The sequence below is a fragment of the Amycolatopsis sp. MtRt-6 genome, from assembly GCF_017308975.1.
In the GTDB taxonomy this organism is placed as follows: domain Bacteria; phylum Actinomycetota; class Actinomycetes; order Mycobacteriales; family Pseudonocardiaceae; genus Amycolatopsis.
Genome location: NZ_JADWPD010000024.1, coordinates 110816 through 166832 on the forward strand (window position 1 = coordinate 110816; position 56017 = coordinate 166832).

54 protein-coding genes (1 of these 54 only partly in view) are annotated in these 56017 nt (G+C 71.8%); 34 read left to right on the forward strand and 20 right to left on the reverse strand.

From position 1 onward, the window contains the following. The first annotated feature begins 30 nt into the window (after positions 1 to 30). From I4Q55_RS33600 to I4Q55_RS33610, 3 genes are all read left to right on the forward strand, one after another. Positions 31 to 432 (forward strand): helix-turn-helix domain-containing protein, encoded by a 402-nt coding sequence (locus tag I4Q55_RS33600; RefSeq protein ID WP_206793702.1) that lies wholly within the window; start codon positions 31 to 33, stop codon positions 430 to 432. 237 nt (positions 433 to 669) lie between these two features. Continuing rightward, entirely contained in the window at positions 670 to 2226 is a 1557-nt protein-coding gene (locus tag I4Q55_RS33605; protein WP_206793704.1) for an alpha-L-arabinofuranosidase B, read from the forward strand. 261 nt (positions 2227 to 2487) lie between these two features. Then, a complete protein-coding gene (locus I4Q55_RS33610) occupies positions 2488 to 3726 on the forward strand; it encodes a GDSL-type esterase/lipase family protein (protein ID WP_206793706.1) in 1239 nt (412 codons plus the stop codon). Between the two features lie 133 nt (positions 3727 to 3859). Here I4Q55_RS33610 and I4Q55_RS33615 read toward each other — a convergent pair whose 3' ends face one another. Then, positions 3860 to 4873: a LacI family DNA-binding transcriptional regulator gene (locus I4Q55_RS33615; protein ID WP_206793708.1), complete on the reverse strand. Its 1014-nt coding sequence runs from the start codon at positions 4871 to 4873 to the stop codon at positions 3860 to 3862. Positions 4874 to 5032: 159 nt separating this feature from the next. On the opposite strand from I4Q55_RS33615, the gene I4Q55_RS33620 reads away from it, so the two are divergent. From I4Q55_RS33620 to I4Q55_RS33645, 6 genes are all read left to right on the forward strand, one after another. Continuing rightward, positions 5033 to 6262 carry an extracellular solute-binding protein gene (locus I4Q55_RS33620; protein WP_206793710.1) on the forward strand — a complete coding sequence of 410 codons (1230 nt, stop codon included), beginning with the start codon at positions 5033 to 5035 and terminating at the stop codon, positions 6260 to 6262. Between the two features lie 7 nt (positions 6263 to 6269). Beyond that, on the forward strand, positions 6270 to 7214 hold the full coding sequence (locus I4Q55_RS33625) for a carbohydrate ABC transporter permease (RefSeq protein ID WP_206793712.1): 945 nt from the start codon (positions 6270 to 6272) through the stop codon (positions 7212 to 7214). Between the two features lie 11 nt (positions 7215 to 7225). Next, positions 7226 to 8035 (forward strand): carbohydrate ABC transporter permease, encoded by an 810-nt coding sequence (locus tag I4Q55_RS33630; RefSeq protein ID WP_206793825.1) that lies wholly within the window; start codon positions 7226 to 7228, stop codon positions 8033 to 8035. A gap of 26 nt (positions 8036 to 8061) precedes the next feature. After that, positions 8062 to 9768, forward strand: a complete 1707-nt coding sequence (locus tag I4Q55_RS33635; protein WP_206793715.1) for an amylo-alpha-1,6-glucosidase — start codon at positions 8062 to 8064, stop codon at positions 9766 to 9768. 293 nt (positions 9769 to 10061) lie between these two features. Beyond that, a complete protein-coding gene (locus tag I4Q55_RS33640) occupies positions 10062 to 10754 on the forward strand; it encodes a hypothetical protein (RefSeq protein WP_206793717.1) in 693 nt (230 codons plus the stop codon). A 138-nt stretch (positions 10755 to 10892) separates the two neighbouring features. After that, complete coding sequence (locus I4Q55_RS33645; protein WP_206793719.1) at positions 10893 to 11279, forward strand: hypothetical protein; 387 nt, start codon at positions 10893 to 10895, stop codon at positions 11277 to 11279. Positions 11280 to 11286: 7 nt separating this feature from the next. Here the strand turns inward: I4Q55_RS33645 and I4Q55_RS33650 are convergent, their stop codons facing one another. After that, on the reverse strand, positions 11287 to 11868 hold the full coding sequence (locus tag I4Q55_RS33650; RefSeq protein WP_206793722.1) for a TetR/AcrR family transcriptional regulator: 582 nt from the start codon (positions 11866 to 11868) through the stop codon (positions 11287 to 11289). A gap of 85 nt (positions 11869 to 11953) precedes the next feature. Here I4Q55_RS33650 and I4Q55_RS33655 point away from each other — a divergent pair, with 85 nt between their 5' ends. Then, positions 11954 to 12817 (forward strand): aldo/keto reductase, encoded by an 864-nt coding sequence (locus I4Q55_RS33655; RefSeq protein WP_206793724.1) that lies wholly within the window; start codon positions 11954 to 11956, stop codon positions 12815 to 12817. 58 nt (positions 12818 to 12875) lie between these two features. Further along, positions 12876 to 13817: a GlxA family transcriptional regulator gene (locus I4Q55_RS33660; RefSeq protein WP_206793726.1), complete on the forward strand. Its 942-nt coding sequence runs from the start codon at positions 12876 to 12878 to the stop codon at positions 13815 to 13817. A gap of 4 nt (positions 13818 to 13821) precedes the next feature. Here the strand turns inward: I4Q55_RS33660 and I4Q55_RS33665 are convergent, their stop codons facing one another. Beyond that, complete coding sequence (locus I4Q55_RS33665) at positions 13822 to 14286, reverse strand: VOC family protein (protein WP_206793728.1); 465 nt, start codon at positions 14284 to 14286, stop codon at positions 13822 to 13824. A gap of 92 nt (positions 14287 to 14378) precedes the next feature. Here I4Q55_RS33665 and I4Q55_RS33670 point away from each other — a divergent pair, with 92 nt between their 5' ends. Next, positions 14379 to 15389, forward strand: coding sequence for a YafY family protein (locus I4Q55_RS33670; RefSeq protein ID WP_206793731.1), 1011 nt, complete (start codon positions 14379 to 14381; stop codon positions 15387 to 15389). Here I4Q55_RS33670 and I4Q55_RS33675 read toward each other — a convergent pair. Both I4Q55_RS33675 and I4Q55_RS33680 read right to left on the reverse strand, forming a co-directional pair. Next, complete coding sequence (locus I4Q55_RS33675) at positions 15364 to 16071, reverse strand: TetR/AcrR family transcriptional regulator (protein WP_206793734.1); 708 nt, start codon at positions 16069 to 16071, stop codon at positions 15364 to 15366. The two genes, I4Q55_RS33670 and I4Q55_RS33675, sit on opposite strands and share 26 nt — an antisense overlap. Continuing rightward, on the reverse strand, positions 16055 to 17308 hold the full coding sequence (locus I4Q55_RS33680) for an FAD-dependent monooxygenase (protein ID WP_206793736.1): 1254 nt from the start codon (positions 17306 to 17308) through the stop codon (positions 16055 to 16057). Before I4Q55_RS33680 ends, I4Q55_RS33675 begins: the two co-directional genes overlap by 17 nt. 116 nt (positions 17309 to 17424) lie before the next feature. Between I4Q55_RS33680 and I4Q55_RS33685 the strand changes: the two genes are divergently transcribed. Further along, positions 17425 to 17943 carry an RNA polymerase sigma factor gene (locus I4Q55_RS33685; RefSeq protein WP_206793738.1) on the forward strand — a complete coding sequence of 173 codons (519 nt, stop codon included), beginning with the start codon at positions 17425 to 17427 and terminating at the stop codon, positions 17941 to 17943. Continuing rightward, positions 17940 to 18392 carry a hypothetical protein gene (locus tag I4Q55_RS33690; RefSeq protein WP_206793740.1) on the forward strand — a complete coding sequence of 151 codons (453 nt, stop codon included), beginning with the start codon at positions 17940 to 17942 and terminating at the stop codon, positions 18390 to 18392. Before I4Q55_RS33685 ends, I4Q55_RS33690 begins: the two co-directional genes overlap by 4 nt. Positions 18393 to 18423: 31 nt before the next feature. Here I4Q55_RS33690 and larE read toward each other — a convergent pair whose 3' ends face one another. Genes larE through I4Q55_RS33720 form a run of 6 tightly spaced genes read right to left on the reverse strand, consistent with a single transcriptional unit; the run spans position 18424 to position 23992 of the window. Next, positions 18424 to 19227 carry an ATP-dependent sacrificial sulfur transferase LarE gene (larE, locus tag I4Q55_RS33695; protein ID WP_206793741.1) on the reverse strand — a complete coding sequence of 268 codons (804 nt, stop codon included), beginning with the start codon at positions 19225 to 19227 and terminating at the stop codon, positions 18424 to 18426. Beyond that, entirely contained in the window at positions 19227 to 20360 is a 1134-nt protein-coding gene (larC, locus tag I4Q55_RS33700; protein WP_206793743.1) for a nickel pincer cofactor biosynthesis protein LarC, read from the reverse strand. Before larC ends, larE begins: the two co-directional genes overlap by 1 nt. Next, the gene (gene larB, locus I4Q55_RS33705) at positions 20357 to 21028 is read right to left on the reverse strand and encodes a nickel pincer cofactor biosynthesis protein LarB (RefSeq protein ID WP_206793745.1); all 672 of its coding nucleotides are present in this window, start codon (positions 21026 to 21028) and stop codon (positions 20357 to 20359) included. Before larB ends, larC begins: the two co-directional genes overlap by 4 nt. After that, on the reverse strand, positions 21025 to 22305 hold the full coding sequence (gene larA, locus I4Q55_RS33710) for a nickel-dependent lactate racemase (RefSeq protein WP_206793748.1): 1281 nt from the start codon (positions 22303 to 22305) through the stop codon (positions 21025 to 21027). The genes larB and larA overlap by 4 nt, the downstream gene beginning before the upstream one ends. Beyond that, entirely contained in the window at positions 22302 to 23144 is an 843-nt protein-coding gene (locus I4Q55_RS33715; RefSeq protein WP_206793749.1) for an amidohydrolase, read from the reverse strand. Before I4Q55_RS33715 ends, larA begins: the two co-directional genes overlap by 4 nt. Continuing rightward, on the reverse strand, positions 23141 to 23992 hold the full coding sequence (locus tag I4Q55_RS33720) for a fumarylacetoacetate hydrolase family protein (RefSeq protein WP_206793751.1): 852 nt from the start codon (positions 23990 to 23992) through the stop codon (positions 23141 to 23143). The genes I4Q55_RS33715 and I4Q55_RS33720 overlap by 4 nt, the downstream gene beginning before the upstream one ends. A gap of 183 nt (positions 23993 to 24175) precedes the next feature. Here I4Q55_RS33720 and I4Q55_RS33725 point away from each other — a divergent pair, with 183 nt between their 5' ends. From I4Q55_RS33725 to I4Q55_RS33755, 7 genes are read left to right on the forward strand one after another with little or no spacing between them, the layout of a single operon-like run. Next, positions 24176 to 25498, forward strand: a complete 1323-nt coding sequence (locus I4Q55_RS33725; RefSeq protein ID WP_374194510.1) for an enolase C-terminal domain-like protein — start codon at positions 24176 to 24178, stop codon at positions 25496 to 25498. Continuing rightward, a complete protein-coding gene (locus I4Q55_RS33730; protein WP_206793755.1) occupies positions 25495 to 26265 on the forward strand; it encodes an SDR family NAD(P)-dependent oxidoreductase in 771 nt (256 codons plus the stop codon). The genes I4Q55_RS33725 and I4Q55_RS33730 overlap by 4 nt, the downstream gene beginning before the upstream one ends. Then, the gene (locus I4Q55_RS33735; RefSeq protein ID WP_206793758.1) at positions 26262 to 27326 is read left to right on the forward strand and encodes a sugar ABC transporter substrate-binding protein; all 1065 of its coding nucleotides are present in this window, start codon (positions 26262 to 26264) and stop codon (positions 27324 to 27326) included. The genes I4Q55_RS33730 and I4Q55_RS33735 overlap by 4 nt, the downstream gene beginning before the upstream one ends. Before the next feature lie 29 nt (positions 27327 to 27355). Continuing rightward, complete coding sequence (locus I4Q55_RS33740) at positions 27356 to 28855, forward strand: sugar ABC transporter ATP-binding protein (protein ID WP_206793761.1); 1500 nt, start codon at positions 27356 to 27358, stop codon at positions 28853 to 28855. Next, positions 28848 to 29867, forward strand: a complete 1020-nt coding sequence (locus tag I4Q55_RS33745) for an ABC transporter permease (protein WP_206793763.1) — start codon at positions 28848 to 28850, stop codon at positions 29865 to 29867. The genes I4Q55_RS33740 and I4Q55_RS33745 overlap by 8 nt, the downstream gene beginning before the upstream one ends. Further along, a complete protein-coding gene (locus tag I4Q55_RS33750) occupies positions 29867 to 30715 on the forward strand; it encodes an aldo/keto reductase (RefSeq protein ID WP_206793765.1) in 849 nt (282 codons plus the stop codon). The genes I4Q55_RS33745 and I4Q55_RS33750 overlap by 1 nt, the downstream gene beginning before the upstream one ends. Positions 30716 to 30741: 26 nt before the next feature. Then, positions 30742 to 33009, forward strand: a complete 2268-nt coding sequence (locus tag I4Q55_RS33755; RefSeq protein ID WP_206793767.1) for an alpha-L-fucosidase — start codon at positions 30742 to 30744, stop codon at positions 33007 to 33009. 37 nt (positions 33010 to 33046) lie between these two features. Here the strand turns inward: I4Q55_RS33755 and I4Q55_RS33760 are convergent, their stop codons facing one another. Continuing rightward, positions 33047 to 33760, reverse strand: a complete 714-nt coding sequence (locus tag I4Q55_RS33760) for a FadR/GntR family transcriptional regulator (protein ID WP_206793769.1) — start codon at positions 33758 to 33760, stop codon at positions 33047 to 33049. A gap of 148 nt (positions 33761 to 33908) precedes the next feature. On the opposite strand from I4Q55_RS33760, the gene I4Q55_RS33765 reads away from it, so the two are divergent. After that, positions 33909 to 34316 (forward strand): nuclear transport factor 2 family protein, encoded by a 408-nt coding sequence (locus tag I4Q55_RS33765; protein WP_206793771.1) that lies wholly within the window; start codon positions 33909 to 33911, stop codon positions 34314 to 34316. After that, positions 34313 to 34864, forward strand: coding sequence for a TetR/AcrR family transcriptional regulator (locus I4Q55_RS33770; protein ID WP_206793773.1), 552 nt, complete (start codon positions 34313 to 34315; stop codon positions 34862 to 34864). The genes I4Q55_RS33765 and I4Q55_RS33770 overlap by 4 nt, the downstream gene beginning before the upstream one ends. Before the next feature lie 73 nt (positions 34865 to 34937). On the opposite strand, the gene I4Q55_RS33775 is transcribed toward I4Q55_RS33770, so the two are convergent. The 5 genes from I4Q55_RS33775 to I4Q55_RS33795 are packed head-to-tail and all read right to left on the reverse strand — an operon-like array spanning position 34938 to position 41089. After that, positions 34938 to 35765, reverse strand: a complete 828-nt coding sequence (locus I4Q55_RS33775) for a carbohydrate ABC transporter permease (protein ID WP_206793775.1) — start codon at positions 35763 to 35765, stop codon at positions 34938 to 34940. Continuing rightward, positions 35762 to 36637 (reverse strand): carbohydrate ABC transporter permease, encoded by an 876-nt coding sequence (locus I4Q55_RS33780; RefSeq protein ID WP_206793777.1) that lies wholly within the window; start codon positions 36635 to 36637, stop codon positions 35762 to 35764. The genes I4Q55_RS33775 and I4Q55_RS33780 overlap by 4 nt, the downstream gene beginning before the upstream one ends. Then, positions 36624 to 37919, reverse strand: a complete 1296-nt coding sequence (locus I4Q55_RS33785) for a sugar ABC transporter substrate-binding protein (protein WP_206793779.1) — start codon at positions 37917 to 37919, stop codon at positions 36624 to 36626. The genes I4Q55_RS33780 and I4Q55_RS33785 overlap by 14 nt, the downstream gene beginning before the upstream one ends. Further along, positions 37916 to 40015 (reverse strand): glycoside hydrolase family 36 protein, encoded by a 2100-nt coding sequence (locus I4Q55_RS33790; protein ID WP_206793781.1) that lies wholly within the window; start codon positions 40013 to 40015, stop codon positions 37916 to 37918. Before I4Q55_RS33790 ends, I4Q55_RS33785 begins: the two co-directional genes overlap by 4 nt. A gap of 15 nt (positions 40016 to 40030) precedes the next feature. Next, on the reverse strand, positions 40031 to 41089 hold the full coding sequence (locus I4Q55_RS33795) for a LacI family DNA-binding transcriptional regulator (protein WP_206793783.1): 1059 nt from the start codon (positions 41087 to 41089) through the stop codon (positions 40031 to 40033). Between the two features lie 295 nt (positions 41090 to 41384). On the opposite strand from I4Q55_RS33795, the gene I4Q55_RS33800 reads away from it, so the two are divergent. Beyond that, positions 41385 to 41645 (forward strand): hypothetical protein, encoded by a 261-nt coding sequence (locus I4Q55_RS33800; protein ID WP_206793785.1) that lies wholly within the window; start codon positions 41385 to 41387, stop codon positions 41643 to 41645. Between the two features lie 4 nt (positions 41646 to 41649). Further along, positions 41650 to 42516, forward strand: a complete 867-nt coding sequence (locus tag I4Q55_RS33805) for a substrate-binding domain-containing protein (RefSeq protein WP_307793379.1) — start codon at positions 41650 to 41652, stop codon at positions 42514 to 42516. Between the two features lie 19 nt (positions 42517 to 42535). Here the strand turns inward: I4Q55_RS33805 and I4Q55_RS50305 are convergent, their stop codons facing one another. After that, a complete protein-coding gene (locus I4Q55_RS50305) occupies positions 42536 to 42664 on the reverse strand; it encodes a hypothetical protein (protein ID WP_277992011.1) in 129 nt (42 codons plus the stop codon). Positions 42665 to 42850: 186 nt separating this feature from the next. Beyond that, the gene (locus I4Q55_RS33810; RefSeq protein ID WP_206793787.1) at positions 42851 to 43633 is read right to left on the reverse strand and encodes an MBL fold metallo-hydrolase; all 783 of its coding nucleotides are present in this window, start codon (positions 43631 to 43633) and stop codon (positions 42851 to 42853) included. 122 nt (positions 43634 to 43755) lie between these two features. Between I4Q55_RS33810 and I4Q55_RS33815 the strand changes: the two genes are divergently transcribed. The 7 genes from I4Q55_RS33815 to I4Q55_RS33845 all read left to right on the forward strand — a co-directional run bounded on the left by I4Q55_RS33815 (position 43756) and on the right by I4Q55_RS33845 (position 53173). Continuing rightward, entirely contained in the window at positions 43756 to 44652 is an 897-nt protein-coding gene (locus I4Q55_RS33815) for an AraC family transcriptional regulator (protein ID WP_206793789.1), read from the forward strand. 89 nt (positions 44653 to 44741) lie between these two features. After that, on the forward strand, positions 44742 to 45827 hold the full coding sequence (locus I4Q55_RS33820) for a LacI family DNA-binding transcriptional regulator (RefSeq protein WP_206793791.1): 1086 nt from the start codon (positions 44742 to 44744) through the stop codon (positions 45825 to 45827). A gap of 83 nt (positions 45828 to 45910) precedes the next feature. After that, entirely contained in the window at positions 45911 to 47290 is a 1380-nt protein-coding gene (locus I4Q55_RS33825) for an ABC transporter substrate-binding protein (protein WP_206793793.1), read from the forward strand. 5 nt (positions 47291 to 47295) lie between these two features. Further along, entirely contained in the window at positions 47296 to 48171 is an 876-nt protein-coding gene (locus I4Q55_RS33830) for a carbohydrate ABC transporter permease (protein ID WP_206793795.1), read from the forward strand. Then, a complete protein-coding gene (locus tag I4Q55_RS33835; protein WP_206793797.1) occupies positions 48168 to 49034 on the forward strand; it encodes a carbohydrate ABC transporter permease in 867 nt (288 codons plus the stop codon). The genes I4Q55_RS33830 and I4Q55_RS33835 overlap by 4 nt, the downstream gene beginning before the upstream one ends. A gap of 25 nt (positions 49035 to 49059) precedes the next feature. After that, positions 49060 to 51189 carry a beta-galactosidase gene (locus I4Q55_RS33840; protein ID WP_242547245.1) on the forward strand — a complete coding sequence of 710 codons (2130 nt, stop codon included), beginning with the start codon at positions 49060 to 49062 and terminating at the stop codon, positions 51187 to 51189. 10 nt (positions 51190 to 51199) lie between these two features. Further along, a complete protein-coding gene (locus I4Q55_RS33845; protein WP_206793799.1) occupies positions 51200 to 53173 on the forward strand; it encodes an RICIN domain-containing protein in 1974 nt (657 codons plus the stop codon). A 163-nt stretch (positions 53174 to 53336) separates the two neighbouring features. On the opposite strand, the gene I4Q55_RS33850 is transcribed toward I4Q55_RS33845, so the two are convergent. After that, the gene (locus I4Q55_RS33850) at positions 53337 to 53573 is read right to left on the reverse strand and encodes a hypothetical protein (protein WP_206793801.1); all 237 of its coding nucleotides are present in this window, start codon (positions 53571 to 53573) and stop codon (positions 53337 to 53339) included. 412 nt (positions 53574 to 53985) lie between these two features. Between I4Q55_RS33850 and I4Q55_RS33855 the strand changes: the two genes are divergently transcribed. Together I4Q55_RS33855 and I4Q55_RS33860 are read left to right on the forward strand one after the other, a co-directional pair. Continuing rightward, a complete protein-coding gene (locus tag I4Q55_RS33855; RefSeq protein WP_206793803.1) occupies positions 53986 to 55008 on the forward strand; it encodes a LacI family DNA-binding transcriptional regulator in 1023 nt (340 codons plus the stop codon). A gap of 250 nt (positions 55009 to 55258) precedes the next feature. Continuing rightward, on the forward strand, positions 55259 to 56017 hold the 5' portion of the coding sequence (locus tag I4Q55_RS33860; protein WP_307793380.1) for a substrate-binding domain-containing protein. 120 nt of this gene lie beyond the right edge of the window; only the first 759 of its 879 coding nucleotides appear in the window; the start codon lies at positions 55259 to 55261; its stop codon lies beyond the right edge, outside the window.

Consider the following 56017-nt stretch of genomic DNA (forward strand, 5'->3'; position numbering starts at 1 on the left):
TTGTGCAAACTCTCAGGTAGTATCGATGGGGTGGATGGACAAGCTGACGCCGAGCACGAGGCCCTGGTCGCCGACGTGTTCAGTGCCGCGTGCGCGTCCCGTTCCGTGCTGGAGCACGTGACCGGCCGCTGGGGTGTGCTGGCGCTCGTCGCGCTCAACGACGGCGTGTTCCGGTTCAACGCCCTGCGCCGCCGGGTGCAGGGCGTCAGCGAAAAGATGCTCGCCCAGACGCTGCAGGCGCTCGAGCGCGACGGCTTCGTGCACCGCGAAGCGCGGCCGACGATCCCGCCGCACGTGGAATACAGCCTCACGCCCGCCGGGGAGCTGGTGGCGCAGCGGTTGCTGGGGTTGATCGAGGTGCTCGAAGCTGCCGTGCCCGACGTGTTGGCGGCCCAGGCGCGCTACGACGCCGCCAAAGCCGCGGGCGGGTGACAGCCGTTTCGCTGTCCGGCTGAAACCCTTGCGGCGCAAGGCGATCTCGAAAGCGTCGAAAAAATCGGACGCCGGAAGCGGCCGTTGCGCCGGGGTTTCCCGAGGGTTATGTTAGCGCTCACAATCACTCCGCTTGTGCCGTTCCGGTGGGTCGGTGATCGAGGAGGAGGGTGGCACCGTCGCCGGCCCGCGCCCCTGTCGATTCGACGATTTCCGTACCCCAGCGGGAGATCACCCATGGCACGACAGCCGAGAAACGCCCGCCCACGCACCCTCGCGGCAGCCCTGATCGCCGCCGGCACGCTCGTCACCGGCCTCGTCGCCGGCGGCGGGACGTCCCAGGCGGCCACCCAGGGGCCGTGCGACATCTACGCGGCCGGCGGCACGCCGTGCGTGGCCGCGCACTCCACGACCCGGGCCCTGTACGGCGCCTACACCGGTCCGCTGTACCAAGTCCGGCGCGCGTCCGACAACGCCACCCGCGACATCGCGCCCTTGGCCGCGGGCGGCGTGGCCGACGCCGCGGCGCAGGATGCGTTCTGCGCGGGCACCACCTGCCTCATCACGGTCATCTACGACCAGTCCGGCCGGAACAACCGCCTCACCCAGGCGCCGCCGGGCGGGTTCCCGGGGCCGGCCCCGGGCGGGTACGACAACCTCGCCAACGCGACCGCGGCCCCGATCACCGTCGGCGGCCGCAAGGCCTACGGCGTCTACGTCGCTCCCGGCACCGGTTATCGCAACAACAACGCCACCGGCACGGCGACGGGTGACCAGCCGCAAGGCATGTACGCCATCCTCGACGGCACGCACTACAACGACGGCTGCTGCTTCGACTACGGCAACGCCGAGCGCAACAGCCTGAACAACGGCAACGGCACCATGGAAGCCATCTACTTCGGCAACAACAAGGCCTGGGGCTACGGGGCGGGCAACGGCCCGTGGATCATGGCCGATCTCGAGAACGGCCTGTTCTCCGGCGTCAACCAGCGCTACAACGCCAATGACCCGAGCATCAGCCACCGCTTCCTGACCGCGATCGTCAAGGGTGGCCCGAACCGGTGGGCCATCCGCGGCGGCAACGCCCAGTCCGGTGGCGTGTCGACCTTCTACGACGGGGTGCGCCCGAACGTGGCGGGCTACCACCCGATGAAGAAGGAAGGGGCCATCATCCTGGGCATCGGCGGTGACAACAGCGTCAGCGGCCGCGGCACGTTCTACGAAGGCGTGATGACGTCCGGCTATCCGTCGGACGCCACGGAGAACGCCGTGCAGGCCAACATCACCGCGGCCGGCTACGCGACGAGTTCCGCGGGCACCGGCCTGGCTCCGGGCACGTCGGTCTCGCTGCGCGCCACCACCCCCGGCTACACCGACCGCTATCTCCACCACACGGGATCCACAGTGGACACAGCGGTCACCGGCAACGGCAGTTCGGCCACGGAGAAGGGCAACGCCTCCTGGACCGTCCGAACCGGACTCGGCAGCAGCTCGTGCGTGTCGTTCGAGTCGAAGAACGTCCCCGGCCAGTACCTGCGGCACCAGAACTACCGCATGTACCTGCAGGCCAACGACGGGAGCGCGCTGTTCGCCCAGGACGCGACGTTCTGCCCGGAGGCCGGCCGCAACGGCCAGGGCGCCTCGCTCAGATCGCTCAACTTCGCCGACCGGTACGTCCGCCACTACGACAACATCGTCTACATCGCCGCCAACGGCGGGTCGAACACGTTCGACAGCGCCAATGCCTACGGCGACGACGTGAGCTGGCTCGTCAGTTCACCCTGGGCTTCCTGATCCGCCACCGCTGTCCCGCGCTCCGTCCGGGGTGCGGGACAGCGCTCTCTCGAACGGTCTTGTCGGGACGGTGAGGGCTGGGTTACGCTCGGTCGTGAGTGCTCCGGCGGAACTGCCGCCGGCGCTCGAACGTCTTTCCCCGCCGCAAATCCCCGGCGAGCGACCATTTCACCGTGTCCTTCGGCCTGTGCCGCCGCGCGCACGCACGGGTTTCGGCCGGTCGCCGCCGGGTGCACCGCTGCCCGTCGAAAGGACACCCGGATGCGTCTCCGCCGAACCGCTGTGGTCCTGGCCGTTTCCGCGTCGCTGCTGAGCCCGGCGCTGGCGGAAGCCTCGCCGTCGGGCGGGGCGCCACCCGGGGTGGTCACCCTGACCGAGTCCGCGCTGCAGGGCGTGCACGGCACCGCCCCCGACGTCACCATCCGCAACGTGCTCACGGTGACCGCGACCGGGACGGCGCTGCGGGTGCGGCTGAGCAACCCCTTCGGCAGCACCGCGATGACCGTGCGGTCGGTGTGGGTCGGCAAGCAGCCGTCGACGAATTCGCCCGCGCTGGTGCCGGGGTCGAACCGGCGGGCCACGTTCGGCTTCCGGTACGCCGTGACGATCCCGCCCGGCGCGAGCGCGTGGACCGACCCGCTGCCGCTGTCGGTCCGGCGCGGCGACCACGTCGCCGTGAGCATCTACGCGCCGGGTGCGCCGATCAACGACCACACCTTCCCGCCGCCGGAGCAGTACACGCCGGGGTCGTTCACCTCGGCCGGGCCCGGCGACGCCGGCGCGGACGAGTCGGGGAGCGCGTACGGGGCCTTCGCGCCCGGCGTCCTGTGGTGGGCCGACGCGATCAGCGCCGTCTCGCCCGCGCGCGGCACGATCGTCGCCCTCGGCGACTCGATCACCGACGGCTACAACGCCTTCGGCGGCGGCCCGCGCTGGACCGACGTGCTCGCCGAACGCATCGGGCAGCTCCCGCCGTCGCGGCGGCTGTCGGTGGCCAACGCCGGGATCAGCGGCAACACCGTCAGCGTCCAGCCGAACCCGTACGACCCCACCGGCCAGTGCTGCGGCCCGCCCGCGCCGCTGCGGCTCGACCGGGACGTGCTCTCGCTGCCCGGCGTGCGGTACGTCCTGCTGCTGGAGGGCACGAACGACCTGGGCGGCGGCGACAACGCGGCGCCGGCGCCGGCCGCGCAGGTCATCGACGCCATGCGCACCATCGCCCGGCGCGTGCACGCCACGGGCCGCCGGATCGTCGGCGCGACGGTCCTGCCGATGTGCAACGCGGCCGGCGGCCCGAAGGAGCAGGCGCGGCTCGCGGTGAACGAGTGGATCCGCACGTCGGGGACGTTCGACGCGGTGCTCGACTTCGACGCCGTACTGCGCGACCCGGCCGACCCGACGGTGATCCGCGCGGACTGGCGCTTCGACTGCTACCACCCGAACGCGGCAGGCGACCGCGTCCTGGGCGATTCGATCGACCTGAAGGTGTTCGCCCGCTGAACGCCGGCCGTCAGGTTTCCGTCGCCGAGAAGGTTCGTCGAACCGGTTCGCCGGTGTCGCGAATGACTCATTCGGGACGCCGGAGGTCCCCCATGAGTCATTCGCGACGCTTCTCCCTCGGTGTTACGCCCGGTCAGCCCCGCCGCCGGGCGCCCGTGCTCGACCGCAACGAGATCGGCGGCTCCAGCAACGCGTGCCGCGGCTCCGCGCCCGCGTCCGCTATCTGGGCCAGCAGCAGATCCACCGCCAGCTTCCCCAGCTCCACCGCCGGCACGTCCGCCGCCGTCAGTGGCGGGTGGAAGTCCTCCGCCAGGCGCTCCGCGATCACGCCCGTCAACGAAAAGTCGCGCGGCACCTCCAGGCCCGCCCGGTGCAGGGCGCGCTGGACCCCCGGCAGTGCCGCTTCGTTGATCGTCACCGCCGCCGTCACCGAAGGCCACTGCGTCCGGATCTGCTCGAAGCAGGCCAGGCCCGCCGCCGCTTCGTCCGCGCAGCACACCGTCCGCGCGATCAGGCCGCGGGCCGCCGTGGCGTCCAGGAAACCCGTGGCCGACCGCAGGGCCGGGCCGTAACCCGCCGCCACCAGCTCCGCCGATCGGTTGATCAGCACCACCTCTTCGTGGCCGAGATCCGCCAGGTGGTGGACGCAGCGGGTGATCAACGCGCCGTAGTCGACGTCGACCCACCAGGATGCTCCCGGGTGCTCCACGTGGCCGATCGTCACGAACGGGAGACTGGCCTGGCTCAGCCGCTCGACCCGGGGGTCCTCGAGGAGGATCTCCATCAGGATCACCCCGTCGACCCGCCGTCCGGTCACGATGCGCTCGAACGAGCGGTCGTGGTCTCCGCCGCTGGGGGACAGCAGGACGTCGAGGTCGTGGGCCGCCGCCGCGTCGACCACGCTGCCGACGAAGCCCAGCTGGACGTCCGTCAGCCGGCGGCTGGCCGGCGGGACCACCAGGCCCAGCGTGCGCGTGCGGCCTTCGGCCAGGGCCCGGGCGCTGGCGTTGGGGCGGTAGCCGAGCTCGCTGATCACGTCGTTGATGCGCTGCACGGTGGCCGCCGACACCGGGCGCTTGCCGCTCAGCGCGTACGACACGGTGCTGCGCGAAACCCCCGCGCGCCGCGCGATCTCCCCGATGTTCATGCCACTCCTGACCCCGGTGCTCAGAACCGGTTCGATCGTAGTACACGCAGTATTGCGCAGGAGCGCCTTCGCGGTTTACGGTGACGCCGCTCGGCCGCATCGAACCGGTTCGATGATCTCGAGCGCCGTCGTCGCAGATGCCGACCGGAAGGACCTCCCATGAAGCGTCACCTCCTCGTCCGGCTGCTGTCGGTCGCCGTCGCCGCGACGACGCTGGCCGCCTGCTCCTCCGGGACGGCGCCCTCCGCCGCCGGCGGTACCTTCACCGTCTGGGACCCCTACCCGCAGTTCGACGCGAGCTCCGCGTGGGCGAAGGTCGTCGACAAGTGCGGTGCCGACGCTCGCGTCAAGATCGCGCGGCAGGCCTTCGACACGACCGACCTCACGAACAAGGTGCTGCTCGCCGCCCAGCAGGGCACCGCGCCGAACGTCCTCGTCGTCGACAACCCCGTCGTCTCCACCCTGGCCGAGGGCGGGGTGCTGAAGTCCAATGCGGACACCGGGCTCGACACCGCGCAGGTCGCGCCCAACCTGCTCGCCGCCGGCGACGTCAAGGGCCAGGTCTACGGCGTCCCGATCGGCGCGAACACGCTCGCCCTCTACTACAACAAGGCCGTGCTGACCGCGGCCGGCGTCGACCCGGCGTCGGTGCGGGACTGGGCGAGCCTCGACGCGGCACTGGCCAAGGTGCACGCCGCGGGCAAGAAGGGCATCACGTTCTCCGCCATCGGCACCGAGGAAGGCAGCTTCCAGTTCCTGCCGTGGTTCTGGGGCGCGGGCGCCAACCTCACCGACCTGGCCTCGGCCGGCGCCGTCGCCGCGCTCGCGCAGTGGAAGTCCTGGCTGGACAAGGGATACGCCCCCAACTCGGTGATCGGCAACACGCAGACCACCAGCTGGCAGGAGTTCGCGACGGGCGACTACGCCTTCGCCGAAAACGGCACCTGGCAGCTGCAGAACGCGAAGAAGGCCGGCTTCGAGTACGGCGTCCTGGAGATCCCGGCGCGCACCGGGGGCGCGGCCCCGGCGCCGACCGGCGGCGAGTTCGTCACCGTGCCCGCCCAGAGCGGCCCGGACGCCGAGAAGACCGCGGGCAAGATCGCGTCCTGCCTGACCAGCCCGGCCAACGTCCTCGACTCCGACACCGCGCTGACCTACGTCTCCGCCGTGCCGTCCGTGCAGGAGAAGCAGGTCGCCGCCCAGCCGGAGCTGAAGGTGTGGGTCGACGCGGTCAAGGTCGCGAAGGGCCGTACCGGCGACAACCTCGGCACCCGGTACCCGCGGATCTCCGAACCGCTCTGGGGCGCCGTGCAGGCCGCGCTCACCGGCGCGAAGACGCCGGACGCCGCGCTCGCGGCCGCGCAGGCGACCGCCGCCGCGGCGAAGTAGGCCGCTCGTGCTGGACACCCGTCAGCCGGTCACCGCCCGGCCGGCCGCGCGAGCGCCCCACCGGGCCGGACGGCGCCGGCAGCAACTCCTCGCGTGGGCGTTCCTCACCCCGCTCGTCGCCTACCTCCTGCTCTGCTACGGCTATCCGCTGGTGACGAACATCGACCTCAGCCTGCGCAACTACACCGTCCGCACCTTCGTGCACGGCGGGGCGCCGCTGGTCTGGTTCGACAACTACGCGGGAGTGTTCACCGATCCGACCTTCCGGACGGCCCTGCTCAACACGTTCGTCTTCACGGCCGCGTCGCTGCTCTTCCAGTACGGCATCGGCCTGGCGATGGCGGTGTTCTTCGCCCGCCACTTCCGCCTGGGGCCGACGCTGCGGGCGCTGTTCCTCGTGCCCTGGCTGCTGCCGCTGATCGTCTCGGGGTCGACCTGGGCGTGGCTGCTCAACAGCGAGTCCGGCGTGGTCAACTCGGTGCTGGGCTGGTTCGGCGCCGGCCGGATCGACTGGCTGACGTCGCCGTCGTGGGCGCTGGTCTCGGTGATCATCGCCAACATCTGGATCGGCGTGCCGTTCAACCTCGTGGTGCTGCACAGCGGCCTGCAGAACATCCCGGCCGAGGTGTACGAAGCGGCGTCGCTCGACGGCGCCGGGGCGTGGCAGCGCTTCCGGCACGTCACCTTCCCGCTGCTGCGGCCGGTTTCGGCGATCACCCTGCTGCTGGGGCTGGTCTACACGCTGAAGGTGTTCGACGTCATCTGGATCATGACCAGGGGCGGCCCCGGCGGGTCGTCGACCACGCTGGCCACCTGGTCCTACCAGCTCGGGTTCGGCAGCATGCTCCCGCGGTTCGGGCCCAGCGCCGCTGTCGGCAACGTGCTCATCCTGCTGGCGCTGGTCGCCGGGCTGCTCTACATCCGCGCGCAGCGCAGGCAGGAGGCAGTGTGATCGGGCGCTGGGTGATCCGCCGCTGGCGCACCGCGGTGGGGCTCGTCCTCACCGCCGTGATGCTGTTCCCCGTCTACTGGATGGTCAACGTCTCGCTGACGCCGGCCTCGCGGATGCGCAAGTCGCCGCCCGACTGGTTCCCCGCCGCGCCGACGTTCGAGGGCTACGAGCGGGTCCTGCGCGAACAGCTCCCGTACTTCGCCACCAGCTTGTTCGTCGCGCTCGGCACCGTGGCGCTGACGTTGGCCCTGGCCGCGCCTTCGGCGTACGCGCTGGCCAAGCTGCGCCCGCGCGGGCACCGGGCGCTGGGGTTCGTGCTGCTCGTCGCCCAGATGATCCCCGGCATCATCATGGCGCTGGGCTTCTACGGCAGCTACGTCACCCTCGGCATCACGAACACCGCGTGGGGACTGATCCTCGCCGACTCGACGATCGCGGTGCCGTTCGCCGTGCTCATCCTCACCTCGTTCATGGCTTCGGTGCCGGACGAGCTCGTCCAGGCGGCCACCATCGACGGCGCGGGCGCGGTGCGCGCGTTCTGGTCGGTGGTGCTGCCCGCCAGCCGCAACGGGGTGGTGACGGCGGGCCTGTTCTCGTTCCTGTGGGCCTGGTCGGACTTCGTCTTCGCGGCGACGCTCGACGGCGGCGGCTCGTTGCAGCCGCTGACCCTCGGGATCTACCGCTACATCGGCAACAACAACCAGGAGTGGAACTCCATCATGGCGACGGCGGTGGTCGCCTCGGTGCCCGCCGCCGTGCTCCTGGTGCTGGCGCAGCGCTTCGTCGCCGCCGGCGTGACCGCGGGCGCCGTCAAGGACTGAGCCCCCTTCCGAAAGGACGACTCCCTGTGCCCACGGGTGATCAGGCATTCTCGCTGCGGGAAATCCCGTTCAGCTACCCGGGATCGTGGTTCGACGTCTCCCCGGTGGTGGCCGAAGCCACCTACGCGGACGACCTCCACCTGGTGTCCCACCGCCACGGCATGCACGCCGTCCTGGCCCTCGTGCCGGAAAGCGGCGGGGAGCCCGCGGCGGTGCCGTCCGGTGCCACGCCGGCGGAGCTGACCTGGGGTGCCGGTGACCGGCGGATCGCGGCGGCGTTCGCCGGCCCGGAAGCGCTCCGGATCGCCGGGCGTGGCCTCGAGCTGCGGATCCGGGCGGCCGAGCCGACGCTGACGCCGTTCGCCGGCACGTACTTCTTCACCGATCCGATCGACGGTTCGGCCGTCTTCACCTCCTACGAAACCGGCTGCCGCTACCGCGTCACCGTCCTTTCCGGACAGACGCGGCACGTCGGCGCCGAAGCTCTGGGCACGGCCGAGCGCGCCGTCGTCGTGAGCGGGGACGCCTGGGAGGTGGTGATCGAGGAGCTGCCCGGCACCCGCGAGCCGTACGCGCCGGCGTCGGCGTTCGACGACGTGGTCGCCGCCGCCCGGACCGAGTTCGCCGCTTTCGCCGATTCGGTGGCGCCGTGGCGCAGCGAGCGCACGCCGGCCGCCGAGCTCGCCTGCTACGTGCTCTGGTCGGCCATCGTGGCGCCCGCCGGGTTCGTCGGCCGGCCGGCCGTGCTGATGTCGAAGCACTGGATGGACAAGGTGTGGAGCTGGGACCACTGCTTCACCGCGCTCGCGCTGGCCGGGGGCCGGCCGGAGCTGGCCTGGCACCAGTTCCAGGTCGTCTTCGACCACCAGGACGACCGGGGCGCGCTGCCCGACTCGATCACCCACGCCGAGGTGCTGCGCAACTTCGTCAAGCCGCCCGTCCACGGCTGGGCGCTGAGCCGCCTGCGCGGCCGCCTGCCCGGTGGCCTGCCCGAACCCGGGCTCGCCTACCGGCAGCTGACGGCGTGGACGAGGTACTGGCTCGACCACCGCCGGGTGCCCGGCGGGCCGTTCGCCCACTACGAACACGGCAACGACAGCGGCTGGGACAACGCGACGCCGTTCGCGCGGCGGCGGCTCGTGCAGACACCCGACCTCGCCGCGTTCCTCGTGCTGCAGCTGAAGGAACTCGCCGTGCTGGCGGCCGGGCAGGGCGATGCCGAGGCCGCCGCGCGGTGGGCGGCCGAAGCGGACAGCATGCTGGCCTCCCTGCTGGGCGAGCTGTGGGACGGCACGAAGTTCGTCAGCCGCTCGGCGGCGACCGGGGCGGCGCAGTCCGGCGCGAGCCTCCTGGAGCTGATGCCGATCGTCCTCGGCGAGCACCTGCCGCCGGACGTCCGGGACCAGGTCGTCGCCGGGCTGGAGGCGCACCTGACGGACATCGGGCTGGCGACCGAGCGGCCGGAGTCCGAGTGCTACGAGGCCGACGGCTACTGGCGCGGGCCGGTGTGGGCGCCGGTCACCGTGCTGATCGAGGACGGCCTCCGCCGGGCCGGCGCGACGGAGCTCGCCGACCGCGTCAGCGCCCGGTTCCGCGCGGTGTGCGAAAAGTCCGGGTTCGCCGAGAACTTCGACGCGCTGACCGGTGACGGCCTGCGCGACCGTGCCTACACGTGGACGGCCGCCGCCTACCTCCTGCTCGCCGCGGCCGCCGAAGCCCGATCCGAGTCGTGAGCCCCGATCCGTCGAAACGCATCGACAATGCCGCATTGCGCGGGGTTGCCTGGTGGTGTGCGAAAACGTGGGTGAATTCGACGAAATCGAAAACAGTGGTCGCGTCGAATTCGTCGAAGTATTCTTCGCCGGTATTCGATCGATGCTGGTCGAATGCGGGTAAATCACACACCGTATCTTGACCGGCACGGAAGCGGCCTGCGATAGTCGTCCCACTCCCGTTCACGCCGCGCCGGCGGTGAATACGTCGTCGAAACGATTCGACATCGAGTCAACCGGGAAAGGACGAATCAATGCACAACGTGGTGCGTTCCCTGCTGGTCTCACTGACCGCGGCCGCCGTGGTGGCGACCACTGCCGGGGTGGCCGAGGCCGCCACCTGGTCGTCTTCGGACAAATGGGCGACCTGGTCCAACGGCGGGTACACCGTCCGCAACAACGTCTGGGGCAGCGGGGCCGGCCCGCAGTCGATCTGGGCGAACTCCTACGGCAACTGGGGAGTGTGGGCGGACCACCCGAACACGGGCGGGGTCAAGTCGTACCCGCACTCGGCGAAGAACGTCGGCCGGACGCTCGGTTCGCTGCGCCAGGTTTCCAGCAGTTTCAACGTGAGCCGCCCGGGCAGTGGCGCTTACGCGACGGCTTATGACATCTGGGCGAACAACAACGCCTACGAAATCATGCTGTGGATGAACAAGCAGGGCGCGGTCGGCGCGATCGGCACCAAGCAGACGACGGCGAGCGTCGGCGGCCACACCTGGGACGTCTACCGGGGATCGAACGGGTCGAACGCGGTGTTCTCGTTCCTGCGCACGTCGAACACCAACGCCGGCACGGTCGACATCCTCGCGGTCATGAACTGGATCAAGGCCCGCGGCTGGTTCGGCGACGTGACCCTCGGCGAAGTGCAATTCGGCTTCGAAATCACGTCGTCTTCGGGTGGGTTGAACTTCACGTCCAACAGTTATTCGGTCACGGCTTCCTGACCCCGGCCTCCCCTGCTCCTCGTCCCAGCCCACCGGCGGCGAGGAGCGGGGGACACCACCCGGATTTCCCTTGAAGACCGAGCTGCTCGGCCACGACCCGGCGTAAGGCCCGGGGGTTGCCGATGAGAAGGTGGACCGATGGAACCGGGTGACGTGGCGCGGAAAGCGCTGGCTTGCGTACGGATCTTCAACGGCGCGGTCGGGCTGCTCGCGCCTGCCCGGATGGCGGCGAGCCTGGGCGGCGCGCCGGGGGAGGACCGGCGGTTCGGCTACCCCGCGCGCATGTTCGGCATCCGTACCCTGGTCCTCGGTGCGGACCTGCTGCTGCTGAAGGCCGACGACCCGGCGGCCCGGCGGATCCTGCGGCAGGCGGTGCTGATCCACGCGACGGACACCGCGGCCGCCGCCTACGCCGGTGCGCGGGGTGAGCTCCAGGGCAAGGCCGCGAAGCTCACCGTCGCCATCTCCGCCGTCAACACCGCGCTGGCGGTGATTTCGCTCGCGACCGCGAAGCCGCGCGGCTGACGCGGCTTCAGCGGTTCACGCGCAGCGCGTCGACAATCAGGTCGAGCATCCGGCCGGTCCGCTCGGCGTCGCCCTCGTCCGGGGACGCCGTCGACAGGAACACGCCGAGCAGGAGCAGCGTGACGTCCTCCGGGTCGGCGCCGGCGCGCAGCGTGCCCGCTTTCGCGCCCGCGTCGAGGATCGTGCCGATCGCGGCGACGATGCGCTGCCGCGTCGCCGGCGTCGCGATGCGGCCCGACGCGACGCTCGCGCGGAGGACGTCCGCCATCCCGCGCTTGGTCGCCACGAAGGCCGCATAGCGGTCCATCCACGCGCGCAGGGCTTCCTCGGGTGGGAGGGTGCCGAGCAGGACCGGCGCGCCGGCGGTGACGTCGTCGAGTTCCGCCGCGTAGACGGCTTCGACGAGTGCCTCGCGGGTCGGGAAGTGCCGGTACAGCGTCCCGATCCCGACTCCGGCCTCGCGGGCGACGGCTTCGAGCGCGACGGTCCCGTCGGCGGTGGCGAACGCGGCTCGCGCGACCGCGACGAGCTTGTCCCGGTTGCGGCGTGCGTCCGAGCGCACCGGACGGGAAGGATCGGGCGAAGGCAAAGCGGAGGCACCTCCGGTTGTGCTACGGTCGGCTCAAGCGGAGGTTCCTCCGCTTCACCATCATCGCACGAGGACGGGGACACCCATGCCTTCTCCCGCCAGTGGCGTGCTCGCCGGCCGCACGGTCTCCCGCGTCGGCTACGGGGCGATGCAGCTCGAGCGCCTCCATGACGACCCCGCGGCGGCGGTCGCCCTCCTGCGCCGCGCGGTCGAGCTCGGCGTCGGCCACGTCGACACCGCCCAGTTCTACGGCAACGGCTTCGTCAACGGCGTCATCCGCGAAGCCCTCGGCGACGACGTCCTGATCGCCACCAAGGTCGGCGCCGATCCGGACCCCGGTGCGCCGATCCCGCTGCGCTTGGCGCAACGGCCGGAACAGCTGCGCGCGAGCGTCGAAGACAACCTCCGGTCGCTCGGGCTCGACCGGCTTCCGCTGGTCAACCTGCGCCGGGCGGACCGGCAGCCCGGCTTGCTCGCCGAGGGTGACCAGCGCGTCGACCTCGACGACCAGCTCGCGGCGCTGACGGCCCTGCGCGACGAGGGCAAGATCGGCGCGATCGGGCTCAGTGCCGTCACGCCGGACGTCCTGCGCCGGGCGCTGCCGGCGGGGATCGCCTGCGTGCAGAACTCCTACAGCCTCGTCGGCCGCGACGACGAAGAGATGGTGGAGCTGTGCGTCGCGGAAGGTGTTGCGTGGGTGCCGTTCTTCCCGTTGGGTGGCGCTTTTCCCGGGCTGCCGAAGGTGACCGACGAGCCCGCGGTGCAGGCGGCCGCGCGGGCGTTGGGCCGGACGCCGGCGCAGGTCGGGCTCGCCTGGCTGCTGCACCGGGCGCCGAACGTGCACCTCATCCCGGGGACCGCGAGTGCGGCGCACCTCGAGGCCAACCTGGCCGCGGCGGACATCGCGTTCGACGAGGAGACACTGGCCGAGCTGGACGCGATTCGGTGACACGTGGCCGAACGGTAGGCAACCGACTGGATCACGCCACCCGGCGTACGTTGGCAGCATGTACACCGTTGCGGTGCTGGCGCTCGACGACGTCATCGCGTTCGATCTGGCCACGCCGATCGAAACGCTCGGCCGGGTCCGGCTGCCGGACGGCCGCGCGGGCTACCGGCTCGTCGTCGCCGGGCCGGAGCCGGTGGCCGGGGCCGGTCCGGTGAAGCTCACCGTCGAGGTGGGCCTCGACGAGGTGGCGCACGCCGACCTCGTCGTCGTCCCCGGGCGGAACGACCCGGACCGGCCGGTGCCGGACGGCGTGGCGGAGTTCCTGCGGGCCGCGGTGGCGCGCGGCACGCGGGTCGCCTCGATCTGCGTCGGCGCGTTCACCCTCGCCGAGGCCGGCCTGCTCGACGGGCAGCGGGCGACCACGCACTGGCTCGCCACCGACGAGCTGGCCCGCCGGTATCCCGCCATCGACGTCGACCCGGACGCGCTCTACATCGACAACGGCCGGATCCTGACGTCCGCCGGCGCGTCGGCCGGGCTGGACATGTGCCTGCACATCGTGGAGCGCGACTACGGCGCCGCGGTCGCCGCCGACGCCGCGCGCCTGGCCGTCGCGCCGCTGCAGCGCACCGGCGGGCAGGGCCAGTACATCCTCCGCAACCGCCCGACGTACCAGACCGCGACGCTGGAAAAGGCGCTCCGGTGGATCGAGGAGAACGCCCACCGCCCGCTCAGCCTGGCCGACGTCGCCGCCGCGGCGGGCATGAGCGCCCGGACGCTGACGCGGCATTTCCACGCCGAGACCGGGCAGAGCCCGATCCAGTGGCTGACCGGGGTGCGCCTCCGGCACGCTCAGGAGCTGCTGGAGCTCACCGACCACACGATCGACCGCATCGCCGGCCAGGTCGGGTTCCCGTCGCCGAGCAACTTCCGCGTCCAGTTCGCCCGGACCGTGGGGGTCAGCCCGAGCGCCTACCGGAAGACGTTCCGGCGCCGGTGATGTGTCAGCCCTGGTGTTCGGCGGCGATGTCGACGATCCAGGTGACGCCGAAGCGGTCGGTCACCATCCCGAACGCGGGCGCCCACGGGGCCGGGCCGAACTCCTCGATGACGGTCGCGCCGTCGACGAGCCCCTTCCACACCGGGGAGACCTCGTCGACGGTCGCCCCGCGGACGGACAGGAAGAACGGCTCCTTCGTGATCGTCGTGCCGTTCTCGCGGCGGGTGGCCGGCGCGGCCGGGGTGGCCGGTCCGTCGGTGCCCGGGACGTCGTAGGCCATGACGCCGAAGCCGTTGTCCGCGGTGACCTGGCCGAACACCACCTTGCCCGCGTCCGGCAGCGCGGCGGGCATGCCGAAGTCGCCGTAGGTGACGATCGTGGCCCGGCCGCCGAAGACCGACGCGTAGAACTCGAGGGCCGCGCGGGCCTGTCCGGTGAAGTTGAGGTGGGCGGCTGCGGTGAGCGACATGGTTGTTCCTTTTTCTGGGGTGTTCCGACGAGAGCCACCGTGTCAGCGGTAGCGGTCAGGGAACGTCCGCTTCTCGTGACACCATGCAAGTCATGCCGGTCGCTTCCTCGACGGCGACCTCGGGTCGCCTGCTCTCGCTGCTGTCCCTGCTGCAGGCCCGCCGGGACTGGCCGGGCGCGCTGCTCGCCGGCCGGCTGGGCGTCAGCGAGCGGACCGTGCGCCGCGACGTCGACCGGCTGCGCGAGCTGGGCTACCCGATCCAGGCCGTCAAGGGACCGGAGGGCGGCTACCGGCTCGGGGCCGGGAGCCGGCTGCCGCCGCTGCTGTTCGACGAAGAGCAGGCGGTCGCGCTCGCCGTGGCGCTGCGGATCGCCGCCGGGACCGGCGCCGGCATCGAGGAAGCCGCCGTGCGGGCGCTGACCACCGTGCGGCAGGTGCTGCCCGCCCGGCTGCGGCAGCGCGTCGACGGGCTGCGGATCGCCGCGGCCGGGGGTTCCGCGATCCAGGTCGACACGGACGTCCTGCTCGTCCTGAGTGCGGCGATCCGGGCCACCGAGGAGGTGCGGTTCGGCTACGCGTCGCCGTCGCGGCCGGCGGACGGCGAACCGCGGCGGGTGCAGCCGCACCACCTCGTCGTCCGAAGTGGACGGTGGTACCTGGTCGGGTGGGACGCCGTCCGCGCGGACTGGCGGACCTACCGCGTGGACCGGATGCGGCCGCGCGTCCCGAACGGCCCGCGGTTCACCCCGCGGGAGGTGCCGGGTGGCGACGTCGCGGCGTTCCTGTCCGCGCGGTTCAAGGATTCCGGCACCGATGCCTGGCCGTGCCGGGGCGAAGTGGTCCTCGCCAGGCCGGCGGCCGACGTGGCGCCGTTCGCCGGTGACGGGGTCGTCGAGGAGGTCGCGCCCGGGAAGACCCGGCTGCTGACGGGGTCCTGGTCCTGGCCGGCGCTCGCCGCCGGCCTGCTGCGGTTCGACTGCGAGATCGACGTCGTGGGCCCGCCGGAGCTGCGGGCGGCGTTCGCGGACCTGGCCGCCCGGGCCGCCCGCGCGGGGGCGGGCGGCGAGGCCGCGAAACTCAGAGCAACGCCGGGGTCGCGATGAACTCGAGCACCGTCGCGCGGGCGGCGGCGAGGGCGCCGAGTCCTTCCTCGGCCGTCGCCCGGACCTGGGCGGGCGACGCCTGTTCCGGGCCGAGCAGCGCCGTCACCGCCTTGGCGAGGACCTGCTCGGGAACCGCCGGCTCGGGCTGGAACCGGTTCGGGACGGGAGCCGCCAGGAAGCCGGTGAACAGCGCGTGCAGCGCCATCCCCTGCTCGGCCAGTGGCCAGTCGGTGCGGGCCAGGTCGTGGCGGCGCCAGATCGGCAGCACGCGGTACATCAGCGCGTCCGGGCTGAGCGTGTCCAGCAGCTTCCGCGAGCGCGGGTCGTCGGTGAGGGCGCCGAGCAGGGCGGCGTCTTCGCTGCGCAGCGCTTCGACGAACGGGTGCCGGGCGGCCGTGCTCAGCATGTCCGGGATCAGGCGGGACGGCCGGGCGAGGCCGGGGTCCGCCGTCACCGCCTCGGTGACGTCGTCGGCGAGGCCGAGGAAGTCGCGGCCGATCAGGCCGAGCAGGAGGTCTTCCTTCGTCTTCCAGTAGAGGTAGACCGTGCCCTTGCCGATGTGCGCGCGGGTGGCGACATCGGCGATGGTGACGCCCTTGCTGCCGCGGGCGAGCAGCAGTTCGCCCGCGGCGGCGAGGATGCGCGCCGCCTTGGGCGAGCTGTGTTCAGGCAGGTCGGGCAACGCTGGTCCTTTCCGGCGGCCGGAGTGCTTCGCCGACGATATCGGCATTCTTGAACTTCGCGATGTCGTCCACGCGCAGCACGCGTTCGACCAGGCGGCCGCCGAGCCGGGTCTTGGCCAGCCTCGGCAGCGCGCGCCGGAACAGGATCTCGGGGCGGTTGTCGGCCATGAAGATCTTGCGGTCGCTGAACGCGCCGTCCTGGCAGTGCTGGATGTAGGGCCGCAGGGTGCGCTCCCACTCGGTGAGGGCGGTTTCGACGTCGGCGTGGCGTTCGAGCATCGCGCCGAGCAGGTCGGCGCCGGTCAGGCCGGACGAGACGCCCATGCCCGCGTAGAGCGTGACGCACCAGGCGGAGTCGCCGACCAGGACGACACGCCCGCGGTGCCACCGCGGCATCCGCACCTGCTCGACGGAGTCGAAGAGCGCGTCGCCGGTCTTTTCGAGGTGGCCGACGACGTCGCCGAGCGTGCGGCCGAGGGGCTCCGGCCCGAACGCGGCCTGGACGCGCTCGGCGGGCGGCTGCGTGAATTCCGCGTCGACGTCGCCGGTGCGGTACGTCAGCATCACCGTCGGGTTGTGGTCGGCGAAGGCGAAGACCCACATCGACCGGCCCGGCTCGAGCAGCGTCGCGCCGCGCCCGGGTGGGAGGCCGGCCGGGGTGCCGTCGTATTCGAAGGCCACGACCATGAAGCCGAGCCGGCGCAGGTGGTCTTCGTGCGGGCCGAACACCAGGGATCGCACGGTCGAGCGCAGCCCGTCGGCGCCGACGACGAGGTCGTACCGCTCGGTGACCTCGGTGCCGGTCCCGGTGTTCCGCAGGGTGACGTCGACGCCGCCGGCGTCCTGGGCGATCGCGGTCGGCACGGTCGAGTAGCGGATCTCGACGTCCTTCGGCAGCACCTCGTAGGCGGCCTGCTCGACGTCGCCGCGCAGCATCAGCCACGGTTTGCCGGGCAGGTCGGCGATCCCGGCACCGGCCCGGCGGCGCCCGCGCCGGTCGATGGTCAGCGGTGGCTGCGACGCGCCGCGATCGTGCAGGTAGGTGTCGAGCCCCAGCCGCGCGGCGGCCGCCTTGCCCGCGCCGAAGAGGGCGACGAAGTAGCCGCCGGAGCGGCGCGCCGGCGCGCGTTCGACCAGCACGGGCGTCCAGCCCGCGGCGTGCAACCGCGCCGCGGTCGCGATCCCGCTGACGCCCATTCCCACGACCAGCACCCGGCCTTTGTGTTGTCCCGTCATGCCTTCGACCATACTGACCAGAACAGTCAGTTGGTCAGTTTGTGGCCTGGAACACGTCCCAGGCTGCGGTGAACCTTTCCGGTCTCCGCACCGACTGAACCGGTGAAGGAGGGCAGATGAGTGATGAGCTGCTGATCGTCCGGTGCCGGCTCGGTGAGCGCGACGCCTTCGCCGAGCTGGTGCGCGCCTGGCACGGGGCGGTCGAGGGCTATGTCCGGCGGATGCTCGGCAAACCGGACGACGACGTCGTGCAGGAAGTGTGGCTGGCGGTGTTCAACGGGCTGCCGAAGCTGCGGGAGCCCGGGCGGTTCGCGCCGTGGTTGTTCACCATCGCCCGCCGCGCGGTGATGAACCGGCTCCGGGACGCCTACGCCCGGCCGGAACCCGAGCCGTCCGCGGAGCCGGTGGGCCCGGACGAGATCGGGCCGATCGCCGACCGGGAGGTGCTCGCCGACGCGCTCGGCGCGCTTCCGGTCCGGGAACGCGAGGTGCTGCTGCTGTTCCACCTCCAGGACCTGCCGCTGGACGCGTGCGCCCAGGTCTGCGGGGTCCCGGTCGGCACGGTGAAGTCGCGGCTCGCCCGGGCCCGGCGGCTCTTGCGGGAACAACTCGAGCGGAAGGAGTACGAGGTATGACGCCGGAAGAAGTGATCGCGCGGCTCGACGCGCCGTTGTCGCTGCGGCGGCGGGTGGGCTATGTGGGGCTCGCGCTGGCCGGGCTCACCGGCAGTGGCCTCATCGTGCTGCTCTGGGCGACCGAGCCGGGCCTTCCCCCGCGGACGAAGGTCGCCTTCGCCGTGCTCGTCGCGATCGGGCTGGCCTGGGCGGCGTTCGGCGGCTGGGCGGTGACGCGGCGGGCCCCGCTGTTCGCCCGCGACCGCGTCGTGGCCGGCTGGCTCGGCCTGGCCGCCTGGCTGCTGTTCACGACCGGCGCGGTGGTGATCACGACGCTGCGGCACCGCGTCGAGCCCACGCTGCTGCTCGCGGTGGTCGTCCTCGGCGGGGTGGCCGTGGTGCACCTGCGGACCGTCCGCCGCAGCCGGGCCGCCCTCTTGCGGCGGAAGGAGGAGCTGACGCGGCAGTGAGGACGGCCGGGTAGCCCACCGCGTCGCCCGGTCAGCCCGGTTCGTGGTTGAGCGCGCCGGAGCGGAAGGCGGCGACGGTGGCCTCGGCGAACCCGGCGGCCCGCACCGCGTCGAGCAGCCGGGGATCGTCGTGGACTGCGGTGGCCACGGCGGTGTCCAGCTCGATCCGGGCCGTGCCGCCGAGGTCGCGGACCCGGACGTCGCGGGAGGGCAGGCCGCGGCCGGCCAGGACCGCGCGGACCGCCGATTCGGCCTGTTCCACCCGCGCCAGCGTGGCCGTGGTGATCGGGATGCCGTACCGGACGCGGCTCGCCAGGCAGGGTGCGGCCGGTTTGTCCGCCCAGGTCAGTCCCCAGTGGCGGGCGATGGCCCGGACGTCCTCTTTGGACAGGCCGAGCGTCCGCAGCGGGGTGTGCACGCCGATTTCGTCGCCCGCGCGGATGCCCGGCCGGAACGGGTCGACGGCGTCGTCGGCGTTCGTGCCGGTGGCCAGCGCCGGGAAACCTTGTCCGGCGGCCACTTCGGCGATCGTCGAGAGCACGGTGGTCTTGCAGAAGTAACAGCGCCGTCGGCCGTTCGCGGCGTACCCCGGCTCGTCGAGTTCGCCGGTCGCCGGGGTGAGGTGCCGGACACCCAGCTCGGCCGCGATGCGCCGGGCGTCCGCCAGTTCCACCGCGGCCAGGCTGGCGGAGTTCGCCGTCACGGCGAGCACGTCCGCCGGGCCGAGGGCGCGGACGGCGGCCGCGAGCACGAGCGCCGAATCGGCGCCGCCGGAGAACGCCACCGCGAGGCGGCCGAGGCCGGCCAGGTGCGTGACGAGCCGGGTGCCGTCCATCAGTGCCCCGCCGCGATCGCCGCGACGACCCGGGCCGGCAGCCCGAGTTCGCGCGCCGCGGCCACGACGTCGTCGTGCTCGGGTTTCGCGCCGTGCGGTCCGCGCTTGCGGCGGACCGGCAGCCCGAGGACGTCGACCGTTTCGGTCACCCGGTCGAGCGCGGTGCGGCGGACCGGGTACTCGCGCAGCCCGAGGCTGCCGGTTTCGGCGAGCACGAGGTCGCCGAGCCGGGCGGCGTGCTCCGGCGCGGCGAGCACGTGCAGGACGTGGGCCGGGCGGCCCTTCTTCATCGTCACCGGGCTGATCCACGCGTCGAGCGCGCCCGCGGCGAGGAGCTCGCCGACGACGTGCCCGAGCACCTCGCCGGTGACGTCGTCGAGGTTCGTCTCGAGCACCACCAGCGTGCGGTGCCCGGCCTCGGCCGTTTCGCCGAGGTGCACGACCGCGATGTTCGGCCGGTCCGGCAGCGACCGGGTGCCCGCGCCGTAGCCGGTGGCCAGCAGCCGGAACTCCGGCGGTGGCTCGAACCGGGCCTCGACGGCCTTCAGCAGCGCGGCCGCGGTGGGGGTGACCGTCTCGCCGGGGAGGTCGCTGCCGACCGTCCGCGCGCCCCGCAGCAACGCCGCGGTCGCGGGAGCGGGGCAGGGGAGGAGGCCGTGCGCGGTGCGGACGGCGCCGGTGCCCAGCGGCAGCGCGCCACAGTACACAGTGGACACGTCCAGGGCGTCGAGCGCGGCGCAGACGCCGATGACGTCGACGAGCGTGTCGTGCCCGCCGAGTTCGTGGAGGTGAACGCGGTCGGGTGCTTCCCCGTGCAGCCGGCCTTCCGCCTCGGCGATCGCCCGCAGCGCCGCGACGGCCCGGTCGGCGACCGGCGCGGGCTCGACCCGCCCGGCCATGGCGATCAGTTCGGCGGCGGGCCGGCTGGTGGCGTCGTCGGTGACGTCCACGAGCGCGCGAGCCGCCATCAGCCCGTGGGTGAGCAGGGACTGGACACGCAGCTCCCACCCGGTGAGCCCGCTGGCGGCGACGGCGGACCGGATGGGGTCGAGCGGCGCGCCGGCGTCGACGAGGGCGGCCAGCAGCATGTCCCCGGCCAGGCCGGTGAACGGCGAGATCACGCAGAGGGTCACCGTGGCCTCCCCAGCACCTGGGCCAGCCGGAAGGCCGCCATCGCCGCGCCGAAGCCGGAGTCGATGTTGACCACGGTGATGCCCGCCGCGCAGGAGGCGTGCATCGCCAGCAGCGCCGTCACGCCTTCGAGGCCCGCGCCGTACCCGGTCGAGGTCGGCACGGCGATCACCGGGCAGGCGACCAGCCCACCCACCGCCGACGCCAGTGCGCCTTCCATGCCGGCGACGACGATGACCGCGTCGGCCTCGGCCAGCCGGTCGCGTTCGGCCAGCAGGCGGTGGATCCCGGCGACCCCGACGTCGGTGACCGCGTCCACCGAAAGGCCGATGGCCGCGGCGACTTCCGCGGCTTCCTCGGCGACCGGGCCGTCGGACGTGCCGGCCGCGGCCACGGCGAGCGTGAAGCCCGTCGCCGCGGCCGGGCGCCAGACCAGCAGCCGCGCGCCCGGGGCATAGCGGCCACCGGGAACCGAGGCCAGCACCGTACGAGCCGCCTCGGCTTCGACCCGGGTGACCAGCACCGGACCGGTGTTGTGCGCGAGCAACGTCCGGACGATGGCCGCGATCTGCGGCGGCGTTTTCCCCGGCCCGTAAACGACTTCCGGCAATCCCTGCCGGTGTTCGCGGTCGAGGTCGACGCGCGCGAACCCGAGATCGGCGGTACTCATGCCGGCACGTACGGGATCGTCAGCGGGCCTTCCGGGAGCACGCAGGCCCGCGCGCCCGGCCCGGCCCGGTCGAGGGCCTCGGCCACGGTGGCCGCGATGTCGGTGGTGCGGGTCAGGTGCGCCGTCGCGAGGTCGGCTTCGCTCAGGAAACCGGTGTGCACGACCACCCGGCAGTCGTCCTGGATCTTCGCCTGGATCTGGACCTGCCACTGGTCGGGCACGGTGACCTCGCGGGCCGAGATTTCGGCGAGCAGGGCCGCCGGGGAACTCGCCGAAGCGAGGACTTCGCGGTAGGAGCCGTGGTCCGGGAACCCGTCGCGGCACTCCGCGGCGCAGACGATCGTCCCGCCGGGCTTGGTGATCCGGTGCGCCGCCGACATCCCTTTGACGGCTTGGTAGAGGTTCTGGTCCAGGGGATACCCGGAGTTGGTCGTCACCACGACGTCGAACGGTGCCGGCACGGGCCGCATGGCGACGTCCCGGGCGGCGCGGGTCGCGGCCGCGTGCATCGCGAGGAGGTCGCCGCCGAAGGCGCCGATGACCGCCTTGTCGCGGTTGAGGATCACGTCGAGGGCGAAGGTGACGCCGGTGGCCGCGGCGATCGCGCGGACGTCGTCGTGCACGGGATTGCCTTCGGTGATGCCCCAGGTGGCGTTGGCGTGCCCGATCCGGCGGGCGTCGTGCAGCACCAGCACGGTTTCCAGGGCGGCGAGCCCCGGGGCGACGAGCTTGGGGCCGCCGGAAAAGCCGGCGAAGAAGTGCGGTTCGACGAACCCGGTGGTGATCCGGACGTCGGCGGCGACCCATTCGCTGTGCAGCCACACCGGGACGGCGTCGCCGTGGCGCCCCAGCCAGGTCAGGCTCGCGCGGTCGCGGGCGTCGTGGTTGACGATCCGGACGGTGTCGACGACCTCGTCGCCGAACATGGCACGCAGTTCGGTGTCCGTGTTGCCGCGGTGGGTCCCGGTGGCCACGAGGATGACGACGTCTTCGAGACGGACGATGCCGTCCAGCTCGGCGAGGATCGCCGGGATCATCAGCTCTCGTGGCTGCGGCCGGGTCCCGTCGCACGCCGAGATCGCGACCGTCTGCCCCGGCCGCACCCGCTCGCGCAGCGGCCGCCCGGCGACCGGTTCCCGCAATGCCCGGCGCAGCAGCACGTCCGCGGGTTCGGTGACCGGGTGGTGCACGGGTGTCACCACGGTGGTGACCGCCGGGTCGATGGCGAGATCCAGGCCGGTCTCGCCGTACGCGAGCCGGACTGTCGGGGCGGTCACGGCGCCAGCCCGTAGACGCGGGTCGCGGTCCCACCGCGGACGGCGTCACGCTCGGCCGGAGACAACCCGTCGAGGAGGCTGTCGGCCGCGGCCATGACTTCCGCGTACGTGCCCGCGAGCAGGCACACCGGCCAGTCGGAGCCGAGCATCAGCCGGTCCGGGCCGAACGCGGTGAGCGCGGTTTCCGCGTACGGCCGCAGATCCTCGACCCGCCACGGCCGGCCGGCTTCGGTAACCAGGCCGGACAGCTTCGCGACGACGTTGGGTTCCCGGGCCAGGGTCGCCAGGTCGGTCGCCCAGGGTTCGAGTTCTCCGCTCGCGATCGGCGGTTTCGCGAGGTGGTCGAGGACGAAGGTGAGGTCCGGCAGCGCCCGGACCGCCGCGGTGGCCGCCGGGAGCTGGTGGGGCAGCACGAGCAGGTCGTACACCAGCCCGGCGTCGCGCACCGCCGCCAGCCCGGCCAGGACGTCGTCGCGTTCCAGCCAGCGCGGGTCGGGCTCGGCCTGGACGAGGTGCCGGATGCCGGTCAGCAGTTCGCCGCCCGGGGCCGAGCGCAGCCGTTCGAGGTCCCGCGCCGGCGAGCCGGTGAGGTCGAGCCAGCCGACGACACCGGCGATGAGCGGCTCGGCGGCGGCGATCGCGAGGAACTCCACCGATTCCTCGAGGTCCGGCAGGACCTGGACGAGCACGGTCGCGTCGATGCCCGCGGCGGCCTGCCGGAGGTCGGCCGTGGTGTAGTCGCGCCGGATCGTCGCGGTGTCGTCGCCGTCCAGCCACGCGTGCCGGCGGACGGAGGTCTGCCACAGGTGGTGGTGCGCGTCGACGCGCCGGCCGGTCACGCCTGGCCGATCCGGTGGTGCTGGCGGCCGAGGCCGTCGATCTCGACGGTCACTTCGTCCCCTTCGGACAGATAGGGGAAGTCGTTGGCCCCGAAGGCAACCCCGGCCGGCGTGCCGGTGTTCACGACGTCGCCCGGCTCGAGCACCATGAACTGGCTGAGGTACCAGATGATGTGCCGGACGCCGAAGAGCATGTTCTTCGTGGTGCCGTCCTGGCGTGGCTGCCCGTTGACGGCCAGTCGCAGGCCGAGGTCCTGCGGATCGCCCGCCTCGTCCGGGGTGACCAGCCACGGGCCGAGCGGGTTGAACGTCTCGCAGGACTTGCCCTTGGTCCACTGGCCGCCGCGTTCGTGCTGGAAGTCGCGCTCGCTGACGTCGTTCGAGACGGCGTACCCGGCGATGACGGCGTCGGCGTCCTCCGGCGTCGAGAGGTACCGCGCCCAGCCGCCGAGCACGACGGCGAGTTCGACCTCGTAGTCGGTCTTGGTGCTGGTCCGCGGGACGAGCACGGTGTCGTCCGGGCCGATGATCGTGTTGGTGGCCTTGAGGAAAACCACCGGCTCCGCGGGCGGCTGCGCGCCGGTTTCCGCGGCGTGGTCGGAGTAGTTCAGCCCGATGCAGACGAGGAGACCGGGCCGGGCCACCGGGGCACCGACGCGCAGGCCCGTGGCGTCCAGCACGGGAAGGGTGCCGTCACGCAGCGCCGTGCGCGCCCGCGCGACGCCGTCGGCGGCGAAGAAGGCGCCGTCGAGGTCCCGGGTCAGCGCACGCAGGTCCCGCGCCGCGCCGGTTTCGTCGAGGACGACGGGGATCTCGTGGCCGGCGTCGCCGAGGCGTTGGAAGCGCATGGCCGGGGACCGTAGCAGACATATGATGTCTTCTTCAAAGGTCTGACCAGTCATCATACGTAAAACTGCGCACAGTAGTTGTCGATGACTATACGTCCAAGTTATTGCCGTGTTACGGATCGACTCTGGACAACGTGCGCGCCAGCGCGTAGCCATACATATGTTGTCTGCCCCGAGTGAGAGGTGGCCACGTTGGCCGAAGTGATCAGCGCCATCGACGCCGTGGACGTCCGCTTCCCGACTTCGCTGAGCCTGGACGGGTCGGACGCGATGAACCCGGAACCCGACTACTCGGCGGCGTACGTCACCATTCGCACGAGTGCCGGCGACGAGGGCTACGGGCTCGCCTTCACCGTCGGCCGCGGCAACGACGTCGAGGTGGCCGCGGTCCGGGCGCTCGTGCCCCTGGTGGTCGGGATGCCGGTCGCCGACGCGCTCGCCGACCTCGGCGCGTTTTCCCGCCGGCTGACCGGGGACAGCCAGCTGCGGTGGCTGGGCCCGGACAAGGGCGCGATCCACATGGCCGCGGCCGCGATCGTCAACGCGGCGTGGGACCTGCGGGCCCGCCGCGAAGGCAAGCCGGTCTGGCGGCTGCTCGCCGAGATGCCGCCGGAGGAGCTGGTCGACCTGGTCGACTTCCGGTACCTGCAGGACGCCCTGACCCGCGACGAAGCACTGGACATCCTCCGCCGCGCCGAACCGGGCCGCGCGGCTCGCCAGGCCGAGCTCCTGGAATCCGGTTTTCCCGCCTACACCACGACTCCCGGCTGGCTCGGGTATTCGCCGGAGAAGCTGGCTGCCCTTTCCAAGGAGGCGGTCGAGGACGGCTTCACCCAGATCAAGCTCAAGGTCGGCGCCGACCTCGCCGAAGACATCCGCCGGATGAGACTCGCGCGGGACGTCGTCGGGCCGGACATCCGGATCGCCATCGACGCCAACCAGGCCTGGGGTGTCGGGCAGGCCATCGAATGGCTGCGCCCCCTCTCCGAGTTCGACCCGTACTGGATCGAGGAGCCGACCTCGCCCGACGACGTGCTCGGCCACGCGGCGATCCGCCGGGCGGTCGCGCCGATCAAGGTGGCCACCGGCGAGCACACGCACAACGCGGTGATGTTCAAGCAGTTGCTGCAGGCGGAGGCGATCGACGTCCTCCAGCTCGACGCCAGCCGGGTCGCCGGGGTCACCGAGAACATCGCGATCCTGTTGCTGGCCGCGAAGTTCGGCGTCCCGGTCTGCCCGCACGCCGGCGGGGTCGGCCTGTGCGAGATGGTGCAGCACCTGTCGATGTTCGACTTCGTCGCGGTGAGCGGCACCCAGACCGACCGCGTCATCGAGTACGTCGACCACCTGCACGAGCACTTCGTCGACCCGGTCCGCATCGAGCGCGGCCGCTACCTGGCCCCGCTCGAGCCGGGCCTCGGGGCGCGGCTGCACGCGGAATCCGTGGCGCGGTACCGGTTCCCGGACGGCCCGGTCTGGCAGCGGGACACGGTGGTGGTCGCGTGAGCGGGGAGTTCGACGGCGTCCGGGCCGTCGTGACGGGTGGGGCGTCCGGGATCGGGCTCGCCACGGCGCTGAGGTTGTCCGCGCGCGGCGCGCAGGTCGTCTGCCTCGACCTGAACGACAAGGTCGAAGAGCCGCTGACCGGCATCCGGGCCGACGTCTCGGACGACGGCTCGGTGCGGGCCGCGGTCGCCGCCGCGGTCGAGCACCTCGGCGGGCTGGACGTCCTGGTGAACAACGCCGGGATCGGCGCGCAGGGCACGGTCGAGGACAACGACGACGCCGAGTGGCACCGCGTGTTCGACGTCAACGTCGTGGGCATGGTGCGGGTGACCCGCGCGGCCCTGCCGCACCTGCGGGAGTCACCCGCGGCGGCGATCGTGAACACCTGCTCGATCGCGGCCACCGCCGGGCTGCCGCAGCGCGCGCTCTACAGCGCCACGAAAGGCGCGGTCCTCGCGCTCACCCGCGCGATGGCCGCCGACCACCTGGCCGACGGGATCCGTGTGTGCTGCGTGAACCCCGGCACCGCGCACACCCCGTGGATCGACCGGCTGCTGTCGAAAGCCGACGACCCCGAAGCCGAGCTGGCCGCGCTCGCCGCGCGCCAGCCCACCGGACGGCTCGTCACCGCCGACGAGGTCGCCGCGGCGATCTGCTACCTGGCCGGCCCGGACTCCGGCGCCACCACCGGCACCGATCTCGCCGTGGACGGCGGCATGTCCGGCCTGCGGCTCCGCCCGAAACCTGTCAACGAGGAGAGGTCATGAAGTTCCAGCACCTGCGTGCCGCCGCTGTCGTCGCAGCCGGCGTCCTGTCCGCGGCCGCACTGGCCGGCTGCAGTGGCGGCGGCTCGACCACCGCCTCGGGGGGAACCGTCGTCGGGGTCGACTACCCGCGCTCGGACACCGACTTCTGGAACGCCTACATCAAGTACGTCCCCCAGTTCGCCGGCCAGCTCGGGCTCGACCTCAAGACCACGAACTCGCAGAACGACGTCGCCAACCTGACGGCCAACGTGCAGACGATGATCAGCCAGGGCGTCAAGGGCGTGGTGATGGCGCCGCAGGACACCGCGGCGATCATCCCGACCCTGCAGCAGCTGGCGAGCAAGAAGATCCCGGTCGTCTCCGTCGACACCCGGCCCGACCAGGGCAACGTCTACATGGTCGTGCGGGCCGACAACCGCGCCTACGGCGAGAAGGCCTGCCAGTTCCTCGGCGCCAAGCTCGGCGGCAAGGGCAAGGTCGTCATGCTGCAGGGCGACCTCGCCTCGATCAACGGCCGCGACCGCACCGAAGCCTTCAACGACTGCATGAAGAAGGACTTCCCGGGCATCACGGTGTTCGGCGAGGCCACCAACTGGGACGCCAACACCGCCGCCCAGAAGCTCCAGACCCGGCTGACGGCGAACCCGGACATCAAGGGCGTCTACATGCAGTCCAGCTTCGCGCTGTCCGGCACGCTGCAGCTGCTGAAGCAGCGCGGCCTGGCTGTCCCGGCGAGCGACCCGAAGCACGTGTTCATCGTGTCCAACGACGGCATCCCGGAGGAACTCGCCAAGATCCGGGCGGGCGAGATGGACGCGACCGTGTCCCAGCCCGCGGATCTGTTCGCCAAGTACGCCCTGCAGTACGTCAAGGACGCCATCGCCGGCAAGACGCCGACGCCGGGCAAGACCGACCACGACAGCACCATCATCCAGGTCCGCGACGGCCTGATGGAGGACCAGCTGGCCGCGCCGCTGGTCACCGCGGACGGCGCCACGTTCGGGCCGATCAGCAGCGTCAAGGTCGACGACCAGTCCCTGTGGGGCAACAGCAAGAGCTGAAGCACCACCGCTTCGGAGAGGAAGCGAACATGAGCACCGTGCCGGTCGTCGAGGCGCGCGGGGTGGTCAAGCGGTACGGCGCCACGGTCGCGCTCGACCACGCCGACCTGACCGTCCTCCCCGGACAGACGCACGCACTGGTCGGCCGCAACGGGGCCGGCAAGTCGACACTGGTGTCCGTCCTCACCGGACTGACCGAACAGGACGCCGGAACCGTGCGGCTCAACGGGGAACCGGCCCCGGCCCTGGCCGACCGGGACGCCTGGCGGTCCCGGGTGGCGTGCGTGTACCAGCGGTCGACGATCATCCCCGAGCTGTCGGTGGCGGAGAACCTGTTCCTCAACCGGCAGGAGACCCGCGGCGGGTTCGTCCGCTGGGCGGCGCTGCGCCGTTCGGCCACCGAGCTGCTCGAACGCTGGTCGGTGGCCGTCGACGTGCACCGGCCGGCCCGGGAGCTGAGCGTGGAGCAGCGGCAGTTCGTGGAGATCGCGCGGGCCCTGTCGTTCGGCGCCCGGTTCGTCATCCTCGACGAGCCGACCGCGCAGCTCGACGGGGCCGCCATCACCCGGCTGTTCGGGCACATCGCCGAACTGCAGCGCCAGGGTGTCACGTTCCTGTTCATCAGCCACCACCTGCAGGAGGTCTACGAAATCTGCGACGCGGTGACGGTGTACCGGGACGCCCGGCACGTCCTCACCGCGCCGGTCGCCGAGCTGCCGAAGGCCGACCTGGTCGCGGCGATGACCGGCGAAAACGCCGTCACGGTGGAGGAACGGACGTCGACGGCCCGGTACGGCGGCGAACCCGTGCTCCGCGTGGACGACCTCAGCCTCGCGCCGTACTTCGAGGACGTGTCGTTCGACGTCGCGCCCGGGGAGATCGTCGGGCTGGCCGGATCCGGCAGCAGCGGCAAGACCGAGCTCGCCGAGGCACTGGCCGGGTTGCGCAAGCCGACGTCGGGCACAGTGTTCGTCGGGGACCGGCGACCTCGGCCGGGTGACGTCCCGTCGGCGCTGGCCGCCGGTGTCGGGTTCGTCCCGGAAGATCGCCACCACCAGGGTTTCGTGCCGGAGATGTCCATTGCGGACAACTCCACGATGAGCGTCATGGACCGGCTCGGGCCCGGCATCTTCGTCCGGTCGGGCCTGCGCGACAAGCTGGCCGGGACGCTGATCACGCGGCTGGCGGTGAAGACACCCGGCCCGGAACTGCCGGTGTCGGCGCTGTCCGGCGGCAACCAGCAGAAGGTCGTCATGGCCCGCGCGCTGGCCGGCGACCCGCGCCTGCTCGTGCTGATCACCCCCACCGCCGGGGTCGACGTGCGGTCGAAGGAGTTCCTCCTGGGCAAGGTCGCGGAGGCCGCCGCGGCGGGCACCGCGGTGCTGATCGCCTCGGACGAACTCGACGACCTGCGCCTGTGCGACCGGCTGCTCGTCGTCGTGCACGGCAGGCTCACCACCGAAATGCCCGCAGGCTGGCAGGACCGCGAGGTCGTGGCCGCCATGGAAGGAGTCGACCTCGATGCCTGAAAGCCCCACCGCGGTGGGCGCCCCGCCGCGGACCGGATCTCCCGCCGCGCCCCGGCGGATCGCGCTGGCCCGCCTGCGCGACTTCGCGCTGGTGCCCGGGATCATCGCGATCGCCGTCGTCGGCCAGCTGGTGAACCCGGTGTTCCTCCAGTACGACAACGTCATCAACATCCTGCAGACGATGTCCGAGATCGCGCTCCTGGTGCTCGCCCAGACGATGGTCCTTGTCGTCGGCAAGATGGACCTCTCGCTGGAGTCGACGTTCGGCCTGGCGCCCGGCGTGGCGGCCTGGCTGACGATCGGCGGCGGCCATTCGCTCGGGCTGCTGCCGTCGTGGACCGCCGTGCCGGTGGTCCTGCTGGTCGGCGTGGTGGTGGGTGCGCTCAACGCCCTGCTGATCGTCCGGTTCGGGCTGAGCGGGTTCGTCGTCACCCTCGGCATGCTGATCGTGCTGCGCGGCCTGCTCACCGGGATCTCCGGCGGCCAGACGTTCTTCGGCCTGCCCGATTCGATGCTCTACCTCGGCACCACGCTGTGGGCCGGGATCCCGGCGTCGATCTGGATCTGCGTGCTGCTGTTCGCCGGCGGGATCGTCCTGCTCGGCTACACCCGGTTCGGCCGGAGTCTCTACGCGATCGGCGGCAACGAGGACGCGGCGAAGGCCGCCGGCATCCGGACCGACCGGATCGTGTGGCTCGTGCTGATCGGGGCCAGTGTCCTGGCCGCGCTCGGCGGCCTGCTGCTCTCGGGCCGGCTTGCGTCGGTGGCCGCGGCGCAGGGCAACGGCTACATCTTCACGGTGTTCGCCGCCGCCGTGATCGGCGGGGTGAGCCTGAACGGCGGCCGCGGCACGCTCTTCGGCGCCTTCACCGGCATCCTGCTGCTGTACATGATCCAGAACGTGCTGACCCTGGCCGGCGTGCCCGCCCAGTGGATCGGCGCGCTCAACGGCGCGATCATCCTCATCGCGCTGGTGATGTCCCGCATCACCAGCGGCAAGCGGCAGACCTGATGGCGGAGCTCGGCCTGGGCACCGCGGGCCTGGGCGACGTCTTCGGCGAGATCGACGACGAGGCCGCCGCGGCGGTCGTCGCCGCGGCGGCCGGCGCCGGGGTGCGGTACTTCGACACCGCGCCCTACTACGGCTTCGGGCTGGCCGAGCGCCGGCTCGGCCGGGCGCTTCCCGCGGGCTCGTGCACGGTGTCGACGAAGGTGGGCCGGACGCTCACCGACGGCGGCTGCCACTTCGATTTCTCCGCGGACGCCGTCCGGCGGGGGATCGAGGGCAGCCTGGAGCGCCTCGGCCTCGACCGCGTCGACATCGCGTACCTGCACGACCCCGACGACCACGAAGCGCAAGCCGCCGCCGAGGCGTGGCCGGAGCTGTGCCGGCTGCGCGACGAGGGCGTGGTCTCCGCGATCGGCGTCGGGATGAACCAGTGGGAGATGCCCGCCCGGTTCGTCGAACGGCTCGACGTCGACGTCGTCCTGCTCGCCGGTCGCTACACGCTGCTCGACCGCAGTGGCTCGCGCCTGCTCGACCTCTGCGGCGAGCGCGGGGTCGACGTCGTGCTCGGCGGGGTGTTCAACTCCGGCCTGCTCATCGACCCCCGGCCGGGCGCCTGGTTCGACTACGCCCCGGCGCCGGCGGAGCTGGTGGCCCGCGCTTGCCGCATGCGGGACGTCGCCGCTTCGGCGGGCTACGACCTGGCCGCGTGCGCGCTGGCGTTCGCGGCCGCCCATCCGGCCGTCACCTCCGTCCTGGTCGGCGCCACGAGCGCCGCCCAGGTGCAGGCCAACGCCGGTGCCTTCCGCCGCGAGGTACCGCCGGACCTGCTGCACCGATTGGTTTCCTGCTAAGTCCCCTCACCCAGGAGAGTGCAACGATGCCCCCTGCCCAGAACCCGTTCTCCCGCCGGCAGTTCGGTGCCCTCGCGGCCGCCGGGCTCGCCGCGACGGCCGTGCCGCCCGCGCTGGCCGGCCCGGCAGCGGCCGCCACGGCCGGCGAGCCGTACCAGCCCACCTGGCCGTCGGTCGACCGGCACCCGCCCGCGCCGGAGTGGTTCCAGGACGCCAAGTTCGGCATCTACTGGCACTGGGGCGCCTTCACCACCCCGGAGTTCGGCAGCGAGTGGTACGGCCGGAACATGTACATCCCCGACAGCAGCGAGAACAAGCACCACAAGGCGACCTACGGCGACCCGAAGGTGTGGGGCTACGACCGGTTCATCAACGGCGGTACCGACACCGCCGGGAATCCCGTGCAGTTCGCGCCGAAGCTGGTCTCCCGGGGCGGGCAGTTCGACCCCGAGGAATGGGCCAGGATCGTCAAGGCGTCCGGGGCGAAGTTCGCCGGCCCGGTCGCCGAGCACCACGACGGGTTCTCGATGTGGGACAGCGAGGTCAACGAGTGGAACTCGGTGGCGCGCGGGCCGCGGCTGAACCTGCTCGACCTGTTCGGCAAGGCCATCCGCGGCCAGGGCCTCAAGCTGCTCGTCGCGATGCACCACGCGTTCAACTACAACGGCTTCTACGACTTCGCCCCGCCGCAGACCGACCCGAGCCTGCGCAAGCTGTACGGCCAGCTGCCCCGCGCCGAGCAGGACCAGCTGTGGCTGGCCAAGCTGAAGGAAGTCATCGACCGCGCGAAGCCCGACATCCTCTGGCAGGACTTCTCCCTGAACTCGCCCGGCTACTGCATCAACAGCGGCCCGTGCGCGGTGGGGGAGCAGCAGCGCCTCGAGTTCCTGGCTTACTACTACAACCAGGCCGAACGGTGGGGCAAGGACGTCGTCGCCACCTACAAGCACTTCGACCACGGGTTCAACACCAACGGCGAGGTCGCCGACTACGAGCGCGGCGGCCCGGCCGACATCGTCACGCCGTACTGGCTCACCGACGACGCGATCAGCAGCAGCAGCTGGAGCTACACCCAGGGCATCGGCTACTACTCGAGCACGCAGATGATCCACGCGCTGATCGACCGGGTCAGCAAGGGCGGCAACATGCTGCTCAACATCTCCCCGACGCTCGAAGGCACCATCCCGGCCGAGCAGCGCGCGGTCCTCGCCGACTTCGGCACCTACCTCGGCCGCGTCGGCGAGTCGATCTACGCGACGCGCGTCTGGGACGTCTACGGCGAGGGCCCGACCAAGATGGGCGGCGGCTCGTTCGTCTCGCCGAAGGTGGGCACGCCCAAGGACTTCCGGTTCACCCGCGACAAGGCGAGCCGCGTGCTCTACGCGACCGTGCTGGGCTGGCCCGGGGCCACCGCCGACATCACCACGCTGTCCGGCAAGCGGATCGACCTGAGCAGCCTGCGCCGCGTCGAACTGCTCGGCACCCGCGGTGCGCTGAAGTACACCCAGGACGCCGGCGCCCTGCACGTCACCCTGCCGGCGGCGAAGCCGTACGACTCGCCCGCCTACGTGCTCAAGCTGACGTTCGCGGGCAGGATCCCGACGCCGGCCCCCGCGTCCGGCGTGGCGGTCTACGCCGACCGCGGCTACCGCGGCGCGAGCGCGCTCCTGGGGGTCGGCAGCTACACCGCGGCGCAGCTGCAGGCGAAGAACGTGGCGGCGAAGAGCGTTTCCGCGATCTGGCCGGGCGACGGTTACCAGGCTTACGGCTATCCGGGCGACAACCTCACCGGCACCCCGGGCAAGTTCACCGCGGCGACACCGGACCTGCGTCCGTCCGGTTGGGACAATGCCATCGTGTCGATGCGCGTGGCGTTCGACCCCGCCCGGTGGTTCCGCATCGTCAACGTCACCAACGGCCTGGCCGTCGACGGCGGTGGCGCGGTCGCGGCGGGCAGCAAGCTGAAGATCTGGACCCCGGACGACAGCACGAACCTGCAGTTCGGCATCGAGGACATCGGTGACGGGTTCGTCAAGCTGACCAACCGCACCAACGGCCTGGTGATCGACGGGGCCGGCGCGGCGTCGGGCGGCAACCCGGTGCAGTCGGCCTACACCGGCGCGGCGAGCCAGCAGTGGACGGTCACCGACACCGGCGGCGGTGTCTGCATGATCGCCAACCGGGCCACCGGGCTGGTTCTCGACGGCGGCGGGAACGTCGCTTCGGGTTCGCCGCTCAAGGTGTGGGCCGACGACGGCAGTGCCAACCTGCGCTGGGTGTTCTCGGTCGTCTGACAACCGGTGGGGGCCGCGCCCGGCGGCCCCCACCGCCTCAGCCGAGCCCGCCGTCGAGTCCGCGGAGGTCGTCGAGGTGGGCGCGCAACCAGCGTTCGGAGGTGTCGACGTGCAGCAGCGCGGCGGCGGTGGCGACCGCGGGGTCGCGGTCGGCCAGGGCGTCGTAGATCGCCTTGTGCTGGGACAGGGTCACGTGCGTCGCGCCCCGCTCGACCGTGCCGCGCCAGACCCGCGCGCGCAGGGTCCGCGAGGAGATGCCGTCCAGCAGCGCGGTGAGGGTCTCGTTGCCCGCCGCGCTGACGACCGCCCGGTGGAAGGCGGCGTCGAGCACGGTGAGGCGTTCGACGTCCTCGATCGCCTCGTGCATCGCGTCGAGCAGCTCGCCCACGGTGCGCAGCTGCGCGTCGGTGATCCGGGTGGCGGCCAGGCCGGTCGCCGCGGGCTCCAGGAGCCGGCGCACCTCGGTCAGCTCGAGGACGCTGCCGCCCTGCATGAGCGCGACCGCGCTGCCGAGGCCTTCCAGCAGCAGGCTCGGGGCGAGGCTGGTGACGTACGTGCCGTCGCCGCGGCGGACTTCCAGAACCCTGGCCAGCGCGAGCGCCTTCACGGCTTCCCGCGTGGGGCTGCGGGAGATCCCCAGCTCGGTGGCGAGTTCGTGCTCCGGCGGCAGCTTGGAGCCCGCCGGGAACCGGCCGGAGGAGACGAACTCCCGGATCCGGTCGATCGCTTCGTCGGTCAACGATCTCGCCATGGTCCTCCTAGTGCACTCCCGTCGAGTCTATCATTCGTATGATGTATGTGCGGACAAGGCCCGCCAATGGTGGGTGGATTCGCCAGTTTCGACCGCGAGACATGTGATGTCTTGTGATTCTAACTTACTAACTTGTAAGTTAGAAGGCATGACGACCTTCACCATCGACGAGGCCGAGGCGTTCAGCGCCCAGTGGGAAAAGGCGTGGAACGGCCACGACGCCGACGCGGTCGCCGCGATGTGCGCGGCCGACCTGGTCTACGACGAACCCGCGCTGGGGGAGACCGAGCACGGGCCGGATTCCATCCGCGGGTTCGTGACCCGCATGGCGCGCGCGTACCCGGACTACTCGTTCACGCGAATGGGGTTGTACACTGAGGTGAGCCGCCGTGCCGTGCTCGTGGCGTGGCGCTTCACCGGCACGTTCGCCAAGACCGGCAAGGTCGTCGAGTTCCACGGCGACGACCGGCTGGAGCTGGGTGCGGACGGGCTGATCCAGGCGTACCGCTGCCTGTACGACAACAAGTTCGTGCTGAGCCAGCTCGGGGAGCGGTGAGCGACGCGGGCCCGGCCCGCCTGCCCGCCGCGGCACGCCGGGCGGGGATCATCGAAGCGGCCGGCGTCGAGTTCGCCGCGACCGGGCTGGCGGGAACGCGGCTGGAGGCCATCGCCGGCCGCGCGGGGATCTCGCACCCGCGGATCGTGCAGATGTTCGGGTCCAAGCAGAAGCTGTTCCTGGAGGTCGTGCACGCCGCGTACGACCGCATCGAGGCGGCGTTCGCCGCGGCCGAGCCGACGCTGGCCGCACTGGGCGTCGCCTACGTACGGCTGCTGCAGAGCGATCCGACGGTGGGCCTGGTGGTGCTGCAGGGGTACGCGGCGGCGGCGGACGAGCCGGTCCGGGAGGCGGTGCGCCGGCGGCACCTGGACCTGATGGCGTCGATCGCCCGCCTGACGGGCGCGGACGCGTTGCGGGTGCTCACGTTCTTCGCGACGGGGCTGGTCCAGACGGTGTCCACGGCACTGGAGCTGCCCGACCGGCGCGCCGGTACGGGGTGGAGTGCCTGGGTGCTCGACCTCGCCGACCCGGCCCGCGAAGCGTGACGCGATCCGGGCCCTCGTGAGTGGTAATTCGGGTTCCAACCCGAATTACCACTCACGACCCGGGGGCGGCCGCTCAGCGGAGGCCGGTGCTCGTGATGCCCTGCACGAACCGCCGCTGGAACACCAGGAACACCGCGATGACCGGCACCATCGCCAGCACGCTCACCGCCATCACCGCTTCGATCGGCGAGTTGAACGTGCCGTGCATCGACTGCAACCCCAGTGGCAACGTGTAGTTGGTGTCCGGCTTCAACGCCACCAGCGGCCAGATGAGATCGTTCCAGCGCCACACGAACGCCAGGATCACCAGCACCCCGACCAGCGGCCCGCACAGCGGGAGCACGACCCGGCGGAACACCGTCAGCTCGCCCGCGCCGTCCAGCCGGGCCGCTTCCAGCAGCTCGTCCGGGATGCCCAGCATGAACTGACGCGCGATGAACACCGCGATCCCCTCGGCCGCGCGCGGCAGGATCACCGCCCAGAGGGTGCCGACCAGGTCGAGCTTGGCGACCACCAGGAACTCCGGCACCATGATCACCTGGATGGGCACCATGATCGTCAGCAGGATGGCCAGGAACACCACGTTCCGGCCACGGAAGCGGTACTTCGCGAACGCGTACCCCGCCAGCAGGCTGACCAGCACCGTGATCGCGACCCCGGCCACCGTCGTGAGCACCGAGTTCACGGCCCAGCGGCCGACCGGCTGGCTCTCCCACGCCTCGCGCAGGTTGTCCAGCGTCAAGCTCGGCGGCCACAGCCGCAGGGTGCCGTCGAGCAGGGAGCCGCGGGGCGAGAACGCCGTGGCGAACATCCAGTACACCGGGAAGATCATCACCAGGCCGCCGGCCAGCAGCAGGGCCCAGATCACCCAGCGGCCCGGTGTCATCCGCGCGCTCGTCACAGTGTCTCCTCGCGCCGCCGGGAGGCCAGCCACTGCAGCAGCGTGAACACCAGCAGCAGCACCGTCAGCACCACGCCGATGGCGCTCGCGTAGCCCATCTCGCCCTGGGTGAACGCCGCCCGGAAGATCGCCTGCAGGAGCACCGTCGTGGCGAACCCGGGCCCGCCGCCGGTCAGCACGTAGATCACGTCGAACACCTGCAGCGAGAAGATCACGTTGACCACCAGGAGCATGAACGTCGTCGGCCGCAGCTGGGGGAACGTCACGAACCGGAACTGCTGCCAGCGGTTCGCCCCGTCCAAGGTGGACGCTTCGAGCAGGCTGGGCGGCACCGCCTGCAGCGCCGCCAGGTAGATCACCATGCAGAACCCGATGCGGCCCCAGACGATCGCCGCGCTGAGGGTCACCATGGCCCAGGACGGCGACGTCAGCCACGGCACGCGGGCCAGCCCCAGTGCCTGCAGGAGGTTGTTCAGCACGCCGGCGTCGCCGTTGAAGATCCAGTCCATGACCAGCGCGACGACGACGCCCGAGACCACCATCGGCAGGAAGTACAGGCTGCGCAGCAACGCCCGCGCGGGCAAGGGCCGGTTGAGCAGCATCGCCAGCAGCAGGCCGAGCGCCATGCTGGTCGGCACCGTCCCGACGGTGAACACGAGCGTGGTGCGCAGGCTCTGCCAGAACAGCGGGTCGGCGGCCAGCCGGGTGTAGTTGGCCGCGCCGGTCCATTCGCCGTCGCCGAACACGGGGACGTCCTGGAAGCTGAGCACCACCGCGTACCCCAGCGGGACGAACGCGAACACGGTGAACAGCGCCAGCGCCGGGGAGATGAACAGGTACGGCGCGAGGGCCGTCCGGTCAGGCGAGCGCACGGCCGACCTTGTCGGAGATGTTGCGGGCGGTGGTCTTGGCGTCCTGCTGGCCGGTGAAGCACAGGTCGAGCTCGTCGCCGAGGGCCTGGTTGACCGGGTCGAACTTCGGGCTCGTCTCCACCCGGACCATCGCTTCGGGCACGGTCGCCGCCTGCTGGACGAACTTCTGCATCACCGGCGCGTTCGACGCGAACCGCAGCGGCTGCGTCAGCAGCGACTTGCGGACGGGCAGGAACAGGTCGCGTTCGCAGAAGGACCTCATGTTCTCCTGGTTGCAGACGAACGCGACGAAGTCGGCGGCCAGCTTCTGGTTCTTCGCGCTGCGGGTGACGCCGAGGACGTTGCCGCCCAGGTCCGACGCCGCCGACGTGCTGCGGATCATGTAGGTGGCGTCCCAGGACCCGGCGGGCAGCGACCCGAACTGCTGCATGATCCAGTCGCCGTGGATGAGCATGCCGACGGTGCGCGAGGTGAACAGCTGGTCGGCCGTGCCGTCCTGGGTGGCCTTGATCGTGTCGCCGGCGGGGACCAGGCCGTCGGCGTACCAGCTGCGGCTGAACTCGATGGCCTCGATGCCCTTGTCGGCGTCGATCGCGGGGGTCTTGAGGTCGTCCTCGAGGAGCTTCCCGCCGTGCATGTAGAGGATCGGCAGCCACCGGTACGCGGTGTTGACGCCCTGGAACCCGTAGGCGAAGGCGTACTTGCCGGTCACGCCCTTCACTTTCCGGGCCGCGTCGCGGAATTCGTCCCACGTCCACGCTTTCGCCAGTTCCGTGGGTGGCGTCACGCCCGCCTTTTCGAGGATGTCCTTGTGGTAGTAGAGGGCGAAGGTGTCGGTGTGCTGCGGCACGGCGAAGACGCCCTTGTCGGTGCGCACGGCCTGCCAGAACGACGGCGCGAAGTCGTCGCCGTAGCCGGCGGGGAGGTGGTCGTCGAGTTTGACCAGGCCGCCGTTGCTCGCGTAGCGGCCGTAGGCCTGGTAGGTCATCCGGATGATGTCCGGCGCGGTGCCCGCGGCGAGCTGCGTGGAGAACCACTGGCCGAAGTCGCCCGAGGGCGTCACGTTCACGGTGATCTTCACGCCCGGGTGGGCGGCGGCGTAGTCCTGGGCGAACTTCGTGTAGGTCTTGATGTCCTCGGGGATGTTCCAGGTGGACAGCACCAGTTCGGTGCCGTCGCCGCTGTCGGAGCCGCAGGCGGCGAGGGCGGGCACGGCGGCCGCGCCGGCCAGCCCGGCCGCGGACAGCCGGAGGAAACGGCGGCGATCGATCGAAGGGTTCATGGTGTTTCTCCTCGGGTGCGTCGTTGCAGCCGGATGAGCCGGGCCGACGGCCCGGCCGGGAGGGAGATCCGCAGGGCGCCCTGGGCCCCGGCGACGTCGATGCCGGTGGGCAGGTCGGCGGGGAAGAGCACCCGGACCAGCGCCGGGTCGCCGCCGGGCCACGGCAGCGGCAGGGTCACGGTGCCCGCCGTGGTGCCCCGGTGCCACACGGCCAGCACGCAGTCGTGGTCGTCGTGGACCGCCAGCGCGAGCCACGGGTCGTCCCGGCCGGGCAGCCCCAGCGGCCAGTGGGGTTGCCCGCGCGCGAGCAGGCTCCGGTGGTGCTTGTAGACCTCGATCGCGGTGCGGACCCGCTCGGCCTCGCCGGCGTTCATGCGGTCGATCCGCCCGCTCAGGTGCACGCGCCCCAGCATGGCGTTGACCAGGCAGAACGACGCCTCTTCGGGCCCGTGCCCCGGCTGCGGGTACGCCCAGACGGCGCTTTGCTCCGGGGCCACGGCGGACGGCGCGGCCGCCGCGATCGGCGCGTAGCGGCGGTGGTCCTTCTGGTCGCTGGTCGACTGCAGGGCGGTGCGGGAGAGCAGCGCGTAGTCCATCCGCATCCCCCCGGACGCGCAGTTTTCCAGCACCAGCGCGGGATGCCGGGCGAGCACGCCGTCGAGCCACGCGAGGAACGCGCGGTTGTGCCCGAGCAGCCCGGCGCCGGTGCTCTCGCCGCCGGCGTCCGTGCCCGCCGTGCTGATGTTGTAGTCCAGCTTGAGGTAGCCGGCGCCGAGCTCGCCGACGAGCCGGTCGACCACCCGGTCCATCCGCTCGCGCACGGCGGCGCAGCGGTAGTCCAGGTGGAACCGGCCGTTCTCCCGCACCCGGACGCCGCTGTCGGTGAAGAACGCGTCCGCGGGCAGCTGGTCCACCACGGGACTGCGGACGCCGACGACCTCCGGTTCCAGCCACAGGCCGGGTGTCATGCCGGCGTCGGTGATGCGGCGCAGCGTCGCCTCGATGCCGTGCGGGAAGCGGACGGTGGACGGTTCCCACTCGCCGACGGTGTCCCACCAGGTGCCCTCGTCGGCGTACCAGCCGGCGTCGAGCACGAAGTACTCCGCGCCGGCTGCGGCGGCCGCGTCGATCAACGGGCCGAGGTCGGCTTCGGTCGCGTCGCCGTCGAGGCAGTTCATGTAGTCGTTGAAGATGACGGGCAGCCGTTCGAGGTCGGGTGCCGGACGGCGGATCGCGCGCCGGTACCGCGTCAGGGCGCGGAACCCGCCGGCCAGGCCGCCGGTGGTGGCGGCGATGGCGACCGGCACGGTGGCGAACGATTCGCCCGGCGCGAGGGTGGCGCGCCAGTGGTGTTCGCGGCCGGTGGGGCCGGCGGCCTGCACGTACAGCGAGCCGTGGTGGTCGCCCAGCTCCCAGTGCCAGGCGCCGCAGTGCTCGACCTGCCACACCCAGACGAGGTCGCGTTCGAGGTCTTCGACGGCGCCCACCGGCAGGAAGTCCCCGCTGGACCAGCTGCCGGCCGCGGTGACCGCGTGGCGGCCCTTGGCGGTGCCCTGCCCGTCGTCGAAGGGCCGGATGTCGACCAGACCGGCCTGCTCGGCGGTGAGCTGCTGCCAGCGCAGTTCCGCGGTCCAGGCGTTGCGTGCCTCGTGGAGGCGAAGCTTTTCCATCGGGCCGAAACCGGTGACGGCCAGCGAGGAAACGTACGTCAGCGTCAGCGGCGCCCGGCCGGCGTTGGTGGCTTCGGAGCGGACGCGGATCACCTCGGTCCCGGCCAGGTGCTCCAGCGCGGTGCGCACGCGGAGTCCCCGTGCGTCGTCGCCCTGCTCCACCCACAGCGTCGTACCGTCCGAAGTGGACTCCTCGGTGTGGCCGGTGTAGCGCAGGCCGGCCGTCACGGCGTACGGCCGGTGCTGGGCCGACGTGCTGTTGCCCAGCCGGCCCGCGCCCGGGCTGTCGAGCTCGACCAGCGCGACGCCCGGCCCGGCCGGTGGCGGGCCGGCCCCGGGCACCATCCCGAGCACCCGCACCGGGCCCGCCGGATCGGTCACCAGGTGCACGGCGATGCCGCCCGCGGTCCAGGACAACGTGTTCATGCGTGCCTCCCCGTGTCACGGCCGCTTCGGCGGCCCGCTGCTTTCCCGGACGATCAGTTCGGGCTTCCGCGCGGTCAGCGGCCGCCGCGGGGCGGCCGGGACCAGTACGCCGTGGAGCAGGGCGAAGCCGTCTCGGCCGAGGCCGGCGAAGTCCTGGTGCACGGTCGTCAGGGCCGGCGTGTAGTAGGCCGCCTGCGGGACGTCGTCGAAGCCGACCACGCTCACGTCGCCCGGCACCCGCCGCCCGGCTTCGTGCAGCGCCCGCATGACGCCGAGGGCGAGGTCGTCGTTGCCGCACAGGACCGCCGTCACGTCGGTGTCGGCCGCGAGCGCCCGGCCGGCTTCGTACCCCGACCGCGGTGTCCACGCGGCCTGGACGGGCTCGGGCGCCGCCACGCCGGCGTCGGCCAGCGCCTGCCGCCAGCCGTGGATCCGGTCGCCGCGCCCGCTGGACGACGGGATCGCCACGTGGTGCACGGTCCGGTGGCCCAGCTCCAGCAGGTATCGCGTGGCGTGGGCCGCCGCCGCGCCGTCGTCCAGCCGGATCATCGGGCAACGCGGGTCGAGCGGGGCGGCGGAGGCCTCCGCGAGCGCCACCACCGCGCCCCCGGGCGGAACCGCGTGCAGTGCCTGGATGCCGACCTGGTCCCAGGCGATGACGAGGAGCGCTCCGGCGGAAGGATCACCCGCCCGGGCGACGGTCGCCGCCAGCATTTCCGGTGCCACCGACGCCAGCGCGCAGACGCCCACGGAGTACCCGGCCTCCCGCGCGGCCGCCTCGATGCCCTGCAGGGCCGCGCCGTAGCCGTAGAGCGAGGTGTCGGAGACCAGCACGGTGACCGCCTTGACCTGCCCGCTGGCCAGGGCGGTGGCGACGCGGCTCGGGCGGAACCCGAGTTCCGCGATGGCGCGGTTCACCCGCTCCCGGGTGTCGCCGGTGACCCGGGGGTTGCCGTTGATCACCCGCGACACGGTCTGGTGCGAGACACCCGCCACCCGGGCGACGTCGCGGATGCTCACCTTGCGCTGTTCCATGTGACCGGTCACCGGCACTTCGGCGGAGGAATTGTTCATCGTCGACGCCTTTTCGCTCAACCCATTGTCCGGCTCGTTCTCCGGTGGTCCATGTGACCGGTAACATGAAATGCGGATCCTGACGTTAGTAGGCGTGACGCGCCTGGTCAAGCGGTTGCGGACTTCGACGAATTCGACGTCGTGTGCGCTACGGTCGATCGGCCGATCCGGTTGTTTCGAAAAGGTCACGACCGCGTGGCGATCATGAGATTTACAAATCGGCCGCGTGCGCCCTAGTCTCCACGCGGGATCGGGATGCGCGCATTCTTCGCGTGGGGGTTCGGGAGGTGGCCGCGTGGCGTACGTGACGCGGGTGCGGCGGGAACGGGTGTCGGTCGACGAGCTGGTGCGCCGGGTGCAGGCCGAGGAACGGGTGCGCCGGGCCGCGGCGGACGGCGGGCCGCACCGCCTCCACGCGGCGCGGGTCCGGCGGCGCTGCCGCCTGGTCGCCTTCGGCGCCGTCGTGGTGTTCCTGGCTTCCTTCGGCCGGCCCGCCGGAGCGATCGCGCTGCCGGACGTCCGGCCGATCCTGCCGCCGACCGCGGCCGGGCGCTGAGCCGGTGCTGCCGAGGGGGCAGGCCGGTGGCGCGGCGGTGGTGCTGCCGGAGCCGGGGCGGTCGATCGGCGTGCTGGCCACGACGCTGGCGACGCTGGGGGCCGGCCGGACGTTCGACGCCGTCGCTCAGGCGGCCGCGGCCGAGGGGTACACGGTCAAGCTGATCCCGCTGGGCAAGCCGGCCCCCGGCGCGGTGCCGGAGGCGGGCCGGGACCTGGGCGAGCACGGCGTCGACGGCCTGGTCGTGCTGGTCGGGGAGTACCCCTGGGACGGGATCGTGGTCCCCAGGGACATGCCGGTGGTGGTCGTCGATTCCAGCTCCGGCACCGGCTATCCGGCGGTGGACACCGATCAGGAGCAGGGTGCGGTGCTGGCGACCGAGCACCTGCTCAAGCTGGGGCACGAAACGGTGTGGCACGTCGCGGGCCCGTCGGATTCGCGCGCGGCCGAGCGCCGGGAGCGGGCCTGGCGGCGGACGCTGACGCGGTTCGACCGCCGGGTGCCGTTGCCGGTGGTGGGGGACTGGACGGCCGAGTCGGGGCACACGCTGGGCCGGGTCCTGGCGCACGACCCGGCGGTGACGGCGGTGTTCGCGGCGAACGACCAGATGGCGCTGGGTCTGCTGCGGGCACTGCACGAGGCCGGCCGATCGGTGCCGGGCGAGGTCAGTGTCGTGGGCTTCGACGACATGCCGGAGGCGGCGAGCTTCTGGCCACCGCTGACGACGATCCGGCAGTCGTTCCCGGAGCTGGGCCGCCGGGTGGTGCGGACGCTGCTCGGGGAGATCCGGTCGGGCATCCGGGCCGCGGCGCCCGGGAGCGTGCCGGTGACGCTCGTCGTGCGGGGCAGCACCGGCCCGCCACCCTGGTGACCCGGATCGGCCCGGTCGCTCAGCGTTCTTGCGGCGCGGGCCCGGCGTCGGGGTTCGCGGGCCGCGCACCGCGCCGGAGGTCGGCCTCGGTCCGGATCCGGATGCGCTTCGGGTTGGCGACGCCGGTGGGGGTGGGGTTCTCGTTCACGTCCCGGGTTTACCCCCGGACCGGTGCGCCGAACAGTGATCCGTGGCACCCGGTCCTGATCCGGCGCCCGCCGGACCGCGGATCCGGTGTCCACTGGGGACAGTGCTCAGGCGGCCGGCGCCGGCGGCACCCCACGACGGGCTCGAACTCGGGCACCCCGTACCGGATCCCGACCCCAACCGCCACTCAGGCGTGGCCGGCCCCGAACAGGTACCGGTTGGCGATGTCGATCAAGAACCGGCCCCCATACCCCGGGTACCGGTCCACGATCGCCTTCTTGTACGCCTCGCCGTCATCCCCGAGCAGCTCCTCCGCGTCGGCCAGGTACTGGCCCACCTCGCCGAACACCTCCGGCCCGGCCGGTGTGCCGTGGCCGACGAGGACCGTGTCGTACCCCGCTTCGCCCGCCAGGCGCTCGACCGCCTTGCGCCAGCCCGCGATGTCGTTGTTGCCCAGGAACAGGTGGATGTCGTGGTACACCAGGTCCTGGGCGACGAGCACGCCCTGCTCGGGCAGCTTGATCACCAGCTCGTCGGCCGCCTCGCCGCCGGTGTAGGCCTCGAACACGAACGGGACTCCGTCGATCACCTCGGTGCCCGGCTCGATGACCACCGCCGGGGTGACTTCGGCCGTCAGGATCGGGGCGCCGGTCGGGTCCTGGCCGTCCTCGAGGCCGGCGATCTGGTCGCGGACCACCGCGAGCGCGTGCACCGGGGCGCCGAAGCGGGCGGCGCCGCCGAAGTGGTCGGGGTGCGCGTGCGTGATGATCACCCGGTCGAGGGGCTTGCCCAGGCCGCGGGCGTAGGCCGCGACCTCGTCGGCGTAGCCGCGGACGAACTGCGCGTCGACGACGACGACCCGCGACGGCGTCTCGATCAGCTGGGTGGTGACGTTGACGCTGTCGTCCGGTGCCATGTAGCTGTGCAGGCGCACCGCGCCCTTGCCGATGACGGTGACCGTGCCGTTCATGATCGTTCCTCCTGGTCGGACGGCGACCTGCCGCCGTCGTGGTCACCACTTTCGTCCCGGACCCCCAGGCCGGCGAGATACCGTGGAGACTCCCCATGGTCAAAAACGGACACGGAGCTGTGATGTCACCCGAGCCGATCCGGAACCTCGGCTTCCACCCGGCGGACGCGGGCGTCCCCGGCTTCGAGATCGTCGGCCTGGCCACGCTGCACGGCCGGATGCGGCGCCCGGCCGGCCTCCACCGCGCCGGCTTCCACGCCCTCACGCTGGTCACCGCCGGCACCGGCACGCGCACGGTCGACTTCGTGACCCACCCCTGCCGCCCGGGCACGCTGCTGTGGGTCCGCCCCGGCCAGGTCCAGCGCTTCGGCGACCTGGGCACGGCCGACGGCGTGCACCTGATGTTCACCCCGGCCTTCCCGCCGTCGTTCAGCGGTGCCGAGCGCCTGGTCAGCGCGTGGTACGGCCCGGTCTGCCACCAGCTGGGGACGAGCCCGGACTACGCCGTGCTCGCGACGCTGCTGAGCCGGCTGCGCGCGGAGGCCGCCCGCCCGCCGGGGACGGTCTCGGCGGAAATCCTCAAGCTGCAGCTCGCCGCGCTGCTGCTGCACGTCGACCGGCTGCCCCACGACGAGCCCCGCGCGGGCGGCGACGTCTACGCCCGCTTCCGCGCCGAGCTCGAACAGTCGTACGCGACGGTGCGTCGCGCGGAGGACTACGCCGACCGCCTCGGCTACTCGGTGAAGACGCTGACCCGCGCCTGCGCGGCGGCCACCGGGCAGCCGGTCAAGCACGTGATCGACGGCCGCGTGGTCCTGGAGGCGCAGCGCCTGCTGGCCCACACCGAAGAGCCGGTCGCGGCCGTCGCGCGCCGGCTCGGGTTCAGCGAGCCGACCAACTTCGGCAAGTTCTTCACCCGCCGGACCGGCAGTACGCCGGGGGAATTCCGGCGGGCGCACCGGCCGTCGAATCCGTCGAACGAGCCGTTTCGTTATCCGGCCGAGCCCTCCGACGCTTGACGACAACCGGTATGACTGCGTAGACATGTCAGCGCAGTCACACGGCTCACCAGTCACGACGCTCCGGTGGGCGAAGACCGGGAGAAGCAATGACGCGATCGGGCCGGGGTGGAAATTCGTCCGCACCCAGCAGCAAGGACGTGGCGCTGGCCGCCGGCGTCTCGCAGAAAACCGTCTCCCGGGTCTTCAACAACGAGCAGTACGTCTCCGCCGACGTCCGGCGCCGGGTGCTGGCCGCCGCCGAAGAGATCGGCTACCGGCCCAACAACGCCGCCCGGGCGCTCGCGTCCGGCCGCACTCGCTCGATCGGGGTCGTCACGCTGGGCACCGGGCTCTACGGGCCCGCGTCCCTGCTCGTCGGCATCGAACGGGCCGTGCAGAACGCCGGCTACGCGCTGCGCGTGGTCAGCACCCTGGAAGGCGACCCCTCCGGTGTCGCCGGCGCCGTCGAGTCGCTGCTCGAGCAGGGCGTCGACGGCATCGTCATCTCCGAACCGATCGACGAGGGCCCGCTGGCCCTGCAGGTGGACGTCCCGGTCCTGGTCTTCGGCGCCCCGCCGTCGTTCACCGCGCCCCGGCTGATCACCGCGGGCGTGATCTCCGAGGACCTCGCCCGGATCGCGACGGAGCACCTGCTCGACCTCGGGCACGAGACCGTCCACCACATCGCGGGCCCGCGGCGGTGGTACGCGGCCCGTGACCGGGCCGAGGGCTGGCGCCGGGCCCTGCGCGAGCGCGGTGCGGTCGAGCCCCCGGTCGTCGACGGGGACTGGTCGGCCTGGTCCGGGTACGCCGCCGGGCGGGTGCTGGCCGCCGACGACGTCACCGCCGTGTTCGCGGCCAACGACGACATGGCCATCGGGCTGATCCGCGCGCTGCTCGAAGCGGGCAGACGGGTCCCCGAGGACGTGAGCGTCGTCGGCTTCGACGACACGCCCATCTCCGCGTACGTCACGCCGCCGCTGACCACCGTGCGGCAGCCGTTCGATCCGATGGCGACCGCGGGCCTGCGCCTGCTCGTGCACGCCATCGAACAGCCGCAGGCCGCCGGCCTCGCTCCCGAAGAACCGCCGCTCGAACTCGTCGTCCGCGCCTCGACCGCCCCGCCGTCGTCCCGGAAAACCTCCGGGAGCGGGCGGCAGACGATCGCCCGCTCCGCCGGAAACCCGGGCTGACCGCCCGGAATCCGAGCCCCCGCACCCCCCTTCCCCGCCGCCGGCGTGCCCGCACGCCTCCTTCCTGCCTCAGGAGTTCCGTCATGCCCGAACTCGTCCCGAACCACGCCCTCAGCCGCCGGTCCTTCCTCGCCGCGGCCGGCGCGGTCTCGCTCGGCGCCGCACTGGCCGCGTGCAGCGGCGGCGGGGGCACCGCCGCGCCCGCCGCCGAGCGGGTGAGCCAGGCCGACATCGACAAGGCGATGTCGACGCCCACCGAACTGACCTTCTGGAGCTGGGCCCCGGAAATCGAGCAGGAAGTCGCCCTGTTCACGAAGAAGTACCCGGCCATCAAGGTCACCGTGCAGAACGCCGGCCAGGGCACGCCGCAGTACACCAAGCTGCGCACCGCGCTGCAGGCCGGCACCGGCGCACCCGACCTGGCGCAGGTCGAGTTCCAGTACCTGCCGACCTTCACGGTCCTCGACAGCCTGCTCGACCTGCGCCCGTACGGCGCCGACGCGCTCAAGGCCCAGTTCGTCGACTGGACGTGGGGCCAGGTCAGCGGCCCGAACGGGGAGATCTTCGCCATCCCGCAGGACACCGGCCCGATGGGACTGCTGTACCGGCAGGACATCTTCGACTCCTACGGCCTTTCCGTGCCGAAGACGTGGGACGAGTTCGCGGACGCGGCGCGGAAGCTGCACACCGCCGCGCCGAACGTCTACCTGACCAACTTCGCCGCCAACCAGGCCGCCGCCTGGCACGGCCTGCTCTGGCAGGCCGGCGACAAGCCGTACACGATGTCCGGCAAGAGCGACATCACGGTCGCCGTCAACAGCCCGGCCGCCAAGAAACTCGCCGGCTACTGGGGCGGGCTGGCCAAGGAAGGCGTCATCGGGACCGAGCCGGACTTCACCGACTCCTGGTACGCCTCGCTCAACAACGGCAAGTACGCCACCTGGATCACCGCGGCCTGGGGCCCGGCCTTCCTGTCCGGCTCGGCCAAGGCCACCGCGGGCAAGTGGCGGGCCGCGCCGCTGCCGCAGTGGGACGCGGCCAAGCCGAGCTCCGGCAACTGGGGCGGCTCGACCACCGCGGTGCTGAAGGGCACGAAGCACCCGATCGCGGCGGCGATGTTCGCGCAGTTCCTCAACAGCGACCCCGGATCGGCGAAGATGTTCGCCACCAAGCAGTTGTTCTTCCCGGCGACCAAGGCGCTGCTCGCCGACCCGTCGTTCGCCGGCGACACCCCGTCGTTCTACGGCGGCCAGAAGGTCAACGAGGTCTTCAGCTCGATCGGCGAGACCGTTTCGCCGTCGTTCCAGTGGCCGCCGTTCCTCGACCAGGCGGTGACCGACTGGACCGAGACCGTCGGCAAGTCCCTGGCCGACAGGACCGACACGGTCGCCGCGCTCGACCAGTGGCAGTCGCGGGTCACCACGTTCGCCAAGAACCAGGGCTTCACGGTCCAGGGCGGATGAGCACGATGAAACCCCGTTCCGCCGGGCCGTGGTTCGTCGCCCCGTTCCTCGTCCTGTTCGCGCTGTTCTTCGTCACCCCGCTGGGCTACGCCGCCTACCTCAGCTTCTTCCAGCACAAGCTGATCGGCGGCACGGTGTTCGTCGGACTGGACAACTACGTCAAGGCCGTCACCGACCCCCAGTTCCTCCGTGGTGTGCTGCGGGTGGCGACGTTCTTCGTCGTCCAGGTGCCGGTGATGCTGCTGCTCGCGCTGCTGTTCGCGCTCGCGCTGGACAGCGGCCTGATGTGGCTCTCGAAGGTGGTCCGCCTGGGCGTGTTCGTCCCGTACGCCGTGCCCAGCGTGGTCGCGACGCTGATGTGGGGCTACCTCTACGGACCGGACTACGGGCCGTTCGCGCAGCTGAGCTCGTTCTTCGGGCTGCCGGTGCCGAAGTTCCTCAGCGACAGCTGGATGCTCGGCAGCCTCGCGAACGTCGTCACGTGGGAATTCGTCGGGTACAACATGATCATCCTCTACGCCGCGCTGCGCACGATTCCGTCGGAGCTCTACGAAGCGGCCGAAGTGGACGGTGCCGGTGCCTGGCGCACGGCCTGGTCGATCAAGCTCCCGGCGCTGCGCCCGGCGCTGCTGCTGACCCTGCTGTTCTCCGTGATCGGCAGCTTCCAGCTGTTCAACGAACCCAAGCTGCTGAAGACGATCGCGCCCAACGTCATCGACAGCGGGTACACGGCGAACCTGTACGCGTACTCGCTCGCCTTCACCGGCCAGCAGGTCAACTACGCGGCCACCGTGTCGTTCCTGCTGGGCCTGGTCATCGTCGTCATCTCGTACACGATCCTGATCACCGCCAACCGCCGGAGCCGGAGGGCCGCCGCATGACCGGCCGCACGACCCGCCGTCGCAGCGTCCCGCTGACCGCCGCCATGCTCGCCGCGCTGGCCTACTTCCTGCTGCCGCTGTGCTGGCTGGTCATCGCCTCGACCAAGAGCACCCAGGACCTGTTCACGACGTTCGGGCTGTGGTTCTCGAAGGTGCCACAGCTGTTCACCAACATCGGGGACACCCTGTCCCACCAGGACGGGATCTTCGTGCGCTGGCTGCTGAACACGATCGGCTACGCCGTCGTCAGCGCGCTCGGCGCCGCCCTGCTCGCCGCGGCCGCCGGGTACGGCTTCGCGAAGTACCGCTTCCGCGGCCACGGCGCCGGGTTCAACCTGGTGCTCGGCGCGGTGATGGTGCCCGCGACGGCGCTGGCGATCCCGACCTACCTGCTGTTCTCCCAGGTCGGCCTGGTCAACACGCCGTGGGCGGTGATCCTGCCGTCGCTGGTGAACCCGTTCGGGCTCTACCTGATGCGGATCTACGCGCAGGACGCCGTTCCGGACAGCGTCATCGAGGCCGCGCGGATCGACGGCGCGGGCGAGGCCCGGATCTTCTTCCGGATCGGGCTGCGGATGCTGGCACCCGGGCTGGTCACGGTCGTGCTCTTCACGCTGGTGGCCACCTGGAACAACTACTTCCTGCCGCTGATCATGCTCAACGACCAGAACCTGTACCCGGTCACCCTCGGCCTCGCGTTGTGGGCGGACCAGGCCCAGAACGGCGGCGCCGGCACGAGTGGCGAGATGCTGCCGCTGGTGCTGACCGGTTCCCTGCTCTCGATCCTGCCCCTCGTCGTGGCTTTCCTGTTCCTGCAGCGGTACTGGCAGAGCGGGCTCGCCACCGGCGCCGTCAAGCAGTGAACCCGACCCTCCTGGAGGTACCCCCATGGCGGACCTGCCCGCCCGCGTCCTGTTCGGTGCCGCCTACTACCACGAGTACCAGCCCTACGAGCGGCTCAAGACCGACCTCGACCTGATGACCGAGGCCCGGTTCACCGTGATCCGCGTCGGCGAGTCGGTCTGGTCCACGTGGGAGCCGGAGAACGGCCGCTTCGACCTGGACTGGCTGCAGCCGGTTCTCGACGGCGCCCACGAGCGCGGCATCTCCGTGGTCATCGGGACGCCGACGTACGCCGTGCCGCCGTGGCTCGCCCGGCAGTACCCGGAGATCACCGGCGAACGGGCGACCGGGCAGCGCATCGGCTGGGGTGCCCGCCAGGAGGTCGACTTCACGCACCCGGCGTTCCGCTTCCACGCAGAGCGGGTGATCCACAAGATCCTCGCCCGCTACGCCGGGCACCCGGCCGTGCTCGGGTTCCAGGTGGACAACGAGCCGGGGCTGGAGCTGTTCCACAACCACGGCGTCTTCCAGCGGTTCGTCGACCACCTGCGCGCGAAGTACGGCGACGTCGAGACGCTCAACCGCGAGTGGGGCCTGGTCTACTGGTCGCACCGGCTTTCGACCTGGGCCGACCTGTGGACCCCGGACGGCAACGCCCAGCCGCAGTACGACGTCGCCTGGCGGGAGTTCCAGGCCCGCCAGACCACCGAGTTCATCGCCTGGCAGGCCGGGATCGTGCGCCAGTACGCGCGCCCGGAGCAGTTCGTCACCACGTGCATCTCCTACACGCGCCCGGCCGTCGAGGACGACGAGCTGACCGACAGCCTCGACATCGCCGCGGGCAACCCCTACTACGTCATGCAGGACGGGCTCGCGTTGCCCGACCCCGTGCCGGATGCCGAGCAGAAATGGAAGACCACCGGGGTCTGGGCGCTCTACGAGACCGCGGACTGGATGTTCTCCTCCCGCCAGGCGCCGTTCCTGGTCACCGAAACCAACGCCATGCACATCGGCCATACCTGGGACAACCGGCCCGCGTTCGACGGCCAGTGGCGCCAGGCCGCCTGGGCGCTCGTCGCGCGCGGGGCCCGGATGATCGAGTACTGGCACTGGCACACGCTGCACTTCGGCGCCGAGACCTACTGGGGCGGGATCCTGCCGCACAGCGGACGGCCCGGCCGCACCTACGCCGAGCTCGCGCGCCTCGGCGAGGAGTTCGAGCTGGCCGGTTCCGCGGTCGCCGGGCTCGAGCCGGACGCGGACATCACGATGGTGTACTCGACGCCGAGCAAGTGGCTCATGCAGAAGTACCCCGCACTGTCCACACCGGACGGTGAGCCGGACGCCGCGTCCTACCACCGGTTCTTCGACCCGTTCTACCGCGGCGCCTTCGACGCGGGCCGCCAGGTCCGGATCGTCCACATCAGGCAGCTGCACGACCCCCGCGGGGAACGCGAAGGCGTGGCGCCGGAAGAAGCCGCCCGGCGGCACCCGGTCCTGGTCGTCCCCGCGCTCTACCTGGCCGCGGACAGCACGGTGGACTGGCTGGCCGCCTACGCCCGCGCGGGCGGCCACCTCGTCCTCGGCCCCCGCACCGCCTACGCCGACCACGAGGGACGGGCCCGGCACGAATCGGCGCCCGGACGGCTCGTCGACGCCGCCGGCGTCTGGTACGACGAGTTCAGCAACCTCGGCGGCGACGTCCCGCTCAAGCCGGTGCCGGGCAGCCCCCTGGACCTGCCGCCGGGTGCGGCGGCGACGCGCTGGGTCGACGGGCTGACGGTGCTCGACGCTCACGTGCTCGCCGAATACGACCACCCGCACTTCGGCCGCTGGCCCGCCGTCACCACCCGCGCCGAGGGTGATGGCCGGATCACCTGCGTCGGCACGGTCCCGGACGCCGCGTTCGGCCGGGCGCTGGCCCGCTGGCTGGTGCCGCTGCCGGCCCACGCGTGGCCGAACCTCCCGGAGCCCGTGACCGCGACCACCGGGACCGCGCCCGACGGCCGCCGGGTGCACGTGATCCACAACTGGAACTGGAACCCTGCGAACGTGACCGCGCCCGCGCCGCTGTCCGACCTGCTCGACGGCACGAACGTGCCGACGGGGATGGCCCTGAGCCTCGGCCCGTGGGACGTCCGCGTCTTCGTCGAACGACCCCCTACGAGGAAGTAGCGAGGTAGCGATGGTCCCCATCCGACGATCATTCAAGGCGGTGCTGCTGGTCGTCGTCGCGGCGCTGCTGGGCGTGAGCCCGGCGGCGACCGCGCAGACGAGCGGCCCGACGACGATCTTCCGGCCGACGGCCGCCGCGGGGTACGTCAACCCGGGCGTCATGTACGCGCGGTCGATCACCCTGCGCCACAACGGCGAAGCCAACGGCACGCTGGTTTCGACGTTCGAGGTCTACCGGAACCCGGGTGCCCCCGTGTTCCCGGTGTACCGCAGCGGCGACGCAGGCCAGAACTGGACCTACGTCTCCCAGGTCACCGACACGGTCAACGGCTACGGCATGCGCTGGAACCCGGAGATCTACGAGCTGCCGGACCGGCTCGGCACGCTCCCGGCGGGCACCCTGCTCGTCTCGGGGCTGTCGGTGCCGTCCGACATGAGCTCCACCGAGATCCTGCTCTACGCCAGCACCGACATCGGGAAGACGTGGAAGCTGCTGAGCTCGGTCGCCAAGGGCGGCCCGGCCAAGGTGCAGGACCCGAACACGCCGATCTGGGAACCCGTGCTGCTGCTGCGCAACGGGAAGCTGATCGTGTACTACTCGGACCAGCGTGACAACGCGAAGCACTCGCAGAAGCTGGTCCACCAGGTCACCACGGACGGCCGGACGTGGGGGCCGGTCGTCGACGACGTCGTCTACCCGGCGCAGTCCGCCCGCCCCGGCATGGCGACGGTCGCGGAGCTGCCCGGCGGCCGGTGGATCATGACCTACGAGTACTGCGGTGCCCCGCAGGGCAGCTGCCCGATCTACTACAAGATCGCCACCGACCCGGAGAAATTCCTCCAGGCCGGCGACAACCAGATCGTCCTCGACGACAACACCAAGCCGTGCTGCCAGCCGTTCGTCGTCTGGACGCCGTCGGGTGGCCCGCAGGGCACGATCGTGGTCAGCGCCGGCGGCCAGACCGCGCTCGCCGTCAACACCGCGGGCGGCGACCCTGCCCAGTGGCGGTCGCAGGCGTCCAACGCGCCCGGCGGGTACAGCCGCGGCCTGATGGTGATGCCGGACGGCAACACCGTCATGTCGATCACCGGTGGCTGGCACGACAGCAACTACCTCAACACGGTCGAATTCGCGCTCGACCACGTCGCCCCGGGCCTTTCGACGGGGGCGACGTACACGCTGACCAACGACCACTCGCGCCTGAACCTGGGCGTCAACGGCACGTCGGTGGTCCAGCAGAGCGCGGGGACGCCGTGGGTGATCACGCGGCAGCCCACCGGGTACTTCACGGTGGCCACCGGCGGCCGCGTCCTGTCGGTCGCCGGCGGGTCCACTTTGGACGGCGCGTGGCTGGAGCTGCGCACGCCGTCGCCGGGGTCGGCGACCCAGGAGTGGGCGGTCGTCCAGCAGACGGACGGGACGTACGAGCTGGCGAACCGCAAGAGCGGCAAGCTCCTGGAGGACCTCGCGTGGTCCACGTCGCCGGGCGCGCCGATGGCGCAGTGGCCGGACACCGACGGCCGCAACCAGCGGTGGACGCTGCGCCAGACGGCGTTGCCGAACCTGACGACCGGCGACTTCACCATCCAGAACAAGCTGGGCAGGTACCTGGAGATCGGCGCGGGTTCCACGGTCCCGGGCACGCAGGCCGACCAGTGGTGGTACGCCAACCAGCCGTGGCACCTGTGGCGCTTCGCGGCGGCGAACGGCGGCTACCGGATCGTGAACGCGAAGTCCGGCCTGGCACTGACCGACACCCACCCGGCGAGCAGCGAGGCGATCACCCAGACCGCCGTCGACGCGGGTAACGCGCAGCAGGTGTGGACGCTGGTGTCGAGCGGCGACCAGACGCTGATCAAGAACGTGGGCACCGGCCGGTACATCACGATCACCAACGGCTCGCCGTCGAACCTGGCGAAGGCGGTGTCCTGGACGAAGATCGAGACGCAGGACCAGTTCTGGACGGTGCGCCGGATCAACTAGCGCCGTGTCCTAGCTCGGTCGACAGCGGCCCGGCTCGAGCGCCCCAATGTGGCGGTGGGGGGGGGGGGGGCCCCCACACCCCCCAAACGAGGGGGTGGGGGGCCCGCCCCCCCCCCCCCCCGCCACATTGGGTGCGTTGGACGCAACCAACGCCACATTGGGGTCATCGGCCGCGGGCACCGTGAGTATCCCCGCACGCCAGGACCTGCGCCGAGCCACCGGGGAAGCGGCCGGCGACACCACCCGGCCGGCCCAGTGCCTGCCCTGGAACTTTCAGCAGCGTCCCCGGCCGCCCCTGTTTCGGCGGCTCGCCGGGGCCCGGGCTGCCGCTCTCCACGATCAGGCCCTCCTGGTACAGCGCGCCGACGACGTTCGACACCGTGGCGCGCGATGTCCGCACCGCCGCCGAAACGACAAGGGGTGAACTTATTCGACGATATTCGACCACGGGGCGCGACTTTTCGGGCAGTTTCGTTCATCCGGTTGACACATTGGGGCGCGTGGTTCCAGCATCAATGCTGCCGAGCAAGCGGTCAAAAGATCACCGGATGCCTCCCGGTGGCCGCGGCTCACCCGTTCGAACCACTCTCGCCCAAGGATGTGCGGATGTGAAACAGAACCGGTATCGCGCCGAACCCCGCTAGCCCCGTTGCCGACGCGGAGACCGCCGGAGCTCGATCGGCGGTCCGGATGGCTTTCCCAGGAAGTGTTAGCGCTAACACCGCATTTTCCCGCGCCGCTGCCCCGGAAACGTCCATGCCGTCGTCGCGGGCTTTCGAGCGGAACTGCGTGCCGTCCCCACGGAGGTGACCATGACTGTCCTCGACCTTTCCGGTCCGCGGCCGACCCTGGCCGACGTGGCCAGGGCCGCCGGTGTCTCGTCGGCGACGGCGTCCCGGGTGCTCAACGGTTTTCCCCAGGTGCGCGCCGAAACCCGGCGCCAGGTCGAACAAGCCGTGCGGTCGCTCGGCTACGTCCGGCAGCGCGCGGCCCGGGCGGGGGAGGGGGAGCGGACGGGCACGGTCGCCGTCGTGATGTGCGAAGACGGCCTGCGGCTGTTCTCCGACCCGTTCTTCGGCCGGATCATGGCGGGCATCGACCGCGAGTTCACCGCCGCGGGCGTGCAGTTCGTGGTGCTGATGATGCAGGCGGCGGCCCAGGCCGCCACCTTCCGCTACCTCGGCGGCGGGCACGTCGACGGGGCGCTGTTCGTGAGCACGCACGCGCGGTACACGACGGCGTTGTCCCGGCTCGGCTTCCCGGTCGTCAGCGCCGGGCGGCCGATGGTGCCCGACCCCGCGCAGTGCACGTACGTCGACGTCGACAACCGCGGGGGCGCCGAAGCGGCGGTGCGGCACCTGCTCGCCGCCGGGCGGCGGCGGATCGCCACGGTCGCCGGCCCGAAGGACATGGCGCCGGGCCTCGACCGGCTCGCCGGCTACGCGGCCGCGATTTCCGGATCGGGTGCCGTCGACCCGGGCCTGGTGGCCTACGGCGACTTCGGCCAGGCCTCCGGCGAGTACGCGACGCGCCACCTGCTCGACCGGAGGCCGGACCTCGACGCGGTGTTCGTCGCGTCCGACGTGATGGCGGTGGGCGTGCTCCGGGCCCTGCGCCGCACCGGCCGCCGGGTGCCCGACGACGTGGCGGTGATCGGGTTCGACAACGCGCCGGTGGCGCGGACGACGGACCCCCCGTTGACGACGGTGAGCCAGCCGGTGGAGGCGCTGGGGGCGCGGTCGGCGGGGGAGTTGCTCGCGCTGATCGACGGGACTGTGCGGCAGCCGCGCCGGGTGGTGCTGGGGACGAGCCTGGTGGTCCGGGACTCGGCATGACCGCGCGGAAAGCTACACTTATCCCGTGTTACTGAGCGGTCGCTTAGTGACCTTGTTCACGAGCCGTCCGCCGCGGGCGTCGGCAGCTGGGCCGCCGGCCCGGTAGGTGCCCAGGTCGGAGCCTTTTTCACGGGCGGATGGCGGCCGGCTGACGAGCGTCGCGAACGGGGATGTTGCCGACGTCAAGGTGAACATTTCCGGTCGCTGTGGTGACCTCGACGTGACGAGACGGTTCGGTGAGGGGAGCGGCGTGCGAGAGCGGACAGGGGATCCCTGCGGTGGCACGGCCGTCGTGCTGCCGGACCCGGCGCGCTCGATCGGCGTGCTCACCTCGACGCTGGCCACGCTCGGCAACAGCCGGACGCTCGACGCCATCGCGCGCTCGGCCGCGGCCGAGGGGTACGCGATCAAGCTGATGCCGCTGGGCAGGCCGACCCGCGAAGCGGTCACCGACGCCTTCCGGGAACTGCGGAACCACGTCGTCGACGGATTGGTCGTGCTGGTCGAAGAATACGACCTCGATTGGCCGGGAATCGTTTTCCCGGAGGACATCCCGGTGGTCGTCGTCGATTCGAACGCCCGGGCCGGCTACCCGACGGTGGACACCGACCAGGCGCAGGGGGCGGTGCTCGCGGTGGAGCACCTGCTCAAGCTCGGCCACGAGACCGTCTGGCACATCGCGGGCCCCACCGACTCGTTCGCGGCCGAGCACCGGCAGCGGGCCTGGCGGCGGACGCTGACGCGGTTCGACCGCGCGGTGCCGGTGCCGGTGGTCGGGGACTGGACGGCGGAGTCGGGGTACACGCTCGGCCGGGTGCTGGCGCACGACCCGGCGGTCACCGCGGTGTTCGCGGCCAACGACCAGATGGCGCTGGGGTTGTTGCGGGCGTTGCACGAATCCGGCCGTTCGGTGCCGGGCGAGGTCAGCGTCGTGGGCTTCGACGACATGGTGGAAGCGGCGAGCTTCTGGCCGCCGCTGACGACGATCCGGCAGTCGTTCGCCGAGCTC

Excerpts from the sequence above, each read along its gene's own strand:
- I4Q55_RS33840 (WP_242547245.1), top strand. The coding sequence starts at position 49,060 with ATGGCGGACCTGCCCGCCCGCGTCCTGTTCGGTGCCGCCTACTACCAC.
- I4Q55_RS33690 (WP_206793740.1), top strand. The coding sequence starts at position 17,940 with ATGACGCCGGAAGAAGTGATCGCGCGGCTCGACGCGCCGTTGTCGCTG.
- I4Q55_RS33750 (WP_206793765.1), top strand. The coding sequence starts at position 29,867 with ATGGCGGAGCTCGGCCTGGGCACCGCGGGCCTGGGCGACGTCTTCGGC.
- I4Q55_RS33640 (WP_206793717.1), top strand. The coding sequence starts at position 10,062 with ATGCACAACGTGGTGCGTTCCCTGCTGGTCTCACTGACCGCGGCCGCC.
- I4Q55_RS33615 (WP_206793708.1), bottom strand. The coding sequence starts at position 4,873 with ATGAACATCGGGGAGATCGCGCGGCGCGCGGGGGTTTCGCGCAGCACC.
- I4Q55_RS33830 (WP_206793795.1), top strand. The coding sequence starts at position 47,296 with ATGAAACCCCGTTCCGCCGGGCCGTGGTTCGTCGCCCCGTTCCTCGTC.
- I4Q55_RS33755 (WP_206793767.1), top strand. The coding sequence starts at position 30,742 with ATGCCCCCTGCCCAGAACCCGTTCTCCCGCCGGCAGTTCGGTGCCCTC.
- I4Q55_RS33720 (WP_206793751.1), bottom strand. The coding sequence starts at position 23,992 with ATGCGCTTCCAACGCCTCGGCGACGCCGGCCACGAGATCCCCGTCGTC.
- I4Q55_RS33735 (WP_206793758.1), top strand. The coding sequence starts at position 26,262 with ATGAAGTTCCAGCACCTGCGTGCCGCCGCTGTCGTCGCAGCCGGCGTC.
- larE (WP_206793741.1), bottom strand. The coding sequence starts at position 19,227 with ATGGACGGCACCCGGCTCGTCACGCACCTGGCCGGCCTCGGCCGCCTC.
- I4Q55_RS33795 (WP_206793783.1), bottom strand. The coding sequence starts at position 41,089 with ATGAACAATTCCTCCGCCGAAGTGCCGGTGACCGGTCACATGGAACAG.
- I4Q55_RS33765 (WP_206793771.1), top strand. The coding sequence starts at position 33,909 with ATGACGACCTTCACCATCGACGAGGCCGAGGCGTTCAGCGCCCAGTGG.
- larB (WP_206793745.1), bottom strand. The coding sequence starts at position 21,028 with ATGAGTACCGCCGATCTCGGGTTCGCGCGCGTCGACCTCGACCGCGAA.
- I4Q55_RS33745 (WP_206793763.1), top strand. The coding sequence starts at position 28,848 with ATGCCTGAAAGCCCCACCGCGGTGGGCGCCCCGCCGCGGACCGGATCT.
- I4Q55_RS33820 (WP_206793791.1), top strand. The coding sequence starts at position 44,742 with ATGACGCGATCGGGCCGGGGTGGAAATTCGTCCGCACCCAGCAGCAAG.
- I4Q55_RS33665 (WP_206793728.1), bottom strand. The coding sequence starts at position 14,286 with ATGTCGCTCACCGCAGCCGCCCACCTCAACTTCACCGGACAGGCCCGC.
- I4Q55_RS33845 (WP_206793799.1), top strand. The coding sequence starts at position 51,200 with ATGGTCCCCATCCGACGATCATTCAAGGCGGTGCTGCTGGTCGTCGTC.
- I4Q55_RS33605 (WP_206793704.1), top strand. The coding sequence starts at position 670 with ATGGCACGACAGCCGAGAAACGCCCGCCCACGCACCCTCGCGGCAGCC.
- I4Q55_RS33760 (WP_206793769.1), bottom strand. The coding sequence starts at position 33,760 with ATGGCGAGATCGTTGACCGACGAAGCGATCGACCGGATCCGGGAGTTC.
- I4Q55_RS33835 (WP_206793797.1), top strand. The coding sequence starts at position 48,168 with ATGACCGGCCGCACGACCCGCCGTCGCAGCGTCCCGCTGACCGCCGCC.
- I4Q55_RS33815 (WP_206793789.1), top strand. The coding sequence starts at position 43,756 with ATGTCACCCGAGCCGATCCGGAACCTCGGCTTCCACCCGGCGGACGCG.
- I4Q55_RS33645 (WP_206793719.1), top strand. The coding sequence starts at position 10,893 with ATGGAACCGGGTGACGTGGCGCGGAAAGCGCTGGCTTGCGTACGGATC.
- I4Q55_RS33670 (WP_206793731.1), top strand. The coding sequence starts at position 14,379 with ATGCCGGTCGCTTCCTCGACGGCGACCTCGGGTCGCCTGCTCTCGCTG.
- I4Q55_RS33825 (WP_206793793.1), top strand. The coding sequence starts at position 45,911 with ATGCCCGAACTCGTCCCGAACCACGCCCTCAGCCGCCGGTCCTTCCTC.
- I4Q55_RS33810 (WP_206793787.1), bottom strand. The coding sequence starts at position 43,633 with ATGAACGGCACGGTCACCGTCATCGGCAAGGGCGCGGTGCGCCTGCAC.
- I4Q55_RS33610 (WP_206793706.1), top strand. The coding sequence starts at position 2,488 with ATGCGTCTCCGCCGAACCGCTGTGGTCCTGGCCGTTTCCGCGTCGCTG.
- I4Q55_RS33685 (WP_206793738.1), top strand. The coding sequence starts at position 17,425 with ATGAGTGATGAGCTGCTGATCGTCCGGTGCCGGCTCGGTGAGCGCGAC.
- I4Q55_RS33620 (WP_206793710.1), top strand. The coding sequence starts at position 5,033 with ATGAAGCGTCACCTCCTCGTCCGGCTGCTGTCGGTCGCCGTCGCCGCG.
- I4Q55_RS33790 (WP_206793781.1), bottom strand. The coding sequence starts at position 40,015 with ATGAACACGTTGTCCTGGACCGCGGGCGGCATCGCCGTGCACCTGGTG.
- I4Q55_RS33740 (WP_206793761.1), top strand. The coding sequence starts at position 27,356 with ATGAGCACCGTGCCGGTCGTCGAGGCGCGCGGGGTGGTCAAGCGGTAC.
- I4Q55_RS33655 (WP_206793724.1), top strand. The coding sequence starts at position 11,954 with ATGCCTTCTCCCGCCAGTGGCGTGCTCGCCGGCCGCACGGTCTCCCGC.
- I4Q55_RS33855 (WP_206793803.1), top strand. The coding sequence starts at position 53,986 with ATGACTGTCCTCGACCTTTCCGGTCCGCGGCCGACCCTGGCCGACGTG.
- I4Q55_RS33680 (WP_206793736.1), bottom strand. The coding sequence starts at position 17,308 with ATGACGGGACAACACAAAGGCCGGGTGCTGGTCGTGGGAATGGGCGTC.
- I4Q55_RS33660 (WP_206793726.1), top strand. The coding sequence starts at position 12,876 with ATGTACACCGTTGCGGTGCTGGCGCTCGACGACGTCATCGCGTTCGAT.
- I4Q55_RS33785 (WP_206793779.1), bottom strand. The coding sequence starts at position 37,919 with ATGAACCCTTCGATCGATCGCCGCCGTTTCCTCCGGCTGTCCGCGGCC.